The sequence below is a fragment of the Nocardioides pinisoli genome (assembly GCF_024199985.1).
Lineage (GTDB): Bacteria > Actinomycetota > Actinomycetes > Propionibacteriales > Nocardioidaceae > Nocardioides > Nocardioides pinisoli.
The window spans coordinates 340,184-395,999 of record NZ_JANARS010000002.1 but is presented as its reverse complement, the minus strand read 5'-3'; the positions used below and the strand labels follow the sequence as shown (position 1 = coordinate 395,999).

The following is a 55,816-nucleotide window of genomic DNA, read 5'->3' as shown; positions in this document are numbered from 1 at the left end:
GGCCAGCGGTCACCGGTGATGTGCTCGTTGCTGGCCTCGCCGCTGCCGAGGGCGGTCCAGAACCGGCCGGGGAACATCTCGGCCAGGGTGGCGATCTTCTGGGCGACGACGGCCGGGTGGTAGCGCTGGCCGGGCGCGCTCACGCAGCCCAGCTCGAGCCCGGTCGTGGCGAGCGCGGCGCCCAGCCAGCTCCAGGCGTAGCCGGAGTGGCCCTGGCGGGTGCCCCAGGGCGCGATGTGGTCCGAGCACATGGCCATGTCGAAGCCGGCCCGCTCGGCGTGCTGGACGTCGTCCAGCAGCCGCGACGGGGCGATCTGCTCGTGGGAGGCGTGGAACCCGAGGCGCATCCGGCCACCGTAACCGGATCAGCCGCCCCGGACGATGCGTCGTACGCGCTCCCAGCGCTCCTTGACGCCGGCCTCCGCGCCGAGCGCCGTCGGCCGGTAGTAGCTGGCGTCGGCGAGGACGTCGGGGAGGTACTGCTGCTCGGCCACGCCGTAGGGCTCGTCGTGCGGGTAGGAGTAGCCCTTGCCGTGGCCCAGGTCCTTGGCGCCGCCGTAGTGAGCGTCGCGCAGGTGCGCCGGCACCTGCCCGATCTTGCCCGACCTGACGTCGGAGATCGCGCCGTCGATCGCGGTGATGACGGCGTTGGACTTGGGGGCCACCGCGAGGTGGATGGTGGCCTGCGCGAGGTTGATCCGCGCCTCCGGCATGCCGATCAGCTGCACGGCCTGCGCCGCGGCCACGGCCGCCTGGAGCGCGGTCGGGTCGGCCAGGCCGACGTCCTCGCTCGCGTGCACGACCAGCCGGCGGGCGATGAACCTGGGGTCCTCCCCCGCCTCGATCATCCGCGCGAGGTAGTGCAGGGCGGCGTCGGGGTCGGAGCCCCGGATCGACTTGATGAAGGCGGAGATGACGTCGTAGTGCTGGTCGCCCTGGCGGTCGTAGCGCACCGCCGCCTGGTCGACGGCCGTCTCGGCTGTGGCGAGGTCGATCGTCGCGAGACCGTTGCTCGCGGCGGCGCCGGCAGCGGCCTCGAGGTAGGTCAGGGCCCGCCGCGCGTCGCCACCCGCGAGGCGTACGAGGTGGGCGCGGGCGTCCTCGTCGAGCGCGGTGGCGCCGGCCAGGCCGCGCTCGTCCTCGAGCGCCTGGTCGATGACCTCGGCGACGTCGTCGTCGGTGAGGGACTGCAGCCGGAGCAGCAGGCTGCGCGACAGCAGCGGGCTGATGACCGAGAAGAACGGGTTCTCCGTGGTGGCGGCGATGAGGGTGACCCAGCGGTTCTCCACGCCCGGCAGCAGCGCGTCCTGCTGCGCCTTGGTGAAGCGGTGCACCTCGTCGACGAACAGGACCGTCTCCTGACCGCCCCGGGCGAGCTCGGCCCGGGCGCCGTCGATCGCGGCCCGCACCTCCTTCACGCCGGCCGCGACGGCCGACACCTCGACGAACCGGCGCCGCGTCTGCTGGCTCACGATGGCCGCGATCGTCGTCTTCCCGGTGCCGGGAGGTCCCCAGAGCAGCAGCGACATCGACTGGTCGCCCTCGATCAGCCGGCGCAGCGGCGACCCGGCGGCCCGCAGCTGCTGCTGGCCGACGAGCTCGTCGATGGTGCGCGGCCGCATCCGGACGGCCAGGGGCGCCGACGCGTGCGTGTTGGCGCCGAGCGAACCGGCGCTGGGTACGGCTCCGGGCGCGGGTTGCCCCGCGCCCGGAATCTCGAACAAGCCGTCCACGCCGGGAAGTATCCCCCGACGACGTCAGCGGCGGCTCAGGCCCCCGTCGTCTGCTTGGACTTCAGGTCGTACCAGGTCTTCTCGTAGCCCGGGATGGTCAGCTGCTTGTTGGTCGGGGTGGCGCCGGGGACCGGGCTGCCCTGGTCGTCGACGGCGAGCAGGTCGGTGGTGACCGGGGTCGCGGGGTGGGCACCCAGCTCGCCGGCGAAGTGGCAGGCCACCTTGTGACGCTCGCCGATCTGCAGCAGCGGCGGCTCGACCTTGGCGCAGATCTCCTGCGCGAACTGGCACCGGGTGCGGAACCGGCAGCCCGACGGCGGGTTGATCGGGCTCGGTACGTCGCCCTCGAGCCGGATGCGCTCCCGCCGACCGCCGATGGCGGCCTGCTTGACGTCGGGCACCGCGGAGAGCAGCGCCTGCGTGTAGGGGTGGTGGGCCTGGCCGTAGATGGTCTCGCGGTCGCCGATCTCGACGATCTTGCCGAGGTACATCACCGCCACCTCGGGGCAGAAGTGACGCACCACCGCAAGGTCGTGGGCGATGAAGAGGAAGGCGATGTTGAACTCCTTCTGCAGGTCCTGCAGAAGGTTGACCACCTGGGCCTGGATCGACACGTCGAGCGCGGAGACCGGCTCGTCGGCCACGAGCAGCTTGGGGTTGAGGGTGAGCGCCCGGGCGATGCCGATGCGCTGACGCTGGCCGCCGGAGAACTCGTTGGGGTAGCGGTTGTAGTGCTCGGGGTTGAGGCCGACCACCTCGAGCAGCTCCTGCACCCTGGGCAGGATCTTGTTCTTGGGGACGATGTTGTGCACCGCGAGCGGCGCCCCCACGATCGAGCCGACGGTGTGGCGCGGGTTGAGCGAGGTGTAGGGGTCCTGGAAGATCATCTGCACGTCGCGGCGCAGCGGCCTCATCTGGCTGTTGGACAGCTTGGCGAGGTCCTGGCCCTCGAACATCATCGAGCCGCCGGTCGGCGTGTAGAGGCGCGTGATCAGCCGGCCGGTCGTGGACTTGCCGCAGCCCGACTCGCCGACCAGGCCGAGCGAACCGCCGCGCGGCACCTGGAACGAGATCCCGTCGACGGCCTGCACGTGGCCCACGGTCCGCCGGATCAGGCCGGAGGACTTCACCGGGAAGTACATCTTGAGGTTGTCGACGCTGATGATGGGCTCGGCGTCGGGGTCCAGCGCGGTGGCGACGTGCCCCTGCTCGGCGAGGACGTGGAAGTCGGGCGCCTCCTCGAGGGCCTCGTGGTCGTCCACGACGTCGGTGTGGTGCGACAGGTCGCGCTCGCCCGTCTCCGCCGCGTTGGCGCCGATCTCGCTGGCGTCGACGGCCACCTTCGCGTTGGGGTCCTGGCTCATCGGGTCTCCTCGGCGAGGTCGGGGGCGATCTCAGGCAGCACTTCCGTCTGGTAGATCTCCTGGGGGTTGGGCAGGTGGCAGCGCTTGAGGTGACCGGCACGGTTGCTGGCCGAGGTCAGCTCGGGCAGCTGCGTGACGCACAGGTCGCCGGGCACCTTGTCCCGGTGAGCGCACCGCGGGTGGAAGGAGCAGCCCGACGGCGGCTTCAGCAGGCTCGGCGGGTTGCCGGGGATCGGGATGAGGCGCGCGTCGGTGGACGCACCGACCTCGGGGATGCTCGAGAGAAGGCCCCACGAGTAGGGCATCTCGGGCTTGGTGAGGATCTCCTTGGTGGTCCCGAACTCCACGCAACGACCGGCGTACATCACCAGGACGTCGTCGGCCATCTCGGCGATGACGCCGAGGTCGTGGGTGATGATGATGACCGCCGAGTTGAACTCGCGCTGCAGGTCCTGCAGCAGGTCGAGGATCTGCGCCTGCACCGTGACGTCGAGCGCCGTGGTGGGCTCGTCGGCGATCAGCAGCGACGGGTCGTTGATCAGGCCCATCGCGATCATCGCTCGCTGGCGCATGCCACCGGAGAACTGGTGGGGGAAGTCGTCGACGCGACGGTCGGGCTGCGGGATGCCGACGCGGTCGAGCATCTCGATCGCCCGGCGGCGTGCGTCACGCTTGGATGCCTTGGGGTGATGAATCCCGTAGCCCTCGGCGAGCTGGTCGCCGACCCGGTAGAACGGGTGCAGCGCGGCCAGGGCGTCCTGGAAGATCATGGCCATCGAGTTGCCGCGCAGCTTGCGCATGCGGCTCTCGGCGAGGCCGACGATCTCGGTGCCGCCGACGCGGATGGAGCCGGTGATCTCGCTCGACCTGGCGTCGTGCAGCCCCATGACAGCCATGCTGGACACGGACTTGCCGGAGCCGGACTCGCCCACGATGCCGAGCGTCTTGCCGAGCTCGACCGAGTAGCTCAGGCCCTTGACGGCCTGCACGGGTCCGTCCTGCGTCGGAAAGGTCACCGTGAGGTCCTCCACCTGGAGGAACGGGCCCTCGACGTCGCCGGCGGACGTGGTGGACGACGGGGACGAGGGTGACGTGATGGTCACGAGAGCCTCACTCGGGGGTCAAGGATGCTGTAGACGACGTCGACGAGGATGTTGGCGATGATCAGCACCGCTGCACCGAACAGGGCCGTGGCCGAGACCACGGGCAGGTCCCGCTGCACCACGGCCTCCAGGGCCCACAATCCGATCCCCTCGATGTCGAAGATGGTCTCGGTGAAGATCGTACCCGCGAGCAGCGTGCCGAACTCGATGCCGAAGATCGTGATCACCGGAACGAGCGCGGCGCGCAGCCCGTGCTTGTAGACGACCGAGTTGGACGTCAGGCCCTTGGACTTCGCCGTACGGATGTAGTCCTCGTTGAGCACCTCCACCATGGACCCGCGCGCATAGCGGGTGTATTGGGTGCACCCGAAGGCGCCCAGCGCCAGCCAGGCGAGCAGCATCCCGCTGAACCACTTGGCCGGGTTGTCCGTGATCGGGAAGTAGCCGGTGTCGGCGAAGAACGGTATCTCCCAGGTGATGGTGAGGAACAGCCAGGTCAGCAGGGCGAAGAGGTAGTAGGGGATGGAGGAGATGACCAGGAAGCTCGAGACGAGCGCCTTGTCGGTCAGCGTCCCCCGTCTTCGGGCGGCGGCCACGCCGATCGGGATGCCGATCGCGAGGTAGAGGAACGCGCCACCGATCGCCACCGAGAAGGTGGCGGGCATCCGGGTCTTCATCTCCTCGAACACCGGAGCCTTGGTCCGGTAGGAGTAGCCCAGGCACGGGGCGTCGCACTGGAACTTGGTGGTGCTGCCGAACTGGATCTCGCGTCCGGCCACGACACCCTTCACGAACGTGCCGTACTCCTCGTACCACTCGTTGTTGAAGCCGAGGTTCTCGCGGAACACCTCGAGCCGCGCAGGCGTGCAGCGGTTGCTGGTGTCCCGGTCGCAGATCGTCTGGGCGGGCTCGGACGGGCCGTACCAGAAGAGCAGGAACACGCTCATCGAGATGAGGAAGAGGACGACCACGCCCGAGAGCAGGCGCTTGACGACGTAGGCGAACACGAGGATTTCCCTCCGGGGGTTGTTGAGCAGCTGCCGGCATCGCCGGACACACGGTGGTGTGGGGGCCCCGGGTCACGGGACCCCCACACCGAGGTGGAGCAGGGTCGGCCTCCAGTCAGTCAGCCGACCTCAGGATCACTGTGCGACGTAGAGATCCTTGTAGTTCGGCGCACCGAGCGCACCGTCACCGGTCGGGTTCCCGATCTTCTCGCCGAAGGCGAACAGGTCGTTGCGGAACGCGGTCGGGATGATCGGGTAGTACTCGGTCGCGATCTCCTCGTCGAGAGCACCCCAGGCGTCGGGCTGCTCCTCGAGCGGCAGCGTGCCGATCTCGTTCATCTTGTCGTCGATGGCCTGCTCCGAGAAGAACGCCGTGTTGTAGGTGGCGCCCGTGCGGAGAAGTGCCGGGATCATCGTGGAGCCGGACGGCCAGTCGGAGCACCAGTTGACGCCACGCAGGTTGAGCTTCTTGTTGATCTTGTTGTCCGGGTCGGTCCAGATCGTGTAGAGCGAGGTCTCGATCGGCACGGGGTAGGACTTGACCGTGAAGCCGGCGTCGGTGAGACCCTTCTCGATCTGCTTCTGGGCAGCCTCGGTGGTCGGCGAACCGGTGTTGTAGGCCATCTGGATCTCGTAGCCCTCCTCGCCGGCCTCGGCCAGGATCTCCTTCGCCTTCTCGGGCTGGTAGGTGATCTGCTCGCCGTCGACCTGGTAGTCGGACTTGCCGGCCATGCCGGGGGGCATGATCGAGTTGGCCGGGACGCGGGTCACGCCGGGCACCTCGCCCGAGGCCTGCCACACGCTCTCGTAGGGGTAGGCGTAGGCCAGGGCCTTGCGGATCTCAGGCGTGGTCTTCTCGTAGTCCGGCGCCCAGAAGCTGGTGCACTGGGCCGACTGCTGCACGAGGCGCTCGCCGAGCTCCTGGTTGAACTTGGCGTAGTTCTCGGCGGTGATGCTGGCCGAGAGGGCCGTCTGCGACTCGGTGTTGCCGCTGAGCATCAGCTCGTCGGTCTGGGTCGGGTCGGCAGCGAACTTGAAGATCCACTTGTCCGCGTACTGGTGACGGGCCGGGTCGGAGTCAGCCACCCAGGCGTCGTTCTTGACGAGCACGAGCTCCTCGCTCGGGCGGAACGACTCGACCTTGTAGGGGCCGGTCGACAGCGGGCTGCGACCGTACTCCGGCGGGTCGGAGACCTTGCCGAGCGGGGCCGGGCCCATCGCCATGAAGGCGCCCCAGTAGTCCATGTCCGGGAACGGCTGGTTCATCTTGATCGTCACCGTGCGGGCGGCCTCGTCGAAGGTGATGCCTTCGTAGTCCTTGCCCTTGTCGGTGTAGGGGCCGTTGTAGGAGTCGGCGTCGAGGAAGTAGGTCTTCGAGTACTCGGTGCCGGGGCCGGACGGGAAGGCCTCGGAGTCGAGCGAACGCTCGATGCCCCAGGCGACCTCCTCCGCGGTGATCGGCTTGCCGTCCTCCCACGTCGCGTCCTCACGGATGGTGAAGGTCCACTCCGTGAAGTCGTCGTTGGGCTGGCCCAGGTCGGTGGCCAGGTCGGGGACCAGGACCATCTCGCCGGACTCGTTGTCGCGGGCGTACTGGGTCAGCGACCGGTGCGTGAGCGCCTGCTGGATGGAGTTGCCCGTGACCGACCAGCCGTTGGTCGGGTCGAGGTCCTCGGGGCCCGGGTCGTCCGGCAGGTAGACCGTGATGGTCCCGCCGGCCGCGGCGCCGTCGACCTCGGGCGCGGGGCCCTGGCGCTCCGCGTCCTTGGCAATGGTCTCCGCAGCGTCCTGGAAACCGTCGCTGCCGCTTCCGCTGCCGCCCTCGTCGTCGTTCCCGCCGCCGCCACCACAGGCGGCGAGGGTCACGAGCGCGGCGCTGGTGGCGAGTGCTGCCGCCGCCTTGGTCCGTCTCATTGTCCAGCCTTTCGTTGTTGTTCGCACACCGGAAGCGCCCGGGTGACGTCTTGGGGGATCGACCGCCTCAGCGGCGGGTCTTCGGGTCGAACGCGTCGCGAACCGCGTCGCCGAGGAGGTTGAGCGCGAGCACGAGGGCCACCACGCCGATCAGCGGCTCCCAGAGGTAGAGCGGGTAGTTGCTCCAGTAGGGCACCGCGTTGGCGATGGTCTGGCCCCACGACGCGCTGCCGGTCACGCCGATGCCGAGGAAGGCCAGGCCGGCCTCGGCCGCCACGAAGGCCGGCAGCATCAGCGAGATGCTGATGACGATCGGTGCGGTGAGGTTGGGCAGCAGCTCGCGGAACAGGATGCGGCGGGTGGGCATGCCCAGCACCCGGGCCGCGTGGATGAACTCGCGCTCGCGCAGCGAGAGCACCTCACCGCGGATCAGGCGGGCCACCGTCATCCAGCCGAACATCGACAGGATGCCGATCAGCGAGGCGATCTGCACCGTCTCGTAGCTGTCGCTGGTGCCGAAGCGGTCGATGATGATCGGGGCGATGGTCAGCGCCGCGAGCAGGAAGGGGATCGTGAGGAAGAAGTCGGTGATGAACGACAGCACCTTGTCGACGACGCCACCGGCGAAGCCGGCCACCAGGCCGACCACGATGCCGACGACGGAGGCGAACAGCGTCGCCGCTCCCGCGATCAGCAGGGAGGTGCGGCAGCCGTAGATCCAGTGGGCCAGGTTGTCGGCACCGGTGCGCGGCGCCAGGCCGAACGGGTGCTCCGGGTCGAAGGGGTAGAACGGCGGACCGGTCTTGGGGTAGCCGACGCCGGGCTCGGCGAAGTTGCACTCGAGGACCTCGCACGCGGTGACCGTCTCGAGGTCGACGCCGAACGCCTTGGCGATCAGGTCGGCGAAGATCGCGACCAGGATGAAGAAGAACACGACGATCGCGCATGCGATGGCGATCTTGTCCTTCCGCAGCCGACCGAACGCGATCTGCATCGGCGACTTGCCGGCGATCTCCTTGCCCTGCTTGCTGTTCGGGTCGGTGACTTCCGGTCCGTCGCTGAGCGAGCCCAGGGTCTCAGGCCCTGTCGCTGGTGCCGACATTCTCTCCCCATCGGGTTTGGTTCAGGTGGCGTGCTGCGGTCCCTCCGGGGACCGCGCCGAACGGGACTCTATGTGACCTGCGACGCGTGGACGATCACCGACGGGTAACGATCCCGTTACGACGCGTTGTCCTCACAGTCGCCGGTGTGCCGGGCAAACCTGCGGGCGATCACGCCCCGGGCGGGACGTCCTTCACAGGCACCGCGTCGACGCCGGCCTCCTTGCGCTGCTCCGCGGTGATGGGCGCGGGCGCGGCCGTGAGTGGGTCGTAGCCGCCTCCGGACTTGGGGAAGGCGATGACGTCGCGGATCGAGTCCGTGCCCGCCAGGAGCGCCACGATGCGGTCCATGCCGACCGCGATGCCGCCGTGCGGGGGCGCGCCGAACTTGAAGGCGTCGAGCAGGAAGCCGAACTTCTCCTGCGCCTCGTCCTCGGACAGGCCCATCACCGCGAACACGCGCTTCTGCATGTCGCCGCGGTGGATACGGATCGACCCGCCGCCGAGCTCGTTGCCGTTGCAGACGATGTCGTAGGCGTAGGCGAGCGCGCTGCCCGGGTCGGTGTCGAAGGTGTCGACGTACTCCGGCTTGGGGCTCGTGAAGGCGTGGTGCACCGCCGTCCAGGCTCCGGCGCCCACGGCGACGTCGCCGCTGGCGACCGCCTCGGAGCTCGGCTCGAACAGCGGGGCGTCGACGACCCAGGTGAACGCGAAGGTCGAGTCGTCGAGCATCCCGCCGCGTCGACCGATCTCGAGGCGGGCGGCGCCCAGGAGCGCTCGACTGCTCTTCACCGGGCCTGCGGCGAAGAAGATGCAGTCGCCGGGGGCTGCGCCGACGTGGGCCGCCAGGCCCTCGCGCTCGGCGTCGGTGAGGTTCTTCGCGACCGGTCCGCCGAGCTCGCCGTCCTCGGCGATGGTGACGTAGGCCAGGCCCTTGGCACCGCGCTGCTTGGCCCAGTCCTGCCACGCGTCGAACTGGCGCCGCGGCTGGCTGCCGCCGCCTGGCATCACGACCGCACCGACGTAGTCGGCCTGGAACACGCGGAACGTGGTGTCCTTGAAGTAGTCGGTGCACTCGACGAGCTCGAGTCCCATCCGCAGGTCGGGCTTGTCGGAGCCGTACTTCGCCATCGCCTCGGCATAGGTCATCCGCGGCAGCGGGCGCTGAATGGTGTGGCCGGCCTGGGCCCACATGGCCTCCAGGACGTCCTCCATGAGGGTGATGACGTCCTCCTGGTCCACGAAGCTCATCTCGATGTCGAGCTGGGTGAACTCCGGCTGCCGGTCGGCGCGGAAGTCCTCGTCGCGGTAGCAGCGGGCGATCTGGTAGTAGCGCTCCATGCCGCCGACCATCAGCAGCTGCTTGAACAGCTGGGGGCTCTGCGGCAGGGCGTACCAGCTGCCGGGCGCGAGCCGCGCGGGCACCAGGAAGTCACGGGCTCCCTCGGGGGTGGAGCGGGTGAGGGTGGGGGTCTCGACCTCCACGAAGTCACGGGCGTCGAGGACGTCGCGGGCCGCCTTGTTGATCTTGCTGCGCAGGCGCAGGGCGGCGTTCGGGCCGGAGCGGCGGAGGTCGAGGTAACGGTGCTTGAGGCGCGCCTCCTCGCCGACCTCGCCGCCCTTGTGGCCGGACGCGTCGTCGATGGGGAACGGGAGCGGGTCGGAGGTGGAGAGCACCTCGACCTCGGTGGCGACGACCTCGATCTCGCCGGTGGCGAGGTTGGGGTTCTCGTTGCCCTCCTTGCGCGCGACGACCTCGCCGACGACCTTCAGGCAGAACTCGCTGCGGAGGCTGTGGGCGACGGCCTCGTCGCGCACCACGACCTGCACCACGCCGCTGCGCTCGCGGAGGTCCAGGAACGCGACCCCGCCGTGATCGCGTCGCCGCGCCACCCATCCGGCGAGGGTGACGGTCTGGCCGACGTGCTCGGCGCGCAGGGCGCCGGCGTCATGGGTGCGGATCACTGGTTCTCCTCTTGCTGACGGGGGGTGTGGCTGGTTGCGGTGCTGATGATCGTGGGGCGCAGGTCGTCCTCGGGCGGGGTCCACGTGCCCGGGTCCGCGTCGACCTGGTCGCCGCTGCGGATGTCCTTGACCTGGTGACGGACCTCGCCCGTGTCGGCGTCGGCCTGGACGAACCAGACGTAGGGGATGCCGCGGCGCTCGGCGAAGCGGATCTGCTTGCCGAACTTGGCAGGCGAGGGGGCCACCTCGCACGCGACGTCGCGGGCCCGCAGGGCGGCGGCGACGCGGGTGCTGGCGGCGCGGTCGTCCTCGTGGTTGAGGGCGACGAGGACAACGCTCGGCACCGGCCGGCTGCCGGACAGGACGCCGTCGGTGAGGAGCGGGATGAGGGTGCGGGAGACCCCGAAGGACACGCCGACCCCGGGATAGGTCGTACGTCCGTCGCTGGCGAGCGCGTCGTAGCGCCCTCCCCCGCCGACGGACTTGAGCCGCTCGTAGCCCTCCATGAAGATCTCGACGACCGTGCCGGTGTAGTAGTCGAGGCCACGGGCGATGCGCAGGTTGGCCTCGACGCCGACGCGCTCGCCGGCGACGGCGCGGCAGCCCTCGACGACGGCCGCCAGCTCCTCGAGCCCCTGGTCGAGCAGCTCGTCGGTGACCCCGAGGGCACGGACCTGTTCGACGAACGACGTGTCGTCGACGCGGATCGTGGCGAGCTCGAGGCAGCGCTGCGCCTGCTCGGGCGTGGTGCCGACGCGCTCGACGAGCATCGTGGCGACCTCGTCGGCCGGGAGCTTGTCGAGCTTGTCGATCACCCGGATGGCGTCGGTGACGTCGTCGATGCCGAGGCCGCGGTAGAAGCCCTGGATCAGCTTGCGGTTGTTGAACTGGAACGAGACGCGCGGGATCGGCAGCCGGCCGAGCGCGTCGACCATCACGGCCATCACCTCGACGTCGTGGTGGAAGGGCAGCTCGTCACGGCCCACGATGTCGACGTCGGCCTGGGTGAACTGCCGGTAGCGCCCCTCCTGCGGACGCTCGCCGCGCCAGGCGGGCTGCACCTGGAAGCGCCGGAACGGGAACTCGAGGTGGCCGGCGTGCTCGAGGACGTAGCGCGCGAAGGGCACCGTCAGGTCGAAGTGGAGGCCGAGCTCGGCCCGGGCGTCGGGCTGGGCGGCGATGCGCTGGAGGACGTAGATCTCCTTGTCCACCTCGCCGCCCTTGGCGAGCCGGTCGATGGGCTCGACGACACGCGTCTCGATGTTGGCGAAGCCGTGCAGCTCGAACGTGCGCGAGACCGAGGCGATCACCTCGCGCTCGACGGCTCGCTGGGCGGGCAGCAGCTCGGGAAACCCGCTCAGCGGGCTGATCTTGCTCATCACGTCTTCTTTCAGAGTCCTCGCGTGACCCGGCGATCAGGTCCCTGGTCGCCCTCGCGCTGGAGGTCGAGCAGGAAGGGGTTGGTGGCGCGCTCGCGGCCGATGGACGTCTGCTCACCGTGCCCGGGCAGCACCACGATGTCGTCGGGCAGCGTCAGCACCTTGTGGGTCAGGCTGCGCAGCATCGTGGCATGGTCGCCGCCCGGCAGGTCGGTGCGCCCGATCGAACCGGCGAAGAGCAGGTCGCCGGAGAACATGAGCTCGGAGACGTCCTGCTCGGCGTAGGGCGTGCGGAAGGTGACCGAGCCCTCGGTGTGGCCGGGGGTGTGGTCGACGACGAACCTCAGGCCGGCCAGCTCGAGCTCGGCGAGGTCGGACAGCTCGCGTACGTCGTCGGGCTCGGCCCACGAGTAGTCGCCGCCGAGCAGCATCTGGGTCGTCTCCCGGCTCATCCCGGCCATCGGGTCGGACAGCAGGTGCCGGTCGGACGGGTGGATCCACGCCGTGGCGTCGTAGGTGCCCGCGACGGGCGCGACGCACCACATGTGGTCCACGTGGCCGTGGGTGACCAGGACGCTGACCGGCTTGAGCCGGTGCTCCCGGACGACCTGGTCGACACCGGCCGCGGCGTCCTTGCCGGGATCGATGACCACGCACTCCGACCCGGGACCCGTCGCCACGACGTAGCAGTTGGTCCCCCAGGGTCCGGCGGGGAAGCCGGCGATGAACACGGGCGTCAGTCCTTGCTTGTCGTTGCGGTCACCCGTAGCGGTCGGGCTCAGGTGGGAAGCCTACCGAGGGTGCTCCGGGCCATGACTACGATGGGCGACCATGAGCGCCGACAAGCAGTCCCGAGACGACTCGGCCCCGGAGCAGACGCCCTGGGGTCGGGTGGCCGAGGACGGCACCGTCTATGTCCGCACCGCCGATGGCGAGCGTCCCGTGGGGTCCTACGAGGCCGGCACGCCCGAGGAGGCGCTGGAGTTCTTCACCAAGCGCTTCGAGGAGCTGGAGGGCAAGGTCCACCTGCTCGAGCAGCGCGTCGCGTCGGGCCGGCTGGCTCCCGAGGAGGCGACCTCGTCGGTGAAGGCGCTGCGCGAGCAGGTCGTCGACGCGCACGCGGTGGGCGACCTCGTCTCCCTGGCCGCGCGCCTCGACGCGCTGGCTCCGGTCATCGCCGTCCAGCGCTCGGCGCGCAAGGAGGAGCGGGCGCAGAAGACCGCCGAGTCCAAGGCGGCGAAGGAGAAGCTCGTCGCCGAGGCCGAGCGGCTCGCCGAGGGCACCGACTGGCGCAACGGGGCCAACCGGCTCCGCGAGCTGCTGGCCACGTGGAAGGAGCTGCCCCGGCTCGACCGCGCCACCGACGACGCCCTGTGGCGCCGCTTCTCCACCGCCCGCACGACCTACACCCGGCACCGCAAGGCGCACTTCGCCGAGGAGCACGAGCGTCGTGACTCCGCGCGCGTCGTCAAGGAGCGCCTCGCCAAGGAGGCCGAGGCGCTCGCGACCTCGACCGAGTGGGGCCCGACCGCCGGCCGGTACCGCGACCTGATGCGCGAGTGGAAGGCCGCCGGTCCCGCGCCGCGCGAGGTCGACGACCAGCTCTGGCAGCGCTTCCGTGGCGCGCAGGACACCTTCTTCGGGGCCCGCGACGCCGCCAACGCCGCGCTCGACCAGGAGTTCGCCGCCAACGCCGAGGTCAAGGAGGCGATCCTCGTCGAGGCCGAGGGACTGGTGCCCGTGACGGACCTCGAGACCGCCAAGAAGACCTTCCGCGACCTCGCCGACCGCTGGGACGCCGCCGGCAAGGTGCCTCGCGACCGGATGAAGGAGCTCGAGGGCCGGATGCGGAAGGTCGAGCAGGCCATCCGCGCGGTCGAGGACGAGCAGTGGAGCAGGAGCGACCCGGAGAAGTCCGCCCGCGCCGACGACATGATCGGCAAGCTCGAGGCCGGCATCGCCGACACGCAGGTCAAGCTCGACAAGGCGAGCGCGGCCGGTGACGGCCGGCGGGTCAAGGACCTCGAGTCCGAGCTCGCCAACAAGCAGGCGTTCCTCGACATGGCCCGCCGGGCCGCCGCCGACTTCGGCTGAGGCCGAGGCTGACGGGCCGGGCGGCCCCGCGACGTCAGGCGGTGACGCGGTAGGCGTCGAACACGCCCGGCACGGCGCGTACGGCCCTCAGGACGCCGTCGAGGTGGGCCGCGTCGGCCATCTCGAAGGAGAACCGGCTCTTCGCCACCCGGTCGCGGGTGGTGGAGAGGGTCGCGCTGAGGATGTTCACGTGGGCGTCGGAGAGCGCCATCGTGATGTCGGACAGCAGCCGGGCGCGGTCGAGCGCCTCGACCTGGATGTTGACCAGGAAGGTCGACTGCGACGTCGGGGCCCACTCCACCTCGAGCACGCGCTCGGGCTGGCCGAGCAGGCTGGAGGCGTTGGTGCAGTCCTTGCGGTGCACCGACACTCCCCCGCCCTTGGTGACGAAGCCGAGGATCGGGTCGGGCGGCACCGGGGTGCAGCACTTCGCGAGCTTGACCCAGAGGTCGTCGACGCCCTTGACGATGACGCCGGAGTCGGTCGGTCCGCGCTTGGCGGCGCGTGAGCGACCGGTGATGGTCACCCCCTCGGCGAGGTCCTCCTGGGCCCCGTCGTCGCCACCGTGCAGGTCGATGACGCGGCGTACGACGGCCTGCGCGCTGAGGTTGCCCTCGCCGACCGCGGCGTAGAGGGCCGAGACGTCCGCGTGGTGGAAGTGCTCCGCGACCAGCGCCAGCACGTCGTGGGTCATCAACCGATTGAGGGGCAGCCCCTCCTTGCGCATGAGCTTGGCGATCTGGTCCTTGCCGCGCTCGATCGCCTCGTCGCGGCGCTCCTTGGTGAACCACTGGCGGATCTTGGAGCGGGCGCGCGGGGACTGGACGAAGTTGAGCCAGTCGCGCGAGGGGCCCGACGTGGGCGACTTGGAGGTGAAGACCTCGACGACGTCGCCGTTGTCGAGGGTGGACTCGAGCGGGACCAAGCGGCCGTTGACCCGGGAGCCGATCGTGTGGTGGCCGACCTCCGTGTGCACGGCGTAGGCGAAGTCGACCGGGGTCGCACCGCTCGGCAGAGGGATCACGTCGCCGCGCGGGGTGAAGACGTAGACCTGCTGCTGGTTCATCTCGAAGCGCAGCGACTCCAGGAACTCGCCCGGGTCCTCGACCTCGCTCTGCCAGTCGAGGAGCTGGCGCAGCCAGGTCAGGTCGTCCTTGTCGCCGAGGCGGTCGGTGTCGACCCCGGCCTTGGAGTTCTCCTTGTACTTCCAGTGCGCCGCGACGCCGTACTCGGCGCGACGGTGCTGGGCGAAGGTGCGGATCTGCACCTCGACCGGCTTGCCCGCCGGGCCGATGACCGTCGTGTGGAGCGACTGGTACATGTTGAACTTCGGCATGGCGACGTAGTCCTTGAACCGCCCCAGCACCGGGTTCCAGCGCGAGTGGATCACGCCGAGCGCGCTGTAGCAGTCGCGGTCCTCGTCGACGAGGATGCGGATGCCGACCAGGTCGTAGATGTCGGAGAAGTCGCGGCCGCCGACGATCATCTTCTGGTAGATCGAGTAGTAGTGCTTGGGTCGGCCGGTCACCTTCGCGTTGATGCGCGCGGTCCTGAGGTCCTGCTCGATCTCGGCGACGACCTCGGCGAGGAACTGGTCGCGCGACGGCGCCCGCTCGGCGACCATCCGGACGATCTCGTCGTAGATCTTGGGGTGGAGCGTCGCGAAGGCAAGGTCCTCCAGCTCCCACTTGAGGGTGTTCATGCCGAGGCGGTGGGCCAGCGGCGCGTAGATGTCGAGGGTCTCGCGGCTGGAGCGCTCCTGCGAGGCGGCCGGCACGTAGCGCAGCGTGCGCATGTTGTGGAGCCGGTCGGCGAGCTTGATGACCAGCACGCGGATGTCGCGCGACATCGCCACGATCATCTTGCGGATGGTCTCGGCCTGCGCCGAGTCGCCGTACTGCACCTTGTCGAGCTTGGTCACGCCGTCGACGAGCAGCGCCACCTCGTCACCGAAGTCGGAGCGCAGGGCCTCGAGCGTGTAGGGCGTGTCCTCGACCGTGTCGTGGAGCAGCGCCGCGACCAGCGTCGGCTCGGTCATGCCGATGTCGGCGAGGATGGTGGTGACCGCGAGCGGGTGGGTGATGTAGGGGTCGCCGCTCTTGCGCATCTGGCCGGTGTGCCACTTGTCGGCGACCGCGTAGGCGCGCTCGAGGAGCGCCAGGTCGGCCTTGGGGTGGTTGGCCCGGACGGCACGAAACAGGGGCTCGAGGACCGGGTTGGACGAGGGCGGCCGGGTGCCGACGCGGGCGAGGCGGGCCCGCATGCCGCGCGCGGTCAGAGGCGCCTTGGCGTCCTGCGCGGGTGCCGGGTCCTCTGCCATTGGACCAGTCTAGTGAGCGCTCTCAGATCGTGAGCAGCGACTCGACGGGAAGGTCGCCGGTGACCCCCCTGGGGCCGAGGAACGAGAGCTCCATCAGCACCGACGCTCCGGTCGCGACGCCGCCGCAGGCCTCGATGAGCCGCCTGGTCGCCACGGCGGTGCCGCCGGTCGCCAGGACGTCGTCGACCATGAGGACGCGCTCGCCCGGCGTGATGGCGTCGGTGTGCACCTCGAGCGTCGCCTCGCCGTACTCGAGGGAGTAGGACACCGCGTGCGCCTCGCGCGGGAGCTTGCCGGCCTTGCGCACCGGCACGAAGCCGACGCCGAGCGCCAACGCCACCGGCGCGGCGAGGATGAAGCCGCGCGCCTCCATGCCGACGACCTTGTCGACGACGACCGTGCCGTGGTCGTCACGTCCGACCGCCGCCAGCGCGGTGATGATCGCCGAGAACGCGTTGTGGTCGGCGAGCACCGGGGTGATGTCCTTGAACGTCACCCCCTTCTCGGGCCAGTCGGCCACGTCGACCGTCAGGCGCTGCAGCGCCTCCTGGGCCGTACGACGATCAGGCATCGTCGCGCGCGTCGGGGCCCGGCTGCTGCAGCGGCTCGTCGACCTTGGCGATCGCGGCGCGCGCGATGTCGATCTGCGTCCCGGGTGCGATCTCCAGGCGGGCGCGGTCGTCGGTGAGCGAGACCACGGTGCCGAAGATGCCGGAGGACATCATCACGCGCTGGCCGACCTGGATGCTCTCCTGGAGGCGGACGACCTCCTTCTGCCGGCGCTGCTGGGGGCGGACCACCATGAACCAGAACAGGGCCAGGATGGCCAGCAGGGGCAGCAGGGCGACGAGGTCGTTCACGGTCGGGGCTCTCCTCGAGAGGTCGGGTGCGGGGGCGCGTGGAGTCTACGCGGGTCGCACCCGCCGCTCACACGTCGTCGAACAGGGTCGAGTCGACGGCGGGGACGGGAGGGGGCGTCAGGCCGAGGTGGTGCCACGCCGCGGGCGTCGCGACGCGGCCCCGCGGCGTACGGGCGAGCATGCCCATGCGGACCAGGAACGGCTCGGCGACCTCCTCGACGGTCTCGCGCTCCTCACCGACGGCGACGGCGAGGGTGGACACCCCCACCGGTCCCCCGCCGAAACGGCGGCACAGCACGTCGAGCACGGCGCGGTCGAGGCGGTCGAGGCCGGACTCGTCGACCTCGAACAGGTCGAGCGCCGCGTGCGCCACCGGCAGGCTCAGCACGCCGTCGGCGCGCACCTGGGCGTAGTCGCGTACGCGTCGGAGCAGGCGGTTGGCGATGCGGGGGGTGCCGCGCGAGCGCGAGGCGATCTCACTGGACCCCTCGGCGGTGAGGTGGACGCCGAGCAGGCCGGCGGAGCGGTGCACGATCTGGTCGAGCTCGTGGGGCTCGTAGAACTCGAGGTGGGCGGTGAAGCCGAACCGGTCGCGCAGGGGGCCCGGCAGCAGCCCGGCCCGGGTCGTGGCGCCCACGAGGGTGAACGGCGGGATCTCAAGCGGGATCGCCGTGGCGCCCGGCCCCTTGCCGATGACGACGTCGACCCGGAAGTCCTCCATCGCCATGTAGAGCATCTCCTCGGCCGGTCGCGACATCCGGTGGATCTCGTCGACGAAGAGGACGTCGCCCTCGTTGAGGCCCGACAGGATCGCGGCCAGGTCGCCGGCATGGGTGATCGCCGGACCGCTCGTGAGCCGCAGTGGCGTGCTCATCTCGGCGGCGATGATCATCGCGAGCGTCGTCTTGCCGAGCCCGGGCGGGCCGGAGAGCAGGACGTGGTCGGGCGCCCGGCCACGACGGCGCGCCGCCTCGAGCACCAGCCCCAGCTGGTCGCGCACGCGGGCCTGCCCGACCACCTCGTCGAGGGTCTTGGGCCGCAGCGCCGCCTCCACCGCCCGCTCGTCGCTGTCGGCGTCGGCGTCGGTCAGGCGCTGGAGGTGACCGAGCTCGGCCGCGCTCAGCTCGACCTCGTCGTAGACGTCCTCGTCGGTGTCGTCCCAGTTCATCGGTGCCTCAGGCCCTGCTCAGCGTGCGGAGGGCGGCGCGCAGCAGCGCGCCGACGTCGGGGGTGTCACCGGCCTCGGGGGCGACGGCCTCGACCGCCTTCTCCGACTCCTTCGCCGACCAGCCGAGGCCGACGAGGCCCTGGTGGACCTGGTCGCGCCAGGCATCGGTGGCCGGGGCCGAGGCGGCGGCGGGGTGGTGGACGCCGACCGGAGGGCCGATGCGGTCCTTGAGCTCGAGGATGATGCGCTGCGCGCCCTTCTGGCCGATGCCCGGCACCCGCGTCAGGGCCTTGACGTCCTCGGTCGTGATGGCGCGGCGTACGTCGTCGGGGCTCATCACCGCGACGATCGCCTGGGCCACCTTGGGCCCGACGCCGGACGCGGTCTGCACGATCTCGAAGACCTGCTTCTCGTCCTCGTCGAGGAAGCCGAAGATCGTCAGGCTGTCCTCGCGCACGACCATGCTCGTGGGCAGGGTCGCCGCCGTGCCGACGCGGAGGGTGGCGAGGGTGCCGGGGGTGCACATCAGCTCGAGGCCGACGCCGCCGACCTCGAGGACGGCGCTGGACAGGGTGACGGCGGCGACCTGGCCGCGGACGAAGGCGATCATCGGGTCCTCATCGTGGTCTTCTTCTGCTGTGCCGGCGGTCGGGCGTGCGCCTGCGCGCGGGCCTGCACCGCCGCGGCCTCGAGCCGGTGGTGCGCCGAGCCGCGCCAGACGTGGGTGATCGCAAGCGCCAGCGCGTCAGCGGCGTCAGCGGGCTTGGGCAGCTCGGGCAGGCGCAGGATGCGCACGACCATCGCCCCCACCTGCGCCTTGTCGGCGCGGCCGTTGCCGGACACCGCGGCCTTGACCTCGCTCGGGGTGTGCATCGCGATCGGCAGCCCGCGCCGGGCGGCCACCACCAGCGCGATGCCGCTGGCCTGGGCGGTGCCCATGATCGTGCTGGAGTCGGAGCGGGCGAAGACCCGCTCCACCGCGACCGCGTCGGGCCGGTGCTCCTCGATCCAGGCGTCGAGGCCCTTCTCGATGGTCACGAGCCGCTCGGCGACCGCCAGGGTGGAGCTGGTGCGGACGACGCCCACGTCGACCATGGTCAGCGGGCGGCCGACGCTCCCGTCGACCACGCCGACGCCGCACCGGGTCAGGCCGGGGTCGATGCCGAGCACGCGCACGCCACTCCCCTTCCACCGCCGGTCCGTCCGAACATGTGTTCGCCCGCCACGCTAACCCGCGGCCGGCGTGCGACGGCGTACGACACGCGAGAGCGTGCCCACTTGCCCCGGCCTGTCGGTCGCCTCGCCCCCGCCCGCTGTAACGCCGGGTTAGGAGCTGTACCCACCCCCGTGCACGGGGGTGGGTAGTGGCCGTAACCCGGCGTTACAGCTCGGCGGCGTGCCCAGCCGGCCGCGCGCCCGGCTGAGCGGCGCGCCCGGCCGGGCTCAGGGCAGGCGCCGCGTGACGACGTAGGGCGCCAGGTCGTCGATGGAGGTGCCGAAGCGCGCGCACGTGTCGGCGTACTCGCGGGCGGCGCGGGCAAGCGCCGACCGACGGCCGGAGAACAGGTCGACGTAGGTCAGACGCGACATCCCCAGCTTGAAGCCGAGCAAGAAGTCCTGGCGCCGCTTCTCGTCCACCAGCACCACCTCGGGCACGACGCCGGACGGGTTGTCGGCGTCGTACTTGAGGAGCCCGTCGGCCTCGAACAGGTGCCGACCGACCCGGATGTCGGCGAACGCCGTCGTGTGGCCGTCGCTCAGGCCGAACTGCACCGACGGACGCCCGATGCCGAGCTCGAGGACGAAGTCGCGGGCCAACGACTCGAGGTAGCTCTCCGCGCCGGCCTCGGCGTGGTCGATGCACCACCGCATGCACCTGTGGTGGGGCCAGGACGGCATCCTCGACAGGGCGTCCTCGAGGTCGGCGCGGCGGGCGCCGGCCCGCAAGGCGGCGTCACAGGCCGCCAGGCCGTACGCCCGCCCGTGCTCGCGTGCCATGTCAAGCGCGGTCCGCGCACGCGACAGCACCCCCAGGCCGTCCACCGTCGTGACGTCCTCGGGCCGGAAGGGGGCGAGGTGGTGCTTCACTCCGGCTCGCACAGCGTCCCCGTGGACCTTGGGCCGACTGACGTGCACCAGCGCCTGACGTGGGTCCGGCACCCCCATGTCCAGGACCACAGCCGCAGAGTCGTGGCTGAACGCGTACGGCCCGCACCGCAGTGCCAGGGCCGCTGCGCGCACGCGGAGCACCGGCTGCCCTCGGAAGGGGTCGAGGGCCGACCACGCCTCGCCGTCCGCGTACACCCCGCGGCGCAACCGCAGGAGTCGCCCGGCGGCCACCAGTCGGTGCACGTCGTTCGGCCCGAGACCGGCTGAGCCCAGCTGACGGGCGGTGATGAGGCCGTGCTGGGCCTCGACCAGGGCAATCGCGGGCAGGTACATGCAGATCACCGTGCGCGCCGCCGCGAGGCTCCGGGGCCGACGGCCGTGCCGCCTGTGGACGACGGCGGTTCCGAGGTGTCTGTGGACGGTTAGCGGGCCTGCCCGGCGGCTGTAACGCCGGGTTAGGGGCTGTACCCGCCCCCGTGCATGGGGGTGGGTAGGCGCACTAACCCGGCGTTACAGCGGGCGGACGGGCGGGCCGGGGCGGGCGTGCGACGGCGTACGACACGCGGCGCGCGCTCGCCTCAGGCGTCGGCGGTCTCGAGCTCGGCCATCACGTCGGCGGGGATGTCGACATTGGTGAAGACGTCCTGGACGTCGTCGAGGTCCTCGAGCGCGTCGACGAGGCGCAGCACCTTGCCGGCGCCGTCGGCGTCGACGGGGATCTCGAGGCTGGGGACGAACTCGACGTCGGCGGAGTCGTAGTCGATGCCGGCCTCCTGGAGCGCGGTGCGGACCGCGACGACGTCGGTGGCCTCGCTCTGCACCTCGAACGCCTCATCGAGGTCGTTGACCTCCTCGGCCCCGGCGTCGAGGGTCGCCTCGAGGACGTCGTCCTCGGTGACCTCACGGGCAGTGCCGTCGTGGTCCTGCGTCTTGGGCACGACCACGATCCCCTTGCGGGTGAACAGGCGCGAGACCGAGCCGGGGTCGGCCATGGTGCCGCCGTTGCGGGTGACCGCGGTGCGGACCTCCATCGCGGCGCGGTTCTTGTTGTCGGTGAGGCACTCGACGAGGATCGCGACGCCCTGCGGGCCGTAGACCTCGTAGGAGATGCCCTGGTAGTCGACGCCGCCCGACTCGGCACCGGAGCCACGCTTGACCGCGGAGTCGATGTTCTTGTTGGGGACCGAGCTCTTCTTGGCCTTCTGGATGGCGTCGTAGAGGGTCGGGTTGCCGGCCGGGTCTCCCCCGCCCTGCTTGGCGGCGACCTCGATGTTCTTGATCAGCTTGGCGAAGAGCTTGCCGCGCTTGGCGTCGATCGCGGCCTTCTTGTGCTTGGTCGTTGCCCACTTGGAGTGGCCTGACATGAGTCCCTCTATCCGTCGCTTCCGTCGGTGCGGTCGTCAGGCCGAGCGCACCAGGTCCACGAACATGCCGTGCACCCGGCCGTCGCCGCCGACCTCAGGATGGAACGAGGTCGCCATCAGGGGGCCTTGACGGACCGCGACGATCCTACCCGCGGCGGGCCCGTCCTCCACCCGGGCCAGCACCTCGACCGTGTCGTCGACCGCCTCGACCCACGGCGCGCGGATGAAGACCGCGCGGACCGGGTCGGCCAGGCCGTCGACGTGGAGGTCCTCCTCGAAGGAGTCGACCTGGCGGCCGAAGGCGTTGCGGCGCACGGTGATGTGCAGCCCGCCGACGGTCTCCTGCCCCGGGGCGCCGTCCTCGATGCGGTCGGCGAGCAGGATCATCCCCGCGCAGGTCCCGAACGCGGGCAGCCCACCTCGTACGGCGTCGCGCAGCGGCTCGAGCAGGTCGAAGATCCGCGCCAGCTTGACCATCGTCGTGGACTCCCCGCCCGGGACGACGAGGCCGTCGCACGCGGCGAGCTCGGCGGGACGGCGTACGGAGATCGGGTCCGCGCCCAGGGACCGCAGGACCGCGAGGTGCTCGCGCACGTCGCCCTGCAGCGCGAGCACGCCGATGGTCGGGTTCACGATCGCCGATCCTAGGGCCGACCCCCGCCGTAGGCTCGGGCACATGAGGCTCCGCGGTCTGGTCGCCGTCCTGCTGGGCGTCTCGCTCGCCGCGAGCGGGGCCACAGCGGCGACCGTCACGCCCGTCGGCGATGACCGCACCAGCAGCAGGCCGCCCGCCCGGACCGTGGAGGGCTGGCCGCTGACGTCGCCGTCGAGCGTCGGGTTGCGCGCGCGGGCGATCGAGCGGGGCGCGGCCGAGGCCCGACGTCGCGGCTCGACCTGCTTCGCGGTCGTGCGCAACGGCAAGGTGGCCGGGGAGTGGAGCTGGAGGCTGCCGCGCGACGAGCCGCGCGAGGTCTTCTCGATCACCAAGTCGGTCACCAGCACGCTGGTGGGCATCGCGGTGCGCGACGGCGACCTGCGCCTCGACGACCCGGTCTCCACCTACGTGCCGCAGCTGCGCGGCACCCCGTCGGCGTCGGTGACGGTGCGCAACCTGCTCGCCAACGACAGCGGTCGCTTCTGGTCGCTGCAGTCGGACTACGCCGACCTGCTCACGGCGAGGAGCCGGACCAGGTACGCCGTCGGGCTGCCCCAGCAGTACGCCCCCGGGAGCGCATGGGCCTACAACAACGCAGCGATCCAGGTCCTCGAGCCGGTGCTGGAGGAGGCGACGGGCATGCCGGTGGAGCGGTTCGCCCGGACCCGGCTGTTCGAGCCGCTGGGGATGACCCGCACGAGCTTCATCACCGACCGGGCGGGTGACGCCGCTGTCTTCTACGGCCTCCGCACGACCTGCCTCGACATCGCCCGGCTCGGCCGGCTCCACCTCGGCCGGGGAAAGGTCGACGGCAGGCGCCTGCTCGGCGCGAGCTGGGTCCGGGCGGCCGTCGGACGCTCCTCCACGGTCCACAACGCGGCCTACGGCTACCTCTGGTGGCTCAACCGCCCCGGCCCGCTCCGCGGCGCGACGGACCCGGTCGACGCCCAGGGCCAGCCTCTCGCCCCCATCACGGGCCAGCTCGCGCCCTTCGCGCCCGAGGACCTCTACGCCGCACTCGGCTTCGGCGGCCAGGTGCTGCTCGTCGACCCGTCGACGCGCACGATGGTGGTCCGCCTCGGCCTGCCCGCGCAGCCGGGCGAGGAGTCCTACGGCTTCGCCGACGCCGCCCGGGTGCTGACCCGCGCCCTACGCTGAGCAGGCCCTGGGGCGGTGCGTGACGAGGCGCCCGACGGTGCGGCACACTCGGGAGGTGGTCGGGGCGTGGGAGCACCTGCCGGCGGCGCGGGTGGCCGCGCCGCTCACGCCGCACGTCTCGTCGATGTACGGCTACTCGGCCGTCGGCCTCGACCCGGGCGTGCACCGCGGGCTCCCCTCAGCCGGCCTGACGCTCGTGCTCAGCCTGGAGCGACCGCTGCGGACCGCCCCCACCGAGGAGGCCTGGGCCGACGGGGTGCGTGACGCGCAGTGGGTGAGCCTGGGCGGGCTGCACACCCGCGCGGCGATGGTGGAGCAGCCGGGCCGGTGGGCGGGGGTGCAGGTGACGCTCCGCCCGGTGGGCGTCCGGCGGCTGCTCGGCGTGCCGGCTGCCGAGCTGCCAGTGGGCAGCTGGGACGCGCGCGACCTGCTGGGTGGCGAGGTCGACCGGGTGGTCGAGGAGCTGCACGCGGCGCCCGGCTGGCCTGCCAGGTACGCCGTGGTGAACCGGTGGCTGCTGCGACTGGCCGCTCGCGCCGAGGCGGCGACCTCCCGCCACGGGTCGCCGGCCGAGGTCGAGGAGGCGTGGCGGCTGCTCACCGGCCGGCGCGACGTGCCGGTCGCCGCGGTCGCCGACGCGGTGGGATACAGCCGACGCCGGCTCACCCAGCTGCTGACGGCCGAGACGGGCCACGGCCCCAAGACGCTCCAGCGGCTCGCACGCTTCGACGTCGCCCGCCGTGAGGTGGTCGCGGCGGCGTCCACGGGCTCGTCGCTGGCCCGGGTGGCCGCCCGGACGGGTTACTACGACCAGTCCCACCTGGTGCGCGACTTCCACGAGTTCGCCGGGCTCGGCCCGTCGGCCTGGCTCGCCGCGGAGTTCCCAAATGTCCAAGGCGCGCCCGCCGGCGTCGCGGCAGCATCGTCGGCATGACCGAACAGCACCGCACCACCGTCTGGCCCGCACTGCAGGCCCACGACCCCGACCTCGTCATCCGCACGCTCGTGTCCCTCGGCTTCGAGGAGACCGCCGCCTACCGCGACGAGTCGGGCGTCGTCCAGCACGCCCAGCTCGACTGGCCCGAGGGCGGCGGGGTGATGCTCGGGTGCCACAAGCCGGACGGCCCGTTCACCCAGCAGCCCGGCACCACAGCGGCGTACGTCGTCGCCTCCGACGTGGACGCCGTGCACAGGCGGGCCGTCGACGCCGGGCTCGACCCGTCACCGGTCGTCGAGCAGGACTACGGCAGCCGGGAGTTCCGGGTGAGCGACGCGGAGGGCAACCAGTGGTCCTTCGGGACCTACGCCGGGGAGCCGCGGCGGAGCTGACCTCCGCCGCAGCCGGGCGTCACCAGCCGCGCTCGGCCAGACGGTGCGGCTGCGGGATCTCGTCGACGTTGATGCCGACCATGGCCTCGCCCAGCCCGCGCGAGACCTTGGCGACCACGTCGGGGTCGTCGAAGAACGTGGTGGCCTTGACGATCGCCTCGGCGCGCTGCGCCGGGTTGCCGGACTTGAAGATGCCCGAGCCGACGAAGACGCCCTCGGCGCCGAGCTGCATCATCATCGCGGCGTCGGCGGGGGTGGCGATGCCGCCGGCGGTGAAGAGGACGACCGGCAGCTTGCCGGCGGCCGCGACCTCCTTGACCAGCTCGTAGGGCGCCTGCAGCTCCTTCGCCGCGACGTAGAGCTCGTCCTCCGACATGCCGTGCAGGCGACGCAGCTCGCCGCCGATGGTGCGCATGTGCATGACCGCGTTGGAGACGTCGCCGGTGCCGGCCTCGCCCTTGGAGCGGATCATGGCGGCGCCCTCGGTGATCCGGCGCAGCGCCTCGCCCAGGTTGGTCGCGCCGCACACGAACGGCACGGTGAACTTCCACTTGTCGATGTGGTTGGCGTAGTCGGCCGGAGTGAGCACTTCGGACTCGTCGATGTAGTCGACACCGAGCGACTGCAGCACCTGCGCCTCGGCGAAGTGGCCGATGCGGGCCTTGGCCATCACCGGGATCGACACGGCCTCGATGATCGAGTCGATCATGTCGGGGTCGCTCATCCGGGAGACGCCGCCCTGGGCGCGGATGTCGGCCGGCACGCGCTCGAGGGCCATCACGGCGACGGCGCCGGCGTCCTCGGCGATCTTGGCCTGCTCGGCGGTGACGACGTCCATGATGACGCCGCCCTTGAGCATCTCGGCCATGCCGCGCTTCACGCGGCTCGTGCCGTGCTCGATGGGGGTCTCGACAGACGTCTGGGGGGTGTGCTCAGCCATGCTCAGATCGTAGTGCGGGCCCACCCGGAAGAAGGCATCGGGATGCGACCAAAGTCGCAGCGCCGTCAGGCCTGCGACGCAGCCCGGGCGAGCGCCTGCCGGCGGACGACCCAGATGCGCTGAGCGACGGTGACGGTGGCCGCGACCGCGAGGGCCCAGAGGGCGACCTCGAGCAGGATCCAGAGGTCGAGGACGTCGGCGAAGAAGGCGGGCACGAGCATCCCGACGAGCCGGTCGGGGCGCTCGGCGATGCCGACCTTGGCGTCGTAGCCGAGGTGGTCGGCCTTGGCCCGGGCGTAGGACGTGACCGCGCCCATCACGAGGATGACCAGGCACAGCGCGAGGTAGAGGCGGCTCTCGGCGTGCCACGCGAAGTAGAGCGCCAGCCCGCCGAACAGCGCGCCGTCGGCGACGCGGTCGAGCGTGGAGTCGAGGAAGGCGCCGAAGTCGTCCTTGCGGCCGAGCTTGCGCGCCATCGCGCCGTCGACGAGGTCGCTGAAGACGAACGCCGTGATGAACAGGACGCCCTGCCACACCCAGCCCTGGGAGAAGAAGAACAGGGCGCCGAAGCTCACCCCCAGCGTGCCGACGAGCGTCACCACGTCGGGGCTGATGCCGAGCCGGATGAACAGGTTGACGAAGGGCGCGAGCATCACGCCCTGCCAGAACTGCTTGAACCTGTCGAGCACGGCGGAAGGCTACCGGTCCAGCAGCGCGGCCCGGACGTCCGCCACCGCCGCGGGCGCGCCGGAGACCGTCCAGTCCACGCCCGCCGCGCGTACGACGACGGACTTGCCGCCCGCCCCACGGATGATCGCGGCCCCCGGGAGCCGGTCCCAGTCGGCCACCGAGTGCTGGAAGAGCACGTCCCACTGACCCGACGCGATCGCCATCGTGTCCATCGTCCCGGAGCCGAACATGCGCAGCGTGCCGACCTGCCCGAGCGCGCGGGCGAAGGCCTCGCCCACCTCGCTGGCGAAGAACGGCGGGTGGAGGTAGGTCGCCGCGCAGCGCGCCTCCCGGGGTGTGTCGGGGAGCGGGGCGAGTGGCGTCCCGTCGCAGGTGCTCGGCAGGTCGGGCCCGCCGACCCACGTGCGCAGGCTGGCGGCGTGGTGCACCGCACCGAGCAGCACGTCGTCCTCGTCGTGCAGGGCGATGGCGGTGCACCACCAGTCGCTGCCGCGCGAGAAGTTGTAGGTGCCGTCGACCGGGTCGATGACCCACGTCCGGCCGGACGTACCGGGGCGAGAGGTGCCCTCCTCCCCCACGATCGCGTCGTCGGGGCGCTCGGCGGTGAGCTGCTGGACGATGAGCCGCTCGGCCGCGGTGTCGGCCTGGGTGACGATGTCGGACGCGCTGGTCTTGTGCTCGACGTCGAGGCCCTCGACGCGGATCCGGGCGGCGAGGAGCGCGGCCTCGCGGACCAGGTCGGCGGCGAGGGCGGCGTCGGCGGCCAGGTGCGGGTGTTCCACGGCCGCCACGCTAGCGCCGAGGCGTAGTGTGGCTGCACGGAGCCACCCAGGCTTCCTACTGAGGAGCCTCGATGAGCGACAAGTCGCCGCGGCAGGGCATGTCCAAGAAGTCCGGGAAGTCGATCAAGGAGAAGCGCGCCGAGAAGCACGCGAAGGCGGCGGGCAAGAGCGACGCTGCCGAGCCCTTCATGCCGAAGAAGAAGTGAGCCTCCTCGGTCTCGGCGTCATCGCCACGTCCGCCAAGGAGAACGAGCACCGACTCCCGCTGCACCCCGAGCACCTCCCCCGCCTCGCGCCCGACGTCGCCGCTCGTACGACGCTCGAGCACGGCTACGCCGCCCACTTCGGCATCGGCGACGACGAGCTCGCCCCGCACGTGGCGGGTTTCGCCACGCGGGAGGAGATCCTGCGCGACGCCGACGTCGTGGTGCTGCCGAAGCCGCAGCACGAGGACGTCGCCACCATGCGCCCCGGACAGGTCCTCTGGGGGTGGCCGCACTGCGTGCAAGACCGCGAGATGACCCAGCTCGCGATCGACCGGGAGCTCACGCTGATCGCCTTCGAGGCGATGAACCACTGGACCTCCGACGGACACGTCGGGCTCCACGTCTTCCACAAGAACAACGAGCTCGCCGGCTACTGCTCGGTGCTCCAGGCGATGGAGCTCATCGGCATCACCGGCGACTACGGACGGCGGCTGCGCGCGGTCGTCATCGGGTTCGGAGCCACGGCACGGGGCGCGGTCACCGCCCTGAAGGCGCACGGCGTGGGGGACGTCGCCGTCCTGACCACGCGCCGGGTCGCCGCGGTGGGCTCGCCCATCCACTCGGTGCAGATCCGGCAGTTCGACCACGACCCCACGAAGCCCGGCGCCAGCCAGGTGATCACCGACCGTGGCCGCGTGCCGCTGGCGCCGTACCTCGCCGAGAACGACATCGTCGTCAACTGCACGCTCCAGGACACCGCCGCCCCGCTGACCTACCTGCGCACCGAGGACCTGGCCGACTTCCGGCGGGGCAGCCTCATCGTGGACGTGTCGTGCGACGAGGGCATGGGGTTCTCGTGGGCCGTGCCCACGACGTTCGACGAGCCGATGTTCACCGTCGCCGACCGCGTGCACTACTACGCGGTCGACCACAGCCCGTCCTACCTCTGGAACTCCGCGACGTGGGAGAACAGCGAGGCACTGCTGCCGTTCGTCGACACCGTGCTCGCCGGGCCGGCGGCCTGGGACGCGGACGAGACGATCAGCCGCGCCATCGAGATCCGGGAGGGCAGGATCCAGAACCCGGCGATCACGGCTTTCCAGGGGCGGTGAGGGTCCCCGGCGGGCGCGCAGCCGCCGCGAGGCGCATCACGTGGCGCGCGACCACGCGTCCGCGAGCAGCCCACGGGTGTCCTCGAGCAGCTGCGGCAGCATCTTGGTGCCGCCCACCACGGTGATGAAGTTGGCGTCGCCGGTCCAGCGCGGCACCACGTGCTGGTGGAGGTGCTCGGAGAGCGACCCGCCGGCCGACCGACCGAGGTTGAGCCCGACGTTGAACGAGTTCGGCCGGCTGACGGCCCGGATGGCGCGCAGCGCCTGCTGGGTCATCGACATCAGCTCGACCGACTCCTCCGCCGTGAGGTCGGTCAGGTCGGCGACGTGGCGGTAGGGCAGCACCATGAGGTGGCCGGGGTTGTAGGGGTGGAGGTTGAGCACGACGTACGTCGACTCGCCCCGCGCCACGACCAACGACTCGTCGTCGGGGTGCGACGGGATCGCGCAGAACGGGCAGCCCTCGTCGTCGACCGCCGTGCGGACGTAGGCCATCCGGTGGGGCGTCCAGATCCGCTCGAGGCCGTCGTGACTCATGTCGGCGATCCTAGGGTGGCCCCATGACGTCGATCCGACCGGCCGCCGACGCCGACATGGCCGCCGTCGCCGACCTGTGGCACGAGGGCTGGCACGACGGCCACGCCGGACACGTGCCCGACGGCCTGACGGACGCGCGCACCCTGGCCGCCTTCCACGAGCGCACGCCGTCGCGGGTGGACGACACGTCCGTGGCGGTCGCGGACGACGGGACGCTGCTGGGGTTCGTGATGGTGGTCGGCGACGAGGTGGAGCAGGTCTTCGTCGGCAGGGCGGCGCGAGGGACGGGCCTGGCCGCCCACCTGCTCCACGCGGCCGAGCGCCGGGTGGCCGCCGGCGGTCACTCCTCGGCCTGGCTGGCCGTCGTGACCGGCAACGCGCGGGCCCGGCGGTTCTACGAGCGGCAGGGCTGGACCGACGACGGGGACCTCCCCTACGAGGTGACCGCCGGCGGGCAGACCTTCGTCTCGCCGTGTCGCAGGTACGTCAAGCGCGTGGGCTGACGGCCGGACCACGTGGATGGCCCCGTGGACCGACGCCGCACGCCACGATGGGTCCATGGACGTGCCACCGGCTGTCGCCGAGCTCGCCGCCAGACTGAAGGGCGTCGAGTGGGTGACGGACCTGTTCGTGGCCGGATCCCTCGCGACCGGTGACCACCGGCCGGGCGTCAGCGACATCGACCTCGTTGCGCTCGCCACCCGACCGCTCGACGCCGACGCACGGTCGACCATCGCCACGATCCACGGCGACCTGGATGCCACGACCGCAGCAGGAGCCGACCTCGGTTGTGCCTACGTCGCGGCGTCAGCCTTGCCCGACCTGACCGCTCGCCATCCGACGTGGACCCACGGCAGCCTGGTCGAACGCCCGCTCTCGGGCATCACGCGGGCAGAGCTCGTCAGGCACGGGTACGCCGTCCTCGGCCGGGCGCCCGGGACCGTGCTGGCCGGCATGAGCGACGACGACGTCCGCCGTGCCGCGCACGCAGAGCTCACCGGCTACTGGACGAGGGCCGTCCGCCACCCGTGGTGGTGGCTGGACTCGACCATCGCCGATCTCGGGCTCTCTTCAATGGCCCGTGCGCGCCACGCACTGGCGACCGGGCAGCTCCTCACGAAGACCTCGGCCATCGAGGCGGCACATGCACCTGACTGGCTTCGCGACGACCTTCGCGCCCGACGCCGCGGCAGGCCTGTGCGGTCGCCGCGCCTCCGCACGGCATGGATCGCGTGGTCGGACGCGCGCCACACGACGGCTGCCGCGCGACGCGGTCGCTCCTCCCTGTAGCCGGGACCAGTTCTGTGCCGGCGCCGGGGCCGAGACATGCCGGTGCCCCCGCTACCTGGTGGGTGGCGGGGTGCGGGCCGGGGTCATCGTCGGCGGGGTCGAGGGATGCCGGGCGGGTCCGGCGGGTCGACCGACCTCGTGGGCGGTGGGTCGATCGAGCTCGTGCCGGTGTGGTCGCGGCGGTAGCGGTAGCCGTGGGGGCTGGTCCACTCGAAGGTCCCTGGCGCGACCATCTCGTAGCGCCAGGCCGAGTGTGTCTTCAGCCGGTGGTGGAACCGGCACAGGCAGGCCAGGTTCCACGTGGCGGTGGGTCCGGGCTGTTCGCGTCCTTCTGCGACGGCGTCGGGGTCGTGGGGGATGACGTGGTCGATGTCGGCTCGCCGGGCCGGTCGGGTGCACCACGGGAAGACGCAGGTGCGGTCTCGGAGAATGACCTGCTCGCGCAGCTTGTCCGGGACCGCGTAGACCTCGGTCGCCAGCTGGGCGTTGAGGTCGATGACCGGCTTGATGGTGACCTTGGTCCGGGAGTCGGCACACCACGACCTGATCTGGTCGAGCAGCACCAGCCGCTGGCCCTCCTCCATGCGTCCGGTGGGACCGAACACCGTCGACAGGCCGTCGAGGTTGGCGTCGAAGTGGGCGTGCAGCACGACTTCCCGCGCGGCTGGCAGGCCGTCGGGGACGGTCCCCGTGTCGCTGCCCGTGCCCGTGTCGCCGTCGCTGTCGCTGTCGGTGCCCGTGCCGGTGCCGGTGGTCTTGGCTGCGGTGCCGGTGCCGGTGCTGGGGTCGGTGGTCTTGGCTGCGGTGCCGCCTTGGGTGTGGAGGTCGAGGGCGGTCTGGGTGCGGGCCAGGTCCCCGAGCGCCTTGGCCCGGCGGACGTTCAGCGACTCCGTGGACCCGAGTGCCTTCAACGTGGCCGCACCGTGGGCCAGGGCACGGTCGACGTCGAGGGCGTCGGCGATGCCGAGCTCGGCCTCCATCCGCATCGTCCCGGCGTAGTGCACGTCCTGGGTGTCGATGCTCGCGTGGCGGGGGTCGACGTGGAGCCAGCCGTCCTCCGGGTCCGCTGTCGGGTCAGGCTCGGCGAGGTCGAACCGCTTGATGGCTTCGGCGACGAGCCGGTCGAGCTGGGCGGGGCCGACCTTCCCCGCCACGGCCGCGACCTGGGCGTCGACGAACCCGACCGCCTCCCGCGTCAGCGCGGGTGTGGAGTGGATGGTGGTCTCAGCCACCAGCCGGGCCCGCCACGCCGGCACCCGGCCGGAGTGGACCTGGGCCCACAGGCGGGGGAGGCGGTGGCGCAGCTCGAGGGCGTGGCCGATGAGCTTCTTCGCCGCGGTCGTGGAGGTGCCGAGGACGCTGCCGAGCTCGGCGACGCAGAACTCCGCCACCAACGGGCACCCCTCACCCGCGATGGGCTCCTCATGCTCACGACCGCCGGCAGCCATCGAGAACACGGCCGCGTCGTGGATCGACTCCGGCGGATGCAGGTCGGCCCACTGCGCGGCCAGGAGGAGCTGGTCGGCTGCTGCCCGCTCCTCGTCACGGCGCCGGTCGCGGATCGCAGCCAGCAGGTCACGGGCGGTGAGGTCCTCGACCTCACCTGCTCCGGGCCCTGCCAGCGCTTCGATCATGTGTTCGATTGTACGGTGGAGCACCGACAACGGTCGCCCCCGGAAACGGCCCGGGTGTGGACGGTCGCTGGGCGACTTTCGGACGGGTCTCGCGACGGGACTTCGTCCCTCCTCAACCAGCGAGGGTGGCGGGTGCGGGGTCTCGATACGCCCGCTCGTTCCTCGCGGGCTACTCGACCAGCGAGGTGGGCGGGCATCGCCATCAGCGAGCGACGGGGCCTCGTGACGGGACTTCGTTCCCTCTTCAACCAGCGCGTGGCCGTGGGCAGGTCTGGCTCGCGGTCCATTCGTACCTGCTACGAGTGAACAGCGAGCTAGGGGTCTCGTGACAGGACTCCGTCCCACATCAACCAACGGGTGCGAGGGGTCTCGATACGCCCGCTCGTTCCTCACGGGCTACTCGACCAGCGAGGGCGGCTGCTCGACCGGTGGGGTTCGCGGGTCTCGATACGCCCGCTCGTTCCTCGCGGGCTACTCGACCAACGACGAACCAGAGGGAGTCCGACTCGTCGCAGGAGAGGTCGAGGCCGTCGAGCCAGGCGAGGTCCGCCTCGTCCGGGGCTGCGGCGACCACCCAGTGGTCTCCGTCGTCATCACAGACCATGACCACGGCCGGGCCGCGGTGGAACAGCGAGTGGCCCGTCCCCGGCCAGGCCCAGGGACGGCACGGCAGGGGCGCCACCGCGTCGACGAGGCGGCGTACGGTCGCGGCGTCGAAGCCCCGGGCGCTCCGCCGCGCGGGCATCTCGAGCACCGCGTCGAACGCCGCGTGGTGGAGCCAGAACTCCTCGGCGCTCTCACCCGTCGGTCGCCACTGCGCTCCGGGCTCGTTCGCCCGCTCGACGTGGCGACCACGCTGGTCCCTGCCCCAGAGCCACACCCCCTGGTCCTCCACGACGAGCAGCTCCACGTCGCCGTCGGACGTCCCCGCGGACGCCGGCCTGTTGAACCGCAGCAGGCCGCCGACGGCGGCGGGGTCGCCCCGCAGGTCCGGGACGTCGTCGAACCACATCTCCAGGAAGGGAGCGAGGTCGGGCATGCATCCCCTCCGGGACGTCGGCATTGCAGCCGAGTGTGTCGGATCCGGACGCGTCCTGTCCGGGACCCTCCCTACGCTGCGGCCATGGCCACTCACTGGACGCTGGGGTGCGACGCCGAGGACCCGCCCCGCCTGGCGCGCTTCTGGGCACTCGCACCGGGCTACGTCGTCGAGGAGGGGTTCGACGGCCCCGACAACACCTCATTGATCGACCCGGACGGACGCGGTCCGGCCATCGGCTTCCTCCGCGTGCCGGAGCGGAAGACGTCGAAGAACCGGATGCACATCGACATCCGGGTCGCGGGCGCGCCGCCGTGGGACCCGGACGAGCGCGAACGGCTGGTCCGGGAGACCGCCGACCGGCTGGAGGCTGCCGGCGCCACCCGGGTCCGCGAGGAACGCTACGGCCCGGACCTCGGCCACGTCGTGATGCTCGACCCCGAGGGCAACGAGTTCTGCGTGGCGTGACCGGGCACCCGGCCGACTCGTAGGCTCCGGTCGCGTGACCCGACGTGGTGCGCCCGCCTTCGACGTCCGAGCCGCGCAGCCGGGCGAGGAGGACGCGATCGCCCGTGTGTGCCGCGCGGGCTTCGCGGAGTCGTCGGCGGGACTGCTGCCGCCGGACGTCATCGACCTGCAGGCCCGGCACTACTACGACGTCGAGCGCCTCCGCCGCGAGCTCGCGCCGCAGCCGCACGATCCGTCCTGGCAGGGGTACGTCGTCGCCGTGTCGCGGGACGACGAGGTCCTCGGGGCTGCTGGGGGCGGGGTCATTGACGAGCGTGTCGGTCACGTCCTCGTGCTCTACCTCGACCCGGCGCTGAGGGGGCACGGCATCGGCACGGCGCTGCTCGACCACGTCACCGCACAGCAGCTCGCCGTCGGCGCAACCGAGCAGTGGGTGTCGGTCACCGAGGGCAACGAGCTGGGCATCCCGTTCTACCTCGCGCGCGGCTTCGTGGTGCGCGGCAGGGTGCCGTACGTCCCGGTGCGGGGTGGTGCGCCGGTGGCGACCTCGCTGCGGATGAGCAGGGACATCCGGCCCTAGACCGGGACCGACCTACGCCCAGGCCTTGGCGAGCCGCTCGACGATCCGGGTGAGCCGGTCGGGCGAGGTGGCGATGTTGAGCCGCACCTGCCCGGTCGTGCCAGGGGCGTAGGACTCCCCCGGGCTCACTTTCACGCGACCGCGCTCGAGGGCGACGGCCGCGGCGTCGTCGTGGCCGTAGGCCGAGGCGTCGAGCCAGGCGAGGTACGTCGCTTCGAGCGGGCGCATGCGCACGTCGGGGAGGTGGGCGGCGAGCAGGTCGGCGAGCAGCGCGCGCTGCTGGTCGAGCCGCTCGACGAGGGAGGCGAGCCACGGGTCGCCGTCGTCGTAGGCCGCACGCGCTGCGACAGCGCCCACCGGCGAGTGGGAGTCGTTGCGCGACATCGGCTGGTCGGCGAGGACCGCGCGGTCGGCTGCGGACGGCACGACGACCTGCGCGCACCGCAGGCCCGCGGTGTTGAACGCCTTGGAGGCGGCGACGACCGCGACCGCGTGGTCGTGGGTGCCCTCGATCGAGAGGTAGGAGACGTGCTCGGCGCCCGGCAGCACCAGCGGCGCGTGGATCTCGTCGCTGACCACCCGCGCGCCGTGGCGTACGACGACGTCGCGGATCCCCTCGAGCTCGGTGCGGGTGAAGACCCGGCCCCACGGGTTGTGCGGCTGGGTCAGGATCAGCGTCTGCGCACCGTCGGCGAAGAGCCGGTCGAGGCGGTCGAGGTCGATCTCGGCCCGGTCGGCGGAGGCGGGCACGTCGAGACGCACCTCCTCGCGCCCGGTCACGGTCGCCAGGCCGAACTGGGCGTTGTAGCCGGGCGTCGGGAAGACCACGCCGCCCGGCCCGCTGAACACGTCGATCGCGAGCCGCACCCCGGCCGTGACGTCGACCACCGGGTGCACCGCCTCGGGCTCCGGCGCCCATCCGAAGTGCCGCGCCGACCAGCCGGCGTAGGACTCCGCCAGGCCCGGGTCCCAGCCGAAGAGCGGGTAGCCGGTGATCCCGTCGGCGAGCATCCGCTGGACCGCCTCGAGCACGACCGGGTCGACCGCGTAGTCCATCTCGGCGACCCAGGCGGGGATCACGTCGTCGGGGACGCCCCACTTGAGCGGCAGCCGCAGTCGCGCCTCCTCGTCGGTGAGGTCGACGACCGGTCGGCGAGCGACGTCGCTCATCAGTGCCATCCCTTGCTCGTCAGGAGCCGGACCACCAGCACCCGTCGGTCGGTCATGCTCCGCGCCTCGGCCACGGCCGCGGCGTAGGAGTCGTGCTCGTGGGTGATCCACCTGCCGTCGGGCCCGCGCCTGCTACCCCGCCCGTCGAGCACCGCGAAGGTGCCGTCGGGCTCGTAGCCGGGCACGTGGTGCTGGTAGGGGTCGTAGACCGGCCGTGAACGCTCGACGTGGACCTGCGGCCACTCACGGACGACGGTCCCCCGGTCGACGACCGCCAGCCGCTCGGCGGCCTGGATCGTCTTGTAGCCCATCGGCACCCGTCGCTCGAAGTCGGTGCTCCAGCTGCCGAAGTCGAGCAGGTCGCCTCCCGGCCAGGTGCGGCCGAAGGTGTTGCCGACCACCAGCACCCAGCGGGTCACCTCGTCGGAGGTGTCGAAGGGAGCGCCACCGCCGTCCGGCCAGTCCCACCTGACGTCGGAGTCCGGCTCCGGGTCAGCCGGCGTCATGTGCCCGCCAGGTGTCCTCGAACTCCGCGGGCGACAGCTCGGCCAGCTGAGCCTCGAGATACAGGCGCGTCGGCCCTATCTCGTCGTGCGCGACGTCGACGCGGACGACCTCGGTGCCGTCGGCGCGGCGGGTGACGACGTATGTGCCGCCGCTGCCGCTCGCGTCGTTGCCGGGAATCGTGTCGGCCAGCGTCACCGCCTGCCAGACGGCGCGGACGAACACCCTGAGGCCGCGCTCCTCACGCGGCTCGAAGCGCAGCTCGAGAACGTCCCCCGCCCGGTCCCCCGTTCGATCCACGTCCTGTCAGACCTGCTCGCGCGACGCCACGGCGGCGGCCACCCGCTCGATCGCCTCGGCCAGCGGTACGCCGTTGTCCTGGCGGCCGTCGCGGTAGCGGAAGGACACGGCCCCCGCCTCCACGTCGTTGTCGCCGGCGATCATCATGAACGGCACCTTCTGCAGCTGGGCGTTGCGGATCTTCTTCTGCATCCGGTCGTCCGACTCGTCGACCTCGACCCGCAGCCCCTGCGCCTTCATCTGCCTCGCGATGTCGAAGAGGTAGTCGTTGTGGCGCTCCGCGATCGGGATGCCCTGGACCTGGACGGGCGCCAGCCACGGAGGGAAGGCGCCGGCGTAGTGCTCGACCAGGACGCCGATGAACCGCTCGATCGAGCCGAACTTCGCGGAGTGGATCATCACCGGCTGCTGGCGGCTGCCGTCGGCGGCGACGTACTCCAGGTCGAACCGCTCGGTCGAGGGCTGGTTGAAGTCGTACTGGATGGTCGACATCTGCCAGGTGCGGCCGATCGCGTCCTTGGCCTGCACCGAGATCTTCGGGCCGTAGAACGCCGCGCCGCCCGGGTCGGGCACGAGGTCGACGCCGAACTTGCGTGCTGCGGTCTCGAGCACGGACGTCGCGGACTCCCACTGGTCGTCGGAGCCGATGAACTTGTCGGGCTTGGAGTCGTCGCGGGTCGACAGCTCGAAGTAGTAGTCGTCGAGGCCGAAGTCACGCAGCAGCCCGGTGACGAAGGTGAGCAGGTGCTCCACCTCAGCCGGCGCCTGCTCGGGGGTGACGTAGGAGTGCGAGTCGTCCTGGGTCATGGCGCGCACGCGGGTGAGTCCGTGCACCACGCCGGACTTCTCGTAGCGGTAGACCGAGCCGAACTCGAAGAACCGCAGCGGCAGCTCGCGGTAGGAGCGCTGCCGGGACCGGTAGATCAGGTTGTGCATCGGGCAGTTCATCGCCTTGAGGCGGTACTCCGCGTGCTCCATCTCCATCGGCGGGAACATGGTGTCCGCGTAGTACGGCAGGTGACCGGAGGTGTGGAAGAGCCCCTCCTTGCTGATGTGGGGGGTCCCGACGTAGTCGAAGCCCTCCTCGAGGTGCCGGCGGCGGACGTAGTCCTCCATCTCGCGCTTGATCACGCCACCCTTGGGGTGGAAGACCGCCATGCCCGACCCGATCTCGTCCGGGAACGAGTAGAGGTCGAGCTCGCGGCCGAGCTTGCGGTGGTCGCGCCGCTCGGCCTCCTCGATCCGGTGGAGGTGCTCCTCGAGCGCCTCCTTGGTCTCCCAGGCGGTGCCGTAGATGCGCTGGAGCTGCTTGTTCTTCTCGTCGCCGCGCCAGTAGGCCGCGGCGCTGCGCATCAGCTTGAAGGCGGGGATGCGCTTGGTCGTCGGCAGGTGGGGGCCCCGGCACAGGTCGGACCACTTCGCCTCGCCGTTGCGGCCGATGTTGTCGTAGATGGTCAGCTCGCCGGCCCCGACCTCGACGGAGGCGCCCTCGGTGTCGGCGGCGCCGGAGCCGCCCTTGAGCCCGATCAGCTCGATCTTGTAGGGCTCGTCCTTGAGCTCGTCGAGCGCGTCGGCGTCGGTGGTGACGCGTCGCTCGAAGCGCTGGTTCTCCTTGATGATCTTGCGCATCGCCGACTCGATCTTGACCAGGTCCTCGGGCACGAACGGGGTCTCGACGTCGAAGTCGTAGTAGAAGCCGTTCTCCACCGGCGGACCGATGCCGAGCTTGGCCTCGGGCCAGATCTGCTGCACCGCCTGCGCCATCACGTGGGCGGTGGAGTGGCGCAGGATGTCGCGGCCGTCGGGGCTGTCGATGGCCACGCCCTCGACCTCGTCGCCGTCGGCGAGCTCGTAGGCCAGGTCCTTCAGGCTGCCGGCCACGCGCGCCGCGATCACGTCGGCGTCGTCACGGAACAGCTCCCAGGCCTTGGTGCCCGTCGTGACCGTGGTCTCCGCACGCTGATCGGCGTGGATGCGGACGACCTTGATGTCGGACACGAGTGCTCCTTCGGGGAGGTGTGGGCGGGACGGATGTCCCCGGCGATGCTATCGGCCGGTCACCCGGTGCCTCACCCCGGTTTGTCCCGTCCGGGCCGCGGTCAGGCGCCCTGCACCCGGCGGCGGGCGAGCTCGACGGCGTTGGCGCCGATGGCGAGCAGGGCGCTGCCGTGCCCACCGTGCAGGCCGTGGTGCTCGCCCCGAGACTGCAGCACGTTGCCAGGGTCGGGGCCCACCTCGACCGTCTGGTCCTGCGCAGCGAGCGAGAACAGCGGGCCGACGAGACGGTCGTAGGCCCACGGCACCACGGTGAAGCCGAACCGAATCACCTCGTTGGCGAGACCGACCTGCCCGCCGCGGCGACCGTCGGCGACCTCCAGGGCGCGCTGGGCGATGCGCTCGGGGGTCGTGACCGGGAAGGGCGGTCGGCCGGCCGCGTCGCCGTAGGTCGCTGCCTGCCGGTAGATGGGCGTGTCCACGCCACCGGGGGCGACGTAGTCGATCCGGACGCCGGGGCAGTCGCGGTTGTCGACCTGCAGCTGGCGCACCAGGGCGCGGACGCCCCACTTGCTGATGACGTACGCCGCCATGTCCGGGACGGCGACGTGGCCCACGACCGAGCCGACGACCACGAGGTTGCCGGCACCCTGCGCGCGCAGGACGGGGAGCACGTGGCGGGCCAGGTTGACCGACCCGAGCAGGTTGGTGGCCACGACCTGGTCGAACACCTCGGCGGGCACGTCCTCCACGCGGCCGTAGGCGACCACCCCCGCGCTCCCGATGACCGTGTCGATCCAGCCGTGCTGCGCCATCACACTGCCGATGGCGGCCTCGACCTCGTCGTCCTTGCTGATGTCGGCCGGCACCACGGTCGTCGAGGCGGCGCCGAGGGCGTGGCAGTCGTCGGCCACCCGCTCGAGGGCGTCGCGGCCGCGGGCGAGGAGGACGAGGTGGTCGCCGCGGCGGGAGACGCGGTGGGCGGCGGCCTCACCGATGCCGCTGGAGGCACCGGTGACCAGGACGACGCGTGGCGGACGATCGTGGGTCGGCATGCCCGCCGGTCCCCCTGTCCGGCCCTGCTCAGACGCCGGCGGCCGAGTCGATGATGCGCTGCATCTCCGCGATCGACGCGCCGGTGTCGAGGTGCAGGACCGCGTGCCAGCCCAGCGCCTGCGCCGCGACGACGTTGGCCTCGACGTCGTCGAGGAACAGGACCTCCTCGGGCCGGACGCCGAGGCGCCGGGTCACGAGCTCGTACGCCCTCGGGTCGGGCTTGGCGAGCCCCACCTCGTGGCTGTAGACGATGTCGTCGGTGACGTCCTCGAAGCCGTGGCACCGCTCGCGCTCCCGGGCGCCGGGGCCGGAGTTGGAGAGGATCGCGGTGAGCCGCTCCGGACGCTGGGCGGCGAACCAGTCGAGGAGCGGACGGTCCAGCGTGCCGACGTACCAGCGCCAGAAGTCGTCGAGCAGCGCGTCGACCTGCTCGTCGTCGAGGGCGAGCGCGCGCTGCCACTCCGCCCGGACCTGCTGCTCGGTCACCTCCCCGACGACGGCGTCGCCCGGCAGCCCCGCCAGGCCGCCGGCGATCGTGCCGGCCGCGAGGCCGAGGCGACGCTCGGCCGGCGCCGGGAACACCGAGTCGTCGATGACCTCCAGCACGCCCCCGACGTCGAACACGACTGCCCGGATCGCCATGCGCACACCCTAGGCACCGCGCACGTGCCCGAGATCCGGTCGGCGGTCAGTCGGCCGAGTCGATGTAGGCGACCATCCGGTCGAAGAGCAGCGTCGCGCGGTAGAGGTCCTCCGAGGCACCCGGCGGGTCCGCCTGGGGTGGGAGGTGGATGGCGTCGCGCCAGGCGGGCCGCAGCTCGTCGGCCAGGGCGATGGCGATCCGGCTGGCGTCACGGACCACCTGCGGGTCGACCGACCACACGGCCTCGAACGTGCGCTGCCGCGGCGGCTCGGCGCGCTGGCCCGGACGCTCGACCGCCACCAGGCACGCGGGCAGGTCCGCGGCGTCGCACACGACGAGCCACTCGCGGTTCAACGGCGAGTCGGGCGGGATCGGGACCTCCACCGGGACCCCGCGCCGGGGAGCGGCCGGGGCGGCGAAGTCCGCGAAGACGATGGCGACCTGCGCCGTCCGGGCGAGCTCGCGCCAGCGCTCGTAGGAGGCCTGGAGGAACCGCTCGCGCTGGAACCCGCCGACGAGGACCGGGTCGGCGGCGCGCGCTGCGCACTCGTCCTCGATCGCGTGGCTCATCGACACGAGCGTGCGCCGCGACAGCACCTGGGGCCTGAGCAGGGGGTGCAGCCGCCTCAGCTCGGCGAAGACCGAGCCGGTCCGGACCTGCGGCACCTCGGCGCGATGGACGGCAGCCGCGAGGGACAGGCCGCCGCGGCGGCGGGCCAGGACGTCGAGGACGGCGTCGACGTCGGTCTCGCTGTAGCGTCGGTGCCCTCCGGGCTGACGGCTCGGCTCGGGGAACCCGTAGCGCTTCTCCCAGCTGCGGAGCGTCGAGATGGGTACTCCGGTCCTGTGGGCCAGGTCCCCGATCGTGAGCGAGGCGCGAGAAGTGGCGGCCAAACCTTGTCCACCCCCTCGCATCGTGCCTAGATTTAGTTGGCAGTGTTGCATAGGTTTGGCAACCAAGGAACGGTCGAACTGCGGGAGGCACAGATGATCGGCACCGGAACGGACGCGGCACTGGCACGGATCCTGGAGGACGGCCGCCGGCGCGCCGCTGCGATCGACGCCCACCACGCCCTGCTGTGGGAGGCGCTGTGCGCCGCCGCCGAGGGTGGCAAGCGGTTCCGCCCCGCCCTGGTCGTGGCGACCCACGACGCGCTCGGCGGCGACGCGGCACAGGCGGCCGCGGAGGTGGGAGCGGCGGTCGAGCTGCTGCACACCGCGTTCGTCATCCACGACGACGTCATCGACGACGACCACGTGCGCCGCGGGCGGCCCAACGTCAGCGGCACGTTCCGCGCCCTGGCCGGTGTCGACGGCGCCGCTCCCGACGTCGCCGCCGGCTACGGATTGACGGCCGCGATCCTGGCCGGCGACCTCGCGCTCGCCGCTGCTGTCCGTGCCATCGCGCTGAGCGGCGCCCCGGCGCCGGTCGTCGAGAAGCTGCTCGACCTCTTCGACACCGCCCTGCACCGGACCGCCGCCGGCGAGCTCGCCGACGTGCGCCACTCCCTCGACCTGGCGCCTGCGACCCTCGCCCAGAGCCTGGAGATGGAGGCCCAGAAGACCAGCGCCTACTCCTTCACCCTCCCCCTCCAGGCCGGCGCGGTGCTGGCCGGCGCCGACGCCACGACGACCGCCCGCCTCGGCGACGTCGGCCGCTCGATGGGGATCGCCTTCCAGCTCGCCGACGACCTCATCGGTGTCTTCGGGGACCCGGCCCGCTCCGGGAAGAGCGCGACGTGCGACCTGCGCACCCGCAAGCAGACGCCGCTCCTGGTGCACGCGCGGACCACGCCCGCCTGGGAGCAGCTCCGTGGCTACCTCGGTCGCGAGCTCAGCGACGAGGAGCTGGAGGAGGCACGCGCGCTGCTCGTCGCCTCGGGCTCGCGGCGCTTCGTCGAGGACCTCGCCGCGCGCCACCTCGGCCAGGCCCGGACCGTGCTCGACGGACTGGGGATCCCCGGCGACCTCCTCGACGGCGTGACCGCCCTCCCGGCCGTGCTGGCCGACGGCAACGTGGTCGCGGCATGACCCTCTTCGTCGGCCGCAGCGCCCCCCGCAGCCTCTACGACTCGGTGTCCGAGGCCAGCTCGGCCGTGGTGATCCGCGAGTACTCCAGCTCGTTCGGCCTCGCCTCGCGCCTGCTGGCCGAGCCCGTGCGCACCCAGGTCCGCAACATCTACGCCCTGGTGCGCGTCGCGGACGAGATCGTCGACAACCCCGACCCGACGCTCGACCGCTCGGCGCGCGCCACGATGCTCGACTGGCTCGAGGCCGACGTCGCCCACGCCATGCGCACCGGCTACAGCGGCAACCTGGTGGTCCACGCCTTCGCCCGCACGGCCATCGCCGTGGGGATCGAGCCCGAGATCGTCACGCCGTTCTTCACCTCCATGCGCACCGACCTCGACACCCGGTCCCACACCCAGGAGAGCTTCGAGCGCTACGTCTACGGCTCGGCCGAGGTCGTCGGACTGATGTGCCTGCGCGCCTTCCTGGCCGCTCCCGACGCGCGTCCCGACCGGGACCGGCAGTACGAGCGGCTGGCCCCGGGCGCCCGGAGCCTCGGCGCGGCCTTCCAGAAGCTCAACTTCGTGCGCGACCTGTCCGACGACCACGACCTGCTGCGGCGCGACTACTTCCCCGGCGTGGACGTGGCGTCGTTCTGCGACGCCGACCGCGACCGGATCCTCGACGACGTCGACGAGGACCTCCGCGCCGCGGCCGCGGTCGTGCCCGACCTCCCCGGGAGCAGCCGTCGGGCGGTGCGGGCCGCGCACGCGACCTTCGCCGAGCTCGCCCAGCGGCTGCGCGCCGCCTCGGCCGAGGAGATCCGGCGCACCCGCGTGCGGGTGCCCACCCCGGTCAAGCTGCGCCTCGCCGCGAGCGCGCTGCGGGGAGGCCGCTCGTGACGCTGCGCCTGCCCGAGCGCCTCAGCCGGTTCACTCCGACCCCCCGCCGCGCCGGCGACGGGTCGCCGCAGCGCGTGGTGGTGGTCGGCGGTGGCATCGCCGGCCTCGCCACCGCGGCGCTCCTCGCCTCACGGGGCCACTCCGTCGACCTGTTCGAGAAGAACGACGACCTCGGCGGCCGCGTCGGCAGCGTCGAGCGCGACGGCTTCCGGTTCGACACCGGCGCCTCGTGGTACCTCATGCCGGAGGTCTTCGAGCACTTCTTCTCCCTCCTCGGCACCTCGGCCGAGGCCGAGCTCGACCTGGTGGAGCTCGACCCGAGCTACCGCGTGTTCTTCGAGGGCCACCGCGACCCCGTCGACGTACGCCCCGACGTGGCGCACAACCGCGCCCTGTTCGAGTCCCTCGAGCCCGGGGCCGGCGAGCGGTTCGACGCCTACCTGGCCAGCGCAGCCGAGACCTACGACGTCGCGATCGAGCGCTTCCTCTACACCAACTTCGACTCCGCCTCGGCCTTCCTGCACCCGGCCGTCGTGCGGCGTACGCCCAGCCTGGGCCGACTGCTGACGCGCTCGCTCGAGTCCCACGTCGCCGCACGCTTCACCGACCCCCGCATCCGCCAGATCCTCGGCTACCCCGCGGTGTTCCTCGCCTCCTCCCCCGACCGCGCGCCGAGCATGTACCACCTGATGAGCCACCTCGACCTCGGCGACAAGGTGCTCTACCCCCAGGGTGGCTTCACCACGCTCATCGCCGCGATCGCCGACGTGGCGCGCCGCCACGGCGCCCGCCTGCACACGGGCACCGAGGTGCGCCGCATCCTGACCTCGCAGCGCGACGGGCGTGCCGTCGTCACCGGCGTCGAGCACGACACCCCCGATGGACCGCACGAGGTCGTCGCCGACGTCGTGGTCGGCGCGGGCGACCTCCACCACCTCGAGACCGCGCTGCTGCCGCGCGAGCTGCAGACCCACCCCGAGCCGGCATGGCGGGACCGCTCCCCCGGCACCGGCGTGGTGCTCGCGATGCTCGGCGTCGAGGGCTCGCTCCCGCAGCTGCCGCACCACTCCCTGTTCTTCACCTCCGACTGGAAGGCCAACTTCGGCTCGATCTTCGGCGACGACGCCCGGATCCCCGACCCGGCGTCGGTCTACGTCTGCAAGCCCTCGGAGACCGACCCGTCGGTCGCGCCGCCCGGCCACGAGAACCTCTTCGTCCTCGTCCCGGTGCCGGCCGACGTCAGCATCGGCGCGGGCGGCGACGACGGTGGCGGCGCCGAGCAGGTCGAGCGGGCCGCCGACGCCGCGATCGACCAGGTCGCCGCCTGGGCCGGCATCCCCGACCTGCGCGAGCGGATCCGGGTGCGCCACACCGTCGGCCCGGAGGACTTCGCCACCCGCTACCACGCGTGGCGCGGCGGCGCCCTCGGGCTCGAGCACACCCTGCGCCAGAGCGCGTTCCTCCGTCCCGGCAACACCTCGGCGAAGGTCGACGGGCTCTACTACGCCGGCGCCACCACGGTGCCGGGCGTCGGGCTGCCGATGTGCCTGATCAGCGCCGAGCTCGTGCTCAAGCGGCTCACCGGTGACCGGTCGAGCCTGCCGGTGCGGGCATGATCGCCTGATGAGCCTGCCCCACTGGTCCTACGTCGCCATGCTGGCGTTCTGCCTGGCCGGCACGCTGCCGCTGGTGCCGGCCTTCCGGTTGCGGGTGTTCAGGCAGCCGGCCCGGCTGCTCCTCACCGTCGGCCTGGCCGGGACGCCGTTCCTGGTGTGGGACCTCTGGGCCACGCACGTCGGCCACTGGTGGTTCGACGAGGAGCAGACGCTGCCGTGGCGCGTCGCGGGCCTGCCGCTGGAGGAGATCGGGTTCTTCGTCGTCATCCCGGTCGTGTCGGTGCTGACCCTCGAGGGCGTGCGCGCGGCCCGGCGTGGCGTCCGGCCCTGGCCGACCCGGGCGCGAGGACGCGAGGTGACCCGCCCATGACCTACACCGCCCTCGCGCTCATCTGCGTGCCGCTGGCGCTCGTGCTGGACCGGTGGGTCGTCCGCACCCGGGTCACCTCGACCCGCGACTGGTGGGCCGCCTACGCGATCATCGTGTTCTTCCAGCTCCTCACCAACGGGTGGCTCACCGGCCGCGGCATCGTGCTCTACTCGGGCGACGCCATCATCGGCAGCGGGGAGATCACGATGCTGGGCGACGGCCGGCTGTTCTACGCCCCGGTGGAGGACCTGATGTTCGGCTTCGGGCTGGTGCTCTGCAGCTGCGTCGCCTGGACATGGTTGGGCCGCCGACGGGGCACGGTGGAGGAATGAGCGTCGCGACCCGCCTGCAGGCGATGCAGCCGACCGACGTCGGCGTCCCGGGGCCGACGCCGTGGGACATGGCCCGGGTGTTCCGGTCGGTGCGCGCCGACCCGCTCACCTTCCTCGGTGAGGTCTCCCAGCGCTTCGGCGACACCGTGTCCTTCCCGGTGCCCGGCGCGCCCGCACTGCTCCTCAACGACCCCGCCGACGTCAAGCACGTGCTCCAGACCTCCGCGCGCAGCTGGAGCAAGGACACCGTCCAGTACGCCGCACTGGCTCGGGTGACCGGCCCCGGCCTGCTCGCCTCGGCCGAGCCGGGCTGGATCGAGCACCGGCGGCTGGCCGCGCCGGCCTTCCACCACCAGCGGCTCGAGGCGGTCGGCGACGAGGTGCGCGCCGCCGCACGCACCGCCATCGCGGCGCGGCTCGCCGGCACGACCGGCGCCGGGGACGTCGTCGACGTCGCCGCACTGACCCACGCCATCGGTCTCGACGCGGTCGGCCGGGCCCTCTTCAGCACCGACCTGTCCGACCAGGCCCACGACCTGCTGGCGGCCACGAGCGAGTCCGCGGACCTCGTGGTGCGACTCGGACGGTCGATCCTCCCCCGCGCCGAGTGGACGCCCACGCGGACCAACCTCAGGCTGCGCGCCGCCCGGCGGCGCCTCGACGCCGGCGCGGCCGCCATCATCGCGGAGCGACGGTCCCGCAACGCCCACGCCGGAGGCACGGCGCACCACGGCGCCGACCTCCTCGGCCTGCTGCTCGACAGCGGGATGGACGACGGGGAGATCCGCGACGAGCTCGTCACGATGGTCATCGCCGGTCACGAGACCGTGGCCGCGGCGCTGGCCTGGACCCTGATGCTGCTGGCCGAGCACCCGGCGGCCCAGCAGCGCGTGCGCGACGAGCTCCACGCCCACCCGGGGCCGGTCCCGCTGGTGGGTCATCGCGACCGGCTGCCGTGGACGCGCGCGGCAGTCGACGAGGCGCTGCGCCTCTACCCGCCCGCCTGGGCCATCTCGCGCCGCTCGCACCGCGACGACGAGCTGGGCGGGCGTCCGGTGCCCGCCGGCACGCTCGCCATCATCAGCCCGTGGCTCGTCCACCGGCGTCCCGACCTCTGGCCCGAGCCGGAGGCCTTCCGTCCCGAGCGCTTCCTCGACGGCACCACCCGCACCGGCTACCTCCCGTTCGGCCAGGGGCCGCGGCTGTGCATCGGGCGCGAGTTCGCGCTCGGTGAGATGGTCGTCGTCCTCGCCGAGCTGCTGCGCGACCACCGGCTCGAGCTGCCCGGCGGGCGCGGCTCGTGGACCCGACCCGTCGCCGAGGCGAAGGTCGCCGTCCACCCCCGCGGCGGGATGCCGCTCGTCCTGCGACGGACGGGCACGCCGTGACGACCGCCCTCCTCGTCGACCTGGTCCTCGCGGCACTCCTCCTGGGGGTGGCGCTGTGGGCGCAGCGGCTGGTGGCCGACCTCCGCACGCTCCCGCGGCCGTCCACTGACACCGAGGCCGCGACGCCCTCGGTGTCGGTGGTCGTCCCGGCGCGTGACGAGGAGCAGACGCTGCCGGCACTGCTGCGGTCGGTGGCCGACCAGGGTGCGGCGGTCCTCCAGGTCGTCGTGGTGGACGACGCGTCGGGCGACGCGACCGCCGCAGTGGCGCGGGCGAGCGGCGCCCGGGTCGTGCCGGCCGGCACCCCGCCGCCCGGATGGACCGGGAAGGCCTGGGCCTGCCACACCGGCGCCGCGGCCACGACGGGCGACCTGCTGCTCTTCCTCGACGCCGACACCGTCCTCGAGCCGGGAGCCCTCGCGGGCCTGCTGGCCGCGCACGCCCGCCACGGCGGGCTGGTGTCGGTGCAGCCCCACCACGACGTCCGGCGCCCCTACGAGCAGCTGTCCGCCTACTTCAACGTGGTCGCGCTGATGGCCAGCGCGGCCTTCACCCGTCATGCCGACGAGGCCCGCCCGTCCCGCGCCCCGATGGCGTTCGGGCCGTGCCTGCTGACCTCCCGCGAGGACCACGCCCGCGCCGGTGGGCACGAGGCCGTGCGCGGCGAGATCCTCGACGACGCGGCCCTCGCGGCCGCCTACCACCGGGCCGGGCTGCCGGTGTGGTGCGCCGTCGGTGGCGACACGGTGCGGATGCGCAGCTATCCCGGCGGTCTCGGACAGCTGGTGGCCGGGTGGACCAAGAACATCGCCTCCGGGGCGGCCGACGCGACGCCGTCGGCGACCGCCGCGACCGTGGCGTGGATCAGCGCCCACCACGCCGTGGCCGTCGGAGCCGTGCTGTCCCTCCTCGTCGCGCTCACCGGGTGGGGCGCATCGCTCGTCGCCGGCAGCCCGCTGCTGTGGACCGCGGCCTACGTCGCCGTCGCCCTGCAGCTGGGATGGATGCTGCGCCGCGCCGGCACGTTCCGGTGGTGGACGTGGGCGCTGTTCCCGCTGCCGCTGCTGGCCTTCGACCTGGTCTTCGCCCGCTCGCTCGCGCTCACCACCGTGCGCCGCTCGGTGTCGTGGCGCGGCCGCGACGTCTCGCTGACCGGCGAGCGGTCCGAGCAGGAGGTGGCCTGATGCTGCGCCTCTTCATGCCGCAGACCGTCACGATCGTGGTCGACGTCCTCGCCTGGGGCGTCTTCCACGCCGCCACGGGCTACGCCGCGCACCGGCTCCCCGACGAGCGGCTGGCGCGCGACGGCTGGGGGCTGCGCGAGCGCCGTTTCGAGGACCGCGGCCGCTGGTACCGCCGCCGGCTGCTCATCCACCGCTGGAAGGACCGGGTGCCGGAGGCGGGCGCGCTGTTCGACGGCGGCGTCAGCAAGCGGGAGCTCCCCGCGCTCGACGCCGCGGGTCTCGAGCTCTTCGTGCGCGAGACCCGCCGGGCCGAGCTGGGCCACTGGTGGGCGCTGTGGTGCAGCCCGATCTTCGTCCTGTGGAACCCGCCCCTCGCGGCGACGCTGCTCGCCGCCTACGGCGTGCTGGTCAACCTGCCCTTCATCGCCATCCAGCGCTACAACCGCTTCCGCACCCAGGCCCTGCTCGAGCGCCTGTCACGACGCCGGAGCACGACATGACCAGCTCCGCGACCTCCCGCTCCCACACCCCGTCGAGCCCGGTGGTGGACCACGAGGTCGCCACTGCCCCGCAGGAGTCCCGGCACGGTCCCATCGCCCAGCTGCTGATCGCGTGGTCGCCGCTCAGCGCCATCCTGGTGGCCTACTGGGTGGCGCAGTGGATCACCGCGCCGCTCGGGACGGGCGACGGCGCCGCCACCAACCGCCTCGGCGCGCGCCTGCACGTCCTCGGTCCCGCCCGCGCCGACGAGGCGCTCCTGGGGACGGTGCCCAGCGTCCGGCTGCAGGCCCGGCTCGTCGACGGCTCCCCCCACTGGTACGACGTCGTGGCGGCGCTCGTCTACGTCACCCACTTCGTCACCATCCCACTCATCACCGCGATCGTGTGGTTCCGCCTGCGCGCTCGGTTCGGCGAGTGGCTCACCGCCGTGCTCGCGATGACGCTGCTCGGCATCGTCGGCTACCTCGCCTACCCGGCGGCCCCGCCGTGGCTGGCCGCCCAGCGCGGCGACATCGGCGCGCTCGACCGCATCTCCCACCTCGGCTGGGAGGGGCTCGGCCTCGACGCCGTCGGCCGGCTCGTCCAGCTCGGCCAGTCCGGCAGCAACCCGGTGGCCGCGATGCCCTCGCTGCACGCCGGTGCCGCGCTGCTCGCGGCGCTCTTCCTGTGGCCGTCGGTGTCGCGGGTCTCCCGCGTCCTGCTCGCCGCCTACGCCTTGGCGATGGCGCTCACGCTCGTCTACACGGGCGAGCACTACGTCGTCGACGTCCTCGCCGGCTGGTCGGTCGCGGTCGTCGGCGTCTCGGTCGCGCTCCTGCTGGGCCGACTCCGTCAGCCTGGTCCGGCGGGACGCACACCGTGAGCACCCGGCCGATGACCCCGGACGTCGCCGCCTCCTCGCCCCTGCGGGCGTTGGTGGGTGCGGCGCACGCCGGTCCCGCCCTGGCGGTCACCGTCCTGGCCGGGCTGCTGTCGCTCGCCCAGGGTCTTTCCCCGGCGACGACCGTCGTGCTGGTGGCGGCCGTGCTCGCGGGCCAGCTCTCGATCGGGTGGAGCAACGACCTCGTCGACCGCGCCCGGGACCGCGCCTCCGGGCGGGGCGACAAGCCTCTGGCCACCGGTGCCGGAGCGGTGGGCGTCGTACGCGTCGCGTGCGGGGTGGCCGTGCTCGCCTGCGTCGTCCTGTCGCTCGCGCTCGGACCTGCCGCCGGCCTCGTGCACCTCGGCTGCGTCGCCTCGGCCTGGGCCTACAACCTCGGACTGAAGGCGACGGTGTGGTCCTGGGCGCCCTATGCCGTGTCGTTCGGTGGCCTCACCGCGGTGGTCACGCTCACCGACGGCGAGGCGCCACCGTGGTGGTGGCCGGTCGGCGCCGCCCTCCTCGGCGTGGGGGCCCACCTGCTCAACGTGCTCCCCGACCTCGCGGACGACGCCGCCACGGGCGTGCACGGACTCCCCCACCGGCTGGGCCCGCGACGGATCGGCCCGGTCGCGGCCGTCGTCCTCGTCGCGGCGTCGGCGGTGGTCCTCGTCGGGGCCGGTCCGCCGCCGGCCGCCAGCGTCGCGGTGGCCGTCGTCGTGCTCGGCCTCGCCACGGTCGTGGTCACCGGGTCCGGACGGTCCCCCTTCGTCGCGGCGGTCGGCATCGCGCTGGTCGACGCCCTGCTGCTGGTGGTGGCGCGATGAGCGGCCGCACGCCCACGGAGCACTGGGACCTGGTCGTCGTCGGCGCCGGCCCGGCGGGGTCGGCCACCGCACTCGGCGCGCTGGCCGAGGATCCCGGCCTCCGGGTCCTGCTCCTCGACCGCAGCGAGTTCCCGCGCGACAAGTCCTGCGGCGACGGCATCGCCCCTCACGTTCTCGACGCCCTCGCCCCCGTCGGCGCCGCCGACGTGGTCGACGGCTGGTCGCCGCTGCGCGACCTCGAGCTCGCCCACGGCGACGTCTCCGTCGCCGGCCCGATGCGCCGTGAGGTGCACGTCGTGCCGCGACGCGTGCTCGACGCCCGGCTGGTCGAGCGGGCCGTCGCCGCCGGCGCGGTCCTGCGGACGCACCGGGCGACCTCGCTGACCCGGACCGGGACCCCCGTGGTGTCCGGCGCCGTGTCCGCCGACGTCGTGGTCGGCGCCGACGGCGCGCACTCCTTCGTCCGCACCGCCCTGCTGGGCAAGCGGCGCGAGCCGCGCGCCATCGCCATCCGCGGCTACGCGCCGACCACGCCCGAGATGGCCGGCCGGCAGGTCATCCGCTACGGCACCCGCCGCCAGCCGTCCTACGCGTGGGCCTTCGACCGCGGTGACGGACTGGCCAACGTCGGCTACGGCGAGCTCCTGCCGGGCGAGCGCAGCGGAGGCGCCCCGAGCCGCCGGCTGCTCCTCGACCAGCTCGAGGAGCTCGTGCCCGGCGCCGCCCGCACCGGTGGTGACTGGCGCGGCCACCACCTCCCGCTGAGCACCTGGCGCTGGGACCAGCCCGACGGCCCGGTCCTCCTCGTCGGTGACGCCGCCGGGCTGGTCAACCCGATGACCGGCGAGGGCATCTACTACGCCGTCGCGACCGGCATCGCGGCCGGTCGCACCGCCGCGCGGGCGGTGGCGGCCGGGCGGCCCGCGGACGCCGGCGCCGAGCACCGACGCGTCGTACGAGGCATCCTCGGTTCGCACCTGCGCCACACCTGGGCCGCCTCCCGGCTGGCCCAGTCCCCCCGCATCGTCGACGCCGGCATCCGCGCCGCCGGCCGCGACCGGCACGCCTTCGACGCACTCGTCGAGCTCGGCCTCGGCGACGGCCGCATCGACGCCCGCCTGGCCGGCGGGCTGGTGCGCAGCCTCGTCCGTCCACACCGTCCAGACCGCGACCTGCCCACGACTCCCACACCCCGAGGTGGCTCATGAGGATCCTCTCCGTACGAGGCGCACTGCCGCCGCACTCCCACCCCCAGGCCGAGATCACGGAGGCCTTCGGCGAGTTCATCTCCGAGCGCAGCCTCGACCGGTCCCTGCTGCGGCGCTTCCACGCCAACGCCGGGGTCGAGCGACGCCACACCGTCCTGCCGCTCGACCAGTACGCCGGTCTCGTCGACTTCGGGCAGGCCAACGACCTGTTCATCGAGCACGCCGTCGAGCTCGGCTCGCGGGCGCTCGTCGACGCGCTGAAGGCGGCCGACCTGACGCCGTCCGACGTCGACCTCGTCGTCACGGCGACGGTCACCGGGCTCGCCGTGCCCTCGCTCGACGCCCGCATCGCCGCGCAGGTGGGCCTGCGTGAGGACGTCCGCCGGATGCCGCTCGTCGGGCTCGGGTGCGTCGCCGGAGCAGCCGGCATCGCGCGCGTCCACGACTACCTCCTCGGCCACCCCGACCACACCGCGGTGCTCATCGCCGTCGAGCTGTGCTCGCTGACGGTCCAGCGCGACGACGCCTCGGTGCCCAACCTCGTGGCGAGCGGGCTCTTCGGCGACGGGGCGGCCGCCGTGGTCGCGGTCGGCGCGTCCGGTCGCGCGGGGCGGCCGGGGCCGGTCGAGGTCCTCGACTCGCGCAGCCGGCTCTATCCCGACAGCGAGCGCACGATGGGCTTCGACGTGACCGGCGGCGGCCTGCGCATCGTGCTCGACGCCGAGGTGCCGACCCTCGTGGGCCGCTTCGTGCGCGGGGACGTCGACGCCTTCCTGGCCGACCACGGGCTCACCCGCGCCGACATCGGCTGGTGGGTCTGCCACCCCGGCGGCCCGAAGGTGATCGAGGCGCTCGAGGAGGCGCTGGAGGTGCCGCGTGACACGGTCCGGCTGACCTGGGAGTCGCTGGCCCGGGTCGGCAACCTCTCGTCGGTCTCGGTGCTCCACGTCCTCGAGGACACCCTGCGCGAACGCCCACCCGCTCCCGGCAGCCACGGGGTACTGATGGCGATGGGCCCGGGCTTCTGCTCGGAGCTGGTCCTGCTGAGGGCCGCGTCGTGACCAGCCTCGTCGCCTTCACCGTCCTGGTGGCGCTCGTCGGCCTGGAGCGGATCGCCGAGCTCGTCGTCTCGACCCGCAACGCGCGGTGGAGCCGCGAGCGCGGCGGCGTCGAGCACGGCCTCGGGCACTTCCCGTTCATGGTTGTGCTGCACACCGCCCTGCTGGTCGGCGCGCTCGCCGAGGCGTGGATCCGGCAGCCCCAGGTGCCGTCGCTGCTCGCGTGGTCGATGCTCGGTCTCGTCGTCGCCTCCCAGGCCCTGCGCTGGTGGTGCATCGCGACCCTCGGCCCGCGCTGGAACACCCGCGTCATCGTCGTACCGGGCATGGCGCCCGTGACGTCGGGGCCCTACCGCTACCTGCGGCACCCCAACTACGTCGCCGTGGTCGTCGAGGGCGTCGCGCTGCCCCTGGTCCACACCGCCTGGATCACCGCACTCGTGTTCACGGTCCTCAACGCCGCCCTGCTCGTCGTACGCATCCGGGTCGAGGACGCCGCCCTCGCCACCCTGCCGCGGGCCGACGGCGCCACCGAGCCGCGGACGGAGGCCGCCGGTGCGTGACCTCGTGGTGGCCGGCGGCGGCCCGGTGGGCCTCGCCGCGGCGCTGCACGCCCACCGGGCCGGTCTGTCGGTCGTGGTGCGCGAGCCCCGCACGGGCCCGATCGACAAGGCGTGCGGCGAGGGCCTCATGCCCGGGGCCGTCGCCGAGCTCGCCGCCCTGGGCATCAACCCGCACGGTCGGGAGCTGACCGGCATCCGCTACCTCGACGGCACGGCCGAGGGCGAGGGCGCCACGGCGAGGTTCGCGCGCGGACCGGGACGCGGCGTGCGTCGCACGGTGCTGCACGGCGCGCTCGCCGACCGGGTCGCGGCGGCCGGGATCCCGGTCGACCCCCGCCCGGTGGCGCGCGTCGACGACGCCGGCGACCACCTGCTGGTCGACGGCGAGCCGACCCGACACCTCGTCGCCGCCGACGGCCTGCACTCCCCCGTGCGCCGGCTGGTCGGCCTCGACGCGCCCGTCGCCGGCCGGCGTCGCTTCGGCTTGCGGTGCCACGTGCAGCAGGTGCCGTGGACGTCCTACGTCGAGGTGCACTGGTCCGCACGCGCGGAGGCCTACGTGACGCCCGTCGACGAGGACCTCGTCGGCGTCGCCGTCCTCGGCGAGGCCGGCTCGCGCTTCGAGGACCTCATCGAGGACTTCCCGCTGCTGCAGCAGCGCCTGACGGGTCCGCGCACGCGGGTGATGGGGGCCGGGCCGCTCCGGCAGCGGGCCCGCGCCCGGTCGGCCGGGCGGGTGCTGCTCGTCGGCGACGCCGGGGGCTACGTGGACGCCCTGACCGGCGAGGGCATCGCCCTCGGCCTGGCCCAGGCCCGCGTCGCCGTCGCCTGCATCGCCGAGGGGCGCACGGACCGCTACGACCGGGTGGCCCGCCGCCTCGGGGCGCGCCACGAGCTCCTCACGCACGCCCTGCTGCGCGCGACCGCCCACGCGGCGGTCCGCCGGCACCTCGTCCCGGCGGCGGCGAGGCTGCCGTGGCTCTTCGACACTGCCGTCAACCAGCTCGCCCGACCCGTGGGGAGGCCCGCATGACCACGACCGAGACCAGCACGACCGGCACCGTCACACCCGAGCTGGTGGTGCTGCTCGACGAGGACGGCCGGGCCGTCGGCACCGCTGACAAGGCCGGCGTCCACCACGCCGACACCCCGCTGCACCTGGCCTTCTCCTGCTACCTCTTCGACGCGGAGGGCAACGTGCTGGTCACCCAGCGGGCGCTGCACAAGCGGACGTTCCCGGGCGTGTGGACCAACAGCTGCTGCGGCCACCCCGCCCCCGGTGAGCCGCTGGAGGAGGCCGTGCGCCGCAGGGTGGAGCAGGAGCTCGGCACGACCGTCACCGGCCTGCGCCTCGTGCTGCCCCGGTTCCGCTACCGCGCCGAGCAGGACGGGGTCGTCGAGAACGAGATGTGCCCTGTCTTCGTCGGCTCCGCCGACGGACCGGTGTCCCCCGACCCCGACGAGGTCGGCGAGGCCCGGTGGGAGCCGTGGCAGGCCTTCCGCGCGGCGGTCCTCGACGGCACCCGGCCGGTGTCCGTGTGGTGCCGCGAGCAGGTGGCGCAGCTGCCGGCCGACCCGGCGTCCGCCCCGGCCGCCGACGCCGAGGACCTCCCCATGGCCGCCCGGGCCGGGGAGACGCCCTGAGGTTTCGTCGTTCGCCGACGTCGCGCCGGGCCGTGTGACACCCTGTGCGGGTGCCTCGAGGAACGTGGGCCACCGACCCGGCATGAGAAGGACCCGTTGACCGACGACTCCACGCCGCCGATCTCGCGGTCCCCCCTCGACGCCGAGAGCGACCGCCTCGCGTGGCGTCTCGCCGTCGACGCGGCCGGCGTCGGGGCGTTCGTCTGGGACCTCGTGACCGGCGACCTGCGGTGGGACGGCCGGCTCCTCGAGCTCTTCGGCCTCGACGACGACAGCTTCGGCGGGACGATCGAGGCCTTCAACCGGTGCGTGCACCCCGACGACCTCGGCCGCGTCTCGGACGCCCTCCAACGCGCCATCGCCACGAGCGGTGACTACCTCGCGGAGTACCGCGTGGTGCATCCCGACGGGACGGTGCGCTGGATCGAGGCCCGCGGCCACGCGTTCGCCGACGAGCCCGACGGGCATCCGGTCCGCCTGGTCGGGGCGGCCTACGACACCACCGAGGTGCGCGAGGGCGAGGCCCGGGTGGGCCGGGTGCTGGAGTCGATGTCGTCGGCGTTCTACCAGCTCGACCGGGACTGGAGGTTCACTTACGTCAACTCCGAGGCCGAGCGGTTGCTGGGCTCGAGCCGCGTGCACCTGATCGGCGCCAGCATCTGGGAGGCGTTCCCCGCCGCCGTGGGGAGCGCGTTCGAGGACAACTACCGCGGCGCGGTCGCGTCGCGCGAGCCGGTGACCTTCGAGGCGTACTACCCCCCGCCGCTCGACGGGTGGTACGAGGTGCGCGCATGGCCCTCGCCCGAGGGCCTGGCGGTCTACTTCGTCGACATCACCGCTCGGCGCGACGCCCAGGAGGCGCTCGACCGGTCGGCGCACCGCCTGGCCATGCTGGCGTCGGTCTCGGAGGCGCTCACCGCGACGCTCGACCCCACCGAGGGCGTCAGCCGCCTGGCGATCCGGTTGGTGCCCGAGCTCGCCGACTGGTGCCTGGTCACGCTGGTGGAGGACCCGCACGCGAGCGACTGGCGACGAGGCCTCCGCGACGTCGGCTGGTCGCACCGCGATCCTGCGATGGAGGACGTCCTGCGCGACTACGCGGCCAGGCGGCTCCGGGCGATGACCGACTCGTCCTACCTCGCCCAGGCGATCCGGGGAATGACACCCGTGCTGATGGACTCGTCGGCCACCGAGGCCGTGGCCGCCGTGCTCGAGCCGGGGCCCGCGCGCGACCGGCTGCGCCAGCTGGCTCCCTTCTCGGCAGCGGTCGTCCCCCTTCGCGCCCGCGGCCGCACGGTCGGCGTCGTCAGCGCCTTCCGCGACATCCTCCGCACGCCCTTCACGGACGACGACGTGGCCCTCCTCGAGGACATCGGTGCCCGCGCCGCCCTCGCCCTCGACAACGCGCGCCTCTACGAGTCGCAGCGCGACGTCTCCGAGGCCCTGCAGCGCAGCATGCTCACCCCGCCGCCGCACCGCGAGGGCCTGCAGGTCGCCACCCGCTACACGCCCGCCGGCGAGGCGGCTCGCATCGGCGGCGACTGGTACGACGCCTTCCTGCAGCACGACGACGGGTCGACGCCACCCGACATCGTGGTCGTCGTCGGCGACGTGGTCGGGCACGACGTCGAGGCGGCCGCCGCGATGGGGCAGGTCCGCGGCCTGCTGCGCGGCATCGCCGTGCACAGCGGCGACGCGCCCGCCGCGATCCTGTCCGGGCTCGACACCGTCATGCAGTCCCTCCAGCTCGAGACCACCGCGACGGCGGTCGTGGCCCGGTTCGAGC

General features: G+C 72.5%; 58 protein-coding genes (2 of these 58 cut by a window edge). 26 read left to right on the top strand and 32 right to left on the bottom strand.

The features are described from left to right. The 10 genes from NCI01_RS05935 to NCI01_RS05890 form a co-directional block, all read right to left on the bottom strand. On the bottom strand, nt 1–347 hold the 5' portion of the coding sequence (locus NCI01_RS05935) for a TIGR03885 family FMN-dependent LLM class oxidoreductase (protein WP_254180546.1). Its footprint begins 610 nt before the window's first position; 347 of the gene's 957 nt are visible here — the first part of the coding sequence; it begins with the start codon at nt 345–347; its stop codon lies beyond the left edge, outside the window. Nucleotides 348–365: 18 nt separating this feature from the next. Beyond that, nucleotides 366–1,733, bottom strand: a complete 1,368-nt coding sequence (locus NCI01_RS05930) for a replication-associated recombination protein A (RefSeq protein ID WP_372495099.1) — start codon at nt 1,731–1,733, stop codon at nt 366–368. Between the two features lie 35 nt (nt 1,734–1,768). Beyond that, nucleotides 1,769–3,097: an ABC transporter ATP-binding protein gene (locus NCI01_RS05925; RefSeq protein ID WP_254180545.1), complete on the bottom strand. Its 1,329-nt coding sequence runs from the start codon at nt 3,095–3,097 to the stop codon at nt 1,769–1,771. Then, entirely contained in the window at nt 3,094–4,194 is a 1,101-nt protein-coding gene (locus tag NCI01_RS05920) for an ABC transporter ATP-binding protein (RefSeq protein ID WP_254180777.1), read from the bottom strand. The genes NCI01_RS05925 and NCI01_RS05920 overlap by 4 nt, the downstream gene beginning before the upstream one ends. Before the next feature lie 2 nt (nt 4,195–4,196). Continuing rightward, nucleotides 4,197–5,207: an ABC transporter permease gene (locus NCI01_RS05915; RefSeq protein WP_254180544.1), complete on the bottom strand. Its 1,011-nt coding sequence runs from the start codon at nt 5,205–5,207 to the stop codon at nt 4,197–4,199. Between the two features lie 135 nt (nt 5,208–5,342). Beyond that, nucleotides 5,343–7,121 (bottom strand): ABC transporter substrate-binding protein, encoded by a 1,779-nt coding sequence (locus tag NCI01_RS05910; protein ID WP_254180543.1) that lies wholly within the window; start codon nt 7,119–7,121, stop codon nt 5,343–5,345. 67 nt (nt 7,122–7,188) lie between these two features. Next, entirely contained in the window at nt 7,189–8,223 is a 1,035-nt protein-coding gene (locus NCI01_RS05905; protein WP_254180542.1) for an ABC transporter permease, read from the bottom strand. Between the two features lie 169 nt (nt 8,224–8,392). Beyond that, on the bottom strand, nt 8,393–10,186 hold the full coding sequence (aspS, locus tag NCI01_RS05900; RefSeq protein ID WP_254180541.1) for an aspartate--tRNA ligase: 1,794 nt from the start codon (nt 10,184–10,186) through the stop codon (nt 8,393–8,395). Further along, nucleotides 10,183–11,565, bottom strand: a complete 1,383-nt coding sequence (gene hisS / locus NCI01_RS05895; RefSeq protein WP_254180540.1) for a histidine--tRNA ligase — start codon at nt 11,563–11,565, stop codon at nt 10,183–10,185. Before hisS ends, aspS begins: the two co-directional genes overlap by 4 nt. An 11-nt stretch (nt 11,566–11,576) precedes the next feature. Further along, nucleotides 11,577–12,296, bottom strand: coding sequence for an MBL fold metallo-hydrolase (locus NCI01_RS05890; protein WP_254180539.1), 720 nt, complete (start codon nt 12,294–12,296; stop codon nt 11,577–11,579). Between the two features lie 100 nt (nt 12,297–12,396). Between NCI01_RS05890 and NCI01_RS05885 the strand changes: the two genes are divergently transcribed. Continuing rightward, nucleotides 12,397–13,659 (top strand): DUF349 domain-containing protein, encoded by a 1,263-nt coding sequence (locus NCI01_RS05885; RefSeq protein ID WP_254180538.1) that lies wholly within the window; start codon nt 12,397–12,399, stop codon nt 13,657–13,659. A 34-nt stretch (nt 13,660–13,693) separates the two neighbouring features. On the opposite strand, the gene NCI01_RS05880 is transcribed toward NCI01_RS05885, so the two are convergent. From NCI01_RS05880 to pdxT, 9 genes are all read right to left on the bottom strand, one after another. After that, nucleotides 13,694–15,979, bottom strand: a complete 2,286-nt coding sequence (locus NCI01_RS05880; RefSeq protein WP_254180537.1) for a RelA/SpoT family protein — start codon at nt 15,977–15,979, stop codon at nt 13,694–13,696. Between the two features lie 22 nt (nt 15,980–16,001). Then, nucleotides 16,002–16,550 (bottom strand): adenine phosphoribosyltransferase, encoded by a 549-nt coding sequence (locus NCI01_RS05875; RefSeq protein ID WP_254180536.1) that lies wholly within the window; start codon nt 16,548–16,550, stop codon nt 16,002–16,004. Then, entirely contained in the window at nt 16,543–16,839 is a 297-nt protein-coding gene (gene yajC / locus NCI01_RS05870) for a preprotein translocase subunit YajC (protein ID WP_254180535.1), read from the bottom strand. The genes NCI01_RS05875 and yajC overlap by 8 nt, the downstream gene beginning before the upstream one ends. Before the next feature lie 67 nt (nt 16,840–16,906). Beyond that, on the bottom strand, nt 16,907–18,007 hold the full coding sequence (ruvB, locus tag NCI01_RS05865; protein ID WP_254180534.1) for a Holliday junction branch migration DNA helicase RuvB: 1,101 nt from the start codon (nt 18,005–18,007) through the stop codon (nt 16,907–16,909). A 7-nt stretch (nt 18,008–18,014) separates the two neighbouring features. Beyond that, the gene (gene ruvA / locus NCI01_RS05860; protein ID WP_254180533.1) at nt 18,015–18,617 is read right to left on the bottom strand and encodes a Holliday junction branch migration protein RuvA; all 603 of its coding nucleotides are present in this window, start codon (nt 18,615–18,617) and stop codon (nt 18,015–18,017) included. Next, nucleotides 18,614–19,183, bottom strand: coding sequence for a crossover junction endodeoxyribonuclease RuvC (ruvC, locus tag NCI01_RS05855; protein WP_254180532.1), 570 nt, complete (start codon nt 19,181–19,183; stop codon nt 18,614–18,616). The genes ruvA and ruvC overlap by 4 nt, the downstream gene beginning before the upstream one ends. Before the next feature lie 267 nt (nt 19,184–19,450). After that, entirely contained in the window at nt 19,451–20,449 is a 999-nt protein-coding gene (locus NCI01_RS05850; protein ID WP_254180531.1) for a type IV toxin-antitoxin system AbiEi family antitoxin domain-containing protein, read from the bottom strand. Between the two features lie 245 nt (nt 20,450–20,694). Continuing rightward, entirely contained in the window at nt 20,695–21,480 is a 786-nt protein-coding gene (locus NCI01_RS05845; RefSeq protein ID WP_254180530.1) for a YebC/PmpR family DNA-binding transcriptional regulator, read from the bottom strand. Nucleotides 21,481–21,516: 36 nt separating this feature from the next. Beyond that, complete coding sequence (pdxT, locus tag NCI01_RS05840; protein WP_254180529.1) at nt 21,517–22,158, bottom strand: pyridoxal 5'-phosphate synthase glutaminase subunit PdxT; 642 nt, start codon at nt 22,156–22,158, stop codon at nt 21,517–21,519. Here pdxT and NCI01_RS05835 point away from each other — a divergent pair. Genes NCI01_RS05835 through NCI01_RS05825 form a run of 3 tightly spaced genes read left to right on the top strand, consistent with a single transcriptional unit; the run spans nt 22,157 to nt 24,622 of the window. Beyond that, nucleotides 22,157–23,293 (top strand): serine hydrolase domain-containing protein, encoded by a 1,137-nt coding sequence (locus NCI01_RS05835; RefSeq protein ID WP_254180528.1) that lies wholly within the window; start codon nt 22,157–22,159, stop codon nt 23,291–23,293. The genes pdxT and NCI01_RS05835 overlap by 2 nt on opposite strands. Nucleotides 23,294–23,330: 37 nt before the next feature. Continuing rightward, entirely contained in the window at nt 23,331–24,227 is an 897-nt protein-coding gene (locus NCI01_RS05830; protein ID WP_254180527.1) for a helix-turn-helix domain-containing protein, read from the top strand. After that, nucleotides 24,224–24,622, top strand: a complete 399-nt coding sequence (locus tag NCI01_RS05825) for a VOC family protein (RefSeq protein WP_254180526.1) — start codon at nt 24,224–24,226, stop codon at nt 24,620–24,622. The genes NCI01_RS05830 and NCI01_RS05825 overlap by 4 nt, the downstream gene beginning before the upstream one ends. A gap of 19 nt (nt 24,623–24,641) precedes the next feature. On the opposite strand, the gene pdxS is transcribed toward NCI01_RS05825, so the two are convergent. The 3 genes from pdxS to NCI01_RS05810 all read right to left on the bottom strand — a co-directional run bounded on the left by pdxS (nt 24,642) and on the right by NCI01_RS05810 (nt 27,034). Then, nucleotides 24,642–25,562, bottom strand: a complete 921-nt coding sequence (pdxS, locus tag NCI01_RS05820) for a pyridoxal 5'-phosphate synthase lyase subunit PdxS (protein WP_254180525.1) — start codon at nt 25,560–25,562, stop codon at nt 24,642–24,644. A gap of 65 nt (nt 25,563–25,627) precedes the next feature. Further along, nucleotides 25,628–26,251, bottom strand: a complete 624-nt coding sequence (pgsA, locus tag NCI01_RS05815; RefSeq protein ID WP_372495098.1) for a phosphatidylinositol phosphate synthase — start codon at nt 26,249–26,251, stop codon at nt 25,628–25,630. 9 nt (nt 26,252–26,260) lie between these two features. Beyond that, the gene (locus NCI01_RS05810) at nt 26,261–27,034 is read right to left on the bottom strand and encodes an inositol monophosphatase family protein (RefSeq protein ID WP_254180524.1); all 774 of its coding nucleotides are present in this window, start codon (nt 27,032–27,034) and stop codon (nt 26,261–26,263) included. 71 nt (nt 27,035–27,105) lie between these two features. Between NCI01_RS05810 and NCI01_RS22095 the strand changes: the two genes are divergently transcribed. Beyond that, nucleotides 27,106–27,240, top strand: a complete 135-nt coding sequence (locus NCI01_RS22095; RefSeq protein WP_300045120.1) for a hypothetical protein — start codon at nt 27,106–27,108, stop codon at nt 27,238–27,240. After that, nucleotides 27,237–28,352 (top strand): N(5)-(carboxyethyl)ornithine synthase, encoded by a 1,116-nt coding sequence (locus NCI01_RS22630; protein WP_254180523.1) that lies wholly within the window; start codon nt 27,237–27,239, stop codon nt 28,350–28,352. The genes NCI01_RS22095 and NCI01_RS22630 overlap by 4 nt, the downstream gene beginning before the upstream one ends. A 36-nt stretch (nt 28,353–28,388) precedes the next feature. On the opposite strand, the gene NCI01_RS05800 is transcribed toward NCI01_RS22630, so the two are convergent. Beyond that, complete coding sequence (locus tag NCI01_RS05800; RefSeq protein WP_254180522.1) at nt 28,389–28,889, bottom strand: HIT family protein; 501 nt, start codon at nt 28,887–28,889, stop codon at nt 28,389–28,391. Nucleotides 28,890–28,912: 23 nt separating this feature from the next. Here NCI01_RS05800 and NCI01_RS05795 point away from each other — a divergent pair, with 23 nt between their 5' ends. Continuing rightward, nucleotides 28,913–29,392 carry a GNAT family N-acetyltransferase gene (locus NCI01_RS05795; protein ID WP_254180521.1) on the top strand — a complete coding sequence of 160 codons (480 nt, stop codon included), beginning with the start codon at nt 28,913–28,915 and terminating at the stop codon, nt 29,390–29,392. Between the two features lie 55 nt (nt 29,393–29,447). After that, nucleotides 29,448–30,179 carry a nucleotidyltransferase domain-containing protein gene (locus NCI01_RS05790; protein WP_254180520.1) on the top strand — a complete coding sequence of 244 codons (732 nt, stop codon included), beginning with the start codon at nt 29,448–29,450 and terminating at the stop codon, nt 30,177–30,179. Nucleotides 30,180–30,262: 83 nt separating this feature from the next. Here the strand turns inward: NCI01_RS05790 and NCI01_RS05785 are convergent, their stop codons facing one another. Both NCI01_RS05785 and NCI01_RS05780 read right to left on the bottom strand, forming a co-directional pair. Next, nucleotides 30,263–31,813: an HNH endonuclease signature motif containing protein gene (locus tag NCI01_RS05785; RefSeq protein WP_254180519.1), complete on the bottom strand. Its 1,551-nt coding sequence runs from the start codon at nt 31,811–31,813 to the stop codon at nt 30,263–30,265. Between the two features lie 346 nt (nt 31,814–32,159). Beyond that, entirely contained in the window at nt 32,160–32,852 is a 693-nt protein-coding gene (locus tag NCI01_RS05780) for a hypothetical protein (protein ID WP_254180518.1), read from the bottom strand. 84 nt (nt 32,853–32,936) lie between these two features. Here NCI01_RS05780 and NCI01_RS05775 point away from each other — a divergent pair, with 84 nt between their 5' ends. Then, a complete protein-coding gene (locus tag NCI01_RS05775; RefSeq protein ID WP_254180517.1) occupies nt 32,937–33,320 on the top strand; it encodes a VOC family protein in 384 nt (127 codons plus the stop codon). A 34-nt stretch (nt 33,321–33,354) separates the two neighbouring features. After that, nucleotides 33,355–33,900, top strand: coding sequence for a GNAT family N-acetyltransferase (locus NCI01_RS05770; RefSeq protein WP_254180516.1), 546 nt, complete (start codon nt 33,355–33,357; stop codon nt 33,898–33,900). Between the two features lie 12 nt (nt 33,901–33,912). On the opposite strand, the gene NCI01_RS05765 is transcribed toward NCI01_RS05770, so the two are convergent. The 7 genes from NCI01_RS05765 to NCI01_RS22080 form a co-directional block, all read right to left on the bottom strand. After that, nucleotides 33,913–35,070 (bottom strand): MalY/PatB family protein, encoded by a 1,158-nt coding sequence (locus NCI01_RS05765; RefSeq protein WP_254180515.1) that lies wholly within the window; start codon nt 35,068–35,070, stop codon nt 33,913–33,915. Next, nucleotides 35,070–35,576, bottom strand: coding sequence for a hypothetical protein (locus tag NCI01_RS05760; RefSeq protein ID WP_254180514.1), 507 nt, complete (start codon nt 35,574–35,576; stop codon nt 35,070–35,072). Before NCI01_RS05760 ends, NCI01_RS05765 begins: the two co-directional genes overlap by 1 nt. After that, nucleotides 35,563–35,799, bottom strand: a complete 237-nt coding sequence (locus tag NCI01_RS05755) for a hypothetical protein (protein WP_254180513.1) — start codon at nt 35,797–35,799, stop codon at nt 35,563–35,565. Before NCI01_RS05755 ends, NCI01_RS05760 begins: the two co-directional genes overlap by 14 nt. 81 nt (nt 35,800–35,880) lie before the next feature. Then, nucleotides 35,881–37,872 carry a threonine--tRNA ligase gene (gene thrS, locus NCI01_RS05750; protein WP_372495097.1) on the bottom strand — a complete coding sequence of 664 codons (1,992 nt, stop codon included), beginning with the start codon at nt 37,870–37,872 and terminating at the stop codon, nt 35,881–35,883. Nucleotides 37,873–37,973: 101 nt separating this feature from the next. Beyond that, complete coding sequence (locus NCI01_RS05745) at nt 37,974–38,924, bottom strand: SDR family NAD(P)-dependent oxidoreductase (RefSeq protein WP_254180512.1); 951 nt, start codon at nt 38,922–38,924, stop codon at nt 37,974–37,976. A 28-nt stretch (nt 38,925–38,952) separates the two neighbouring features. Beyond that, nucleotides 38,953–39,567 carry an HAD family hydrolase gene (locus NCI01_RS05740; protein WP_254180511.1) on the bottom strand — a complete coding sequence of 205 codons (615 nt, stop codon included), beginning with the start codon at nt 39,565–39,567 and terminating at the stop codon, nt 38,953–38,955. A gap of 46 nt (nt 39,568–39,613) precedes the next feature. Then, on the bottom strand, nt 39,614–40,462 hold the full coding sequence (locus tag NCI01_RS22080) for a DICT sensory domain-containing protein (protein ID WP_302181614.1): 849 nt from the start codon (nt 40,460–40,462) through the stop codon (nt 39,614–39,616). 93 nt (nt 40,463–40,555) lie between these two features. Between NCI01_RS22080 and NCI01_RS05725 the strand changes: the two genes are divergently transcribed. The 16 genes from NCI01_RS05725 to NCI01_RS05650 form a co-directional block, all read left to right on the top strand. After that, nucleotides 40,556–41,599, top strand: a complete 1,044-nt coding sequence (locus NCI01_RS05725; RefSeq protein ID WP_254180510.1) for a polyprenyl synthetase family protein — start codon at nt 40,556–40,558, stop codon at nt 41,597–41,599. Beyond that, a complete protein-coding gene (locus tag NCI01_RS05720; protein WP_254180509.1) occupies nt 41,596–42,480 on the top strand; it encodes a phytoene/squalene synthase family protein in 885 nt (294 codons plus the stop codon). Before NCI01_RS05725 ends, NCI01_RS05720 begins: the two co-directional genes overlap by 4 nt. Beyond that, nucleotides 42,477–44,096, top strand: coding sequence for a phytoene desaturase family protein (gene crtI / locus NCI01_RS05715; RefSeq protein ID WP_254180508.1), 1,620 nt, complete (start codon nt 42,477–42,479; stop codon nt 44,094–44,096). The genes NCI01_RS05720 and crtI overlap by 4 nt, the downstream gene beginning before the upstream one ends. A 7-nt stretch (nt 44,097–44,103) precedes the next feature. Next, nucleotides 44,104–44,466 (top strand): lycopene cyclase domain-containing protein, encoded by a 363-nt coding sequence (locus NCI01_RS05710; protein WP_254180507.1) that lies wholly within the window; start codon nt 44,104–44,106, stop codon nt 44,464–44,466. Further along, a complete protein-coding gene (locus NCI01_RS05705) occupies nt 44,463–44,798 on the top strand; it encodes a lycopene cyclase domain-containing protein (protein ID WP_254180506.1) in 336 nt (111 codons plus the stop codon). The genes NCI01_RS05710 and NCI01_RS05705 overlap by 4 nt, the downstream gene beginning before the upstream one ends. Beyond that, nucleotides 44,795–46,186, top strand: coding sequence for a cytochrome P450 (locus NCI01_RS05700; RefSeq protein WP_254180505.1), 1,392 nt, complete (start codon nt 44,795–44,797; stop codon nt 46,184–46,186). The genes NCI01_RS05705 and NCI01_RS05700 overlap by 4 nt, the downstream gene beginning before the upstream one ends. After that, nucleotides 46,183–47,370: a glycosyltransferase family 2 protein gene (locus tag NCI01_RS05695; protein ID WP_254180504.1), complete on the top strand. Its 1,188-nt coding sequence runs from the start codon at nt 46,183–46,185 to the stop codon at nt 47,368–47,370. Before NCI01_RS05700 ends, NCI01_RS05695 begins: the two co-directional genes overlap by 4 nt. After that, nucleotides 47,370–47,870, top strand: a complete 501-nt coding sequence (locus NCI01_RS05690; RefSeq protein WP_254180503.1) for a glycosyl-4,4'-diaponeurosporenoate acyltransferase CrtO family protein — start codon at nt 47,370–47,372, stop codon at nt 47,868–47,870. Before NCI01_RS05695 ends, NCI01_RS05690 begins: the two co-directional genes overlap by 1 nt. After that, a complete protein-coding gene (locus NCI01_RS05685) occupies nt 47,867–48,733 on the top strand; it encodes a phosphatase PAP2 family protein (protein WP_254180502.1) in 867 nt (288 codons plus the stop codon). Before NCI01_RS05690 ends, NCI01_RS05685 begins: the two co-directional genes overlap by 4 nt. Before the next feature lie 11 nt (nt 48,734–48,744). After that, entirely contained in the window at nt 48,745–49,557 is an 813-nt protein-coding gene (locus NCI01_RS05680) for a UbiA family prenyltransferase (protein ID WP_254180501.1), read from the top strand. Continuing rightward, entirely contained in the window at nt 49,554–50,765 is a 1,212-nt protein-coding gene (locus NCI01_RS05675) for an NAD(P)/FAD-dependent oxidoreductase (RefSeq protein WP_254180500.1), read from the top strand. The genes NCI01_RS05680 and NCI01_RS05675 overlap by 4 nt, the downstream gene beginning before the upstream one ends. Then, nucleotides 50,762–51,826 (top strand): type III polyketide synthase, encoded by a 1,065-nt coding sequence (locus tag NCI01_RS05670; protein ID WP_254180499.1) that lies wholly within the window; start codon nt 50,762–50,764, stop codon nt 51,824–51,826. The genes NCI01_RS05675 and NCI01_RS05670 overlap by 4 nt, the downstream gene beginning before the upstream one ends. Then, nucleotides 51,823–52,386, top strand: coding sequence for an isoprenylcysteine carboxyl methyltransferase family protein (locus NCI01_RS05665; protein WP_254180498.1), 564 nt, complete (start codon nt 51,823–51,825; stop codon nt 52,384–52,386). The genes NCI01_RS05670 and NCI01_RS05665 overlap by 4 nt, the downstream gene beginning before the upstream one ends. Further along, entirely contained in the window at nt 52,379–53,419 is a 1,041-nt protein-coding gene (locus NCI01_RS05660; protein WP_254180497.1) for an NAD(P)/FAD-dependent oxidoreductase, read from the top strand. Before NCI01_RS05665 ends, NCI01_RS05660 begins: the two co-directional genes overlap by 8 nt. Beyond that, nucleotides 53,416–54,030 carry an isopentenyl-diphosphate Delta-isomerase gene (gene idi, locus NCI01_RS05655; RefSeq protein ID WP_254180496.1) on the top strand — a complete coding sequence of 205 codons (615 nt, stop codon included), beginning with the start codon at nt 53,416–53,418 and terminating at the stop codon, nt 54,028–54,030. The genes NCI01_RS05660 and idi overlap by 4 nt, the downstream gene beginning before the upstream one ends. Before the next feature lie 96 nt (nt 54,031–54,126). Further along, nucleotides 54,127–55,816, top strand: partial view of a SpoIIE family protein phosphatase gene (locus NCI01_RS05650; RefSeq protein ID WP_254180495.1) — the 5' portion only. The gene runs 407 nt beyond the window's last position; the window shows 1,690 of its 2,097 coding nt (coding positions 1–1,690); the start codon lies at nt 54,127–54,129; its stop codon lies beyond the right edge, outside the window.

Coding starts and splice junctions, on each gene's coding strand:
- NCI01_RS05675 (WP_254180500.1), top strand. CDS start 49,554: ATGAGCGGCCGCACGCCCACGGAGCACTGGGACCTGGTCGTCGTCGGC.
- NCI01_RS05835 (WP_254180528.1), top strand. CDS start 22,157: ATGAGGCTCCGCGGTCTGGTCGCCGTCCTGCTGGGCGTCTCGCTCGCC.
- ruvA (WP_254180533.1), bottom strand. CDS start 18,617: ATGATCGCCTTCGTCCGCGGCCAGGTCGCCGCCGTCACCCTGTCCAGC.
- NCI01_RS05800 (WP_254180522.1), bottom strand. CDS start 28,889: ATGAGTCACGACGGCCTCGAGCGGATCTGGACGCCCCACCGGATGGCC.
- NCI01_RS05765 (WP_254180515.1), bottom strand. CDS start 35,070: ATGAGCGACGTCGCTCGCCGACCGGTCGTCGACCTCACCGACGAGGAG.
- NCI01_RS05780 (WP_254180518.1), bottom strand. CDS start 32,852: ATGCCCGACCTCGCTCCCTTCCTGGAGATGTGGTTCGACGACGTCCCG.
- NCI01_RS05720 (WP_254180509.1), top strand. CDS start 41,596: ATGACCCTCTTCGTCGGCCGCAGCGCCCCCCGCAGCCTCTACGACTCG.
- pdxS (WP_254180525.1), bottom strand. CDS start 25,562: ATGGCTGAGCACACCCCCCAGACGTCTGTCGAGACCCCCATCGAGCAC.
- NCI01_RS05825 (WP_254180526.1), top strand. CDS start 24,224: ATGACCGAACAGCACCGCACCACCGTCTGGCCCGCACTGCAGGCCCAC.
- NCI01_RS05680 (WP_254180501.1), top strand. CDS start 48,745: ATGACCCCGGACGTCGCCGCCTCCTCGCCCCTGCGGGCGTTGGTGGGT.
- NCI01_RS22095 (WP_300045120.1), top strand. CDS start 27,106: ATGAGCGACAAGTCGCCGCGGCAGGGCATGTCCAAGAAGTCCGGGAAG.
- NCI01_RS05790 (WP_254180520.1), top strand. CDS start 29,448: ATGGACGTGCCACCGGCTGTCGCCGAGCTCGCCGCCAGACTGAAGGGC.
- NCI01_RS05795 (WP_254180521.1), top strand. CDS start 28,913: ATGACGTCGATCCGACCGGCCGCCGACGCCGACATGGCCGCCGTCGCC.
- NCI01_RS05885 (WP_254180538.1), top strand. CDS start 12,397: ATGAGCGCCGACAAGCAGTCCCGAGACGACTCGGCCCCGGAGCAGACG.
- NCI01_RS05850 (WP_254180531.1), bottom strand. CDS start 20,449: ATGTACCTGCCCGCGATTGCCCTGGTCGAGGCCCAGCACGGCCTCATC.
- NCI01_RS05690 (WP_254180503.1), top strand. CDS start 47,370: ATGCTGCGCCTCTTCATGCCGCAGACCGTCACGATCGTGGTCGACGTC.
- idi (WP_254180496.1), top strand. CDS start 53,416: ATGACCACGACCGAGACCAGCACGACCGGCACCGTCACACCCGAGCTG.
- NCI01_RS05670 (WP_254180499.1), top strand. CDS start 50,762: ATGAGGATCCTCTCCGTACGAGGCGCACTGCCGCCGCACTCCCACCCC.
- NCI01_RS05710 (WP_254180507.1), top strand. CDS start 44,104: ATGAGCCTGCCCCACTGGTCCTACGTCGCCATGCTGGCGTTCTGCCTG.
- ruvB (WP_254180534.1), bottom strand. CDS start 18,007: ATGAACTGGGACGACACCGACGAGGACGTCTACGACGAGGTCGAGCTG.
- NCI01_RS05910 (WP_254180543.1), bottom strand. CDS start 7,121: ATGAGACGGACCAAGGCGGCGGCAGCACTCGCCACCAGCGCCGCGCTC.
- NCI01_RS05740 (WP_254180511.1), bottom strand. CDS start 39,567: ATGGCGATCCGGGCAGTCGTGTTCGACGTCGGGGGCGTGCTGGAGGTC.
- NCI01_RS05685 (WP_254180502.1), top strand. CDS start 47,867: ATGACCAGCTCCGCGACCTCCCGCTCCCACACCCCGTCGAGCCCGGTG.
- NCI01_RS05745 (WP_254180512.1), bottom strand. CDS start 38,924: ATGCCGACCCACGATCGTCCGCCACGCGTCGTCCTGGTCACCGGTGCC.
- NCI01_RS05705 (WP_254180506.1), top strand. CDS start 44,463: ATGACCTACACCGCCCTCGCGCTCATCTGCGTGCCGCTGGCGCTCGTG.
- NCI01_RS05775 (WP_254180517.1), top strand. CDS start 32,937: ATGGCCACTCACTGGACGCTGGGGTGCGACGCCGAGGACCCGCCCCGC.
- NCI01_RS05905 (WP_254180542.1), bottom strand. CDS start 8,223: ATGTCGGCACCAGCGACAGGGCCTGAGACCCTGGGCTCGCTCAGCGAC.
- NCI01_RS05760 (WP_254180514.1), bottom strand. CDS start 35,576: ATGACGCCGGCTGACCCGGAGCCGGACTCCGACGTCAGGTGGGACTGG.
- pdxT (WP_254180529.1), bottom strand. CDS start 22,158: ATGTGCCCGAGCCTACGGCGGGGGTCGGCCCTAGGATCGGCGATCGTG.
- NCI01_RS05700 (WP_254180505.1), top strand. CDS start 44,795: ATGAGCGTCGCGACCCGCCTGCAGGCGATGCAGCCGACCGACGTCGGC.
- NCI01_RS05845 (WP_254180530.1), bottom strand. CDS start 21,480: ATGTCAGGCCACTCCAAGTGGGCAACGACCAAGCACAAGAAGGCCGCG.
- NCI01_RS05785 (WP_254180519.1), bottom strand. CDS start 31,813: ATGATCGAAGCGCTGGCAGGGCCCGGAGCAGGTGAGGTCGAGGACCTC.
- NCI01_RS05925 (WP_254180545.1), bottom strand. CDS start 3,097: ATGAGCCAGGACCCCAACGCGAAGGTGGCCGTCGACGCCAGCGAGATC.
- NCI01_RS05725 (WP_254180510.1), top strand. CDS start 40,556: ATGATCGGCACCGGAACGGACGCGGCACTGGCACGGATCCTGGAGGAC.
- NCI01_RS05875 (WP_254180536.1), bottom strand. CDS start 16,550: ATGCCTGATCGTCGTACGGCCCAGGAGGCGCTGCAGCGCCTGACGGTC.
- hisS (WP_254180540.1), bottom strand. CDS start 11,565: ATGAGCAAGATCAGCCCGCTGAGCGGGTTTCCCGAGCTGCTGCCCGCC.
- NCI01_RS05880 (WP_254180537.1), bottom strand. CDS start 15,979: ATGGCAGAGGACCCGGCACCCGCGCAGGACGCCAAGGCGCCTCTGACC.